At 74.0% G+C, this 57,090-nt stretch carries 45 protein-coding genes, 2 tRNA genes and 1 pseudogene (1 of these 48 only partly in view); 19 read left to right on the top strand and 29 right to left on the bottom strand.

Translation table 11 applies throughout. The annotated features are described in order from the left end of the window. Positions 1-298, bottom strand: a 298-nt coding sequence (locus ACFY00_RS21265; protein WP_388033009.1) for a homocysteine S-methyltransferase family protein, incomplete at its 3' end; no start/stop codon positions are given. Positions 299-445: 147 nt separating this feature from the next. Between ACFY00_RS21265 and ACFY00_RS21270 the strand changes: the two genes are divergently transcribed. Continuing rightward, a complete protein-coding gene (locus ACFY00_RS21270; RefSeq protein ID WP_388033010.1) occupies positions 446-1,558 on the top strand; it encodes a hypothetical protein in 1,113 nt (370 codons plus the stop codon). Between the two features lie 118 nt (positions 1,559-1,676). On the opposite strand, the gene ACFY00_RS21275 is transcribed toward ACFY00_RS21270, so the two are convergent. From ACFY00_RS21275 to ACFY00_RS21295, 5 genes are all read right to left on the bottom strand, one after another. Continuing rightward, positions 1,677-3,143 (bottom strand): PP2C family protein-serine/threonine phosphatase, encoded by a 1,467-nt coding sequence (locus ACFY00_RS21275; protein ID WP_388033011.1) that lies wholly within the window; start codon positions 3,141-3,143, stop codon positions 1,677-1,679. 403 nt (positions 3,144-3,546) lie between these two features. Then, entirely contained in the window at positions 3,547-5,148 is a 1,602-nt protein-coding gene (locus tag ACFY00_RS21280) for a glycoside hydrolase family 13 protein (protein ID WP_388033012.1), read from the bottom strand. Between the two features lie 53 nt (positions 5,149-5,201). Then, a complete protein-coding gene (locus tag ACFY00_RS21285) occupies positions 5,202-6,089 on the bottom strand; it encodes a carbohydrate ABC transporter permease (protein WP_388033013.1) in 888 nt (295 codons plus the stop codon). Between the two features lie 2 nt (positions 6,090-6,091). After that, positions 6,092-7,036 (bottom strand): carbohydrate ABC transporter permease, encoded by a 945-nt coding sequence (locus ACFY00_RS21290; protein WP_388033014.1) that lies wholly within the window; start codon positions 7,034-7,036, stop codon positions 6,092-6,094. Between the two features lie 75 nt (positions 7,037-7,111). Next, the gene (locus ACFY00_RS21295) at positions 7,112-8,515 is read right to left on the bottom strand and encodes an extracellular solute-binding protein (protein WP_388033015.1); all 1,404 of its coding nucleotides are present in this window, start codon (positions 8,513-8,515) and stop codon (positions 7,112-7,114) included. 258 nt (positions 8,516-8,773) lie between these two features. Between ACFY00_RS21295 and ACFY00_RS21300 the strand changes: the two genes are divergently transcribed. Next, positions 8,774-9,781, top strand: a complete 1,008-nt coding sequence (locus tag ACFY00_RS21300) for a LacI family DNA-binding transcriptional regulator (protein WP_388033016.1) — start codon at positions 8,774-8,776, stop codon at positions 9,779-9,781. 72 nt (positions 9,782-9,853) lie between these two features. On the opposite strand, the gene ACFY00_RS21305 is transcribed toward ACFY00_RS21300, so the two are convergent. The 3 genes from ACFY00_RS21305 to adhP all read right to left on the bottom strand — a co-directional run bounded on the left by ACFY00_RS21305 (position 9,854) and on the right by adhP (position 16,500). Then, positions 9,854-14,155 carry a discoidin domain-containing protein gene (locus tag ACFY00_RS21305; RefSeq protein WP_388033017.1) on the bottom strand — a complete coding sequence of 1,434 codons (4,302 nt, stop codon included), beginning with the start codon at positions 14,153-14,155 and terminating at the stop codon, positions 9,854-9,856. 202 nt (positions 14,156-14,357) lie between these two features. Continuing rightward, positions 14,358-15,371, bottom strand: coding sequence for a LacI family DNA-binding transcriptional regulator (locus ACFY00_RS21310; RefSeq protein ID WP_285733359.1), 1,014 nt, complete (start codon positions 15,369-15,371; stop codon positions 14,358-14,360). Between the two features lie 115 nt (positions 15,372-15,486). Then, complete coding sequence (adhP, locus tag ACFY00_RS21315; RefSeq protein ID WP_388033018.1) at positions 15,487-16,500, bottom strand: alcohol dehydrogenase AdhP; 1,014 nt, start codon at positions 16,498-16,500, stop codon at positions 15,487-15,489. A gap of 196 nt (positions 16,501-16,696) precedes the next feature. Between adhP and ACFY00_RS21320 the strand changes: the two genes are divergently transcribed. After that, the gene (locus ACFY00_RS21320) at positions 16,697-17,554 is read left to right on the top strand and encodes a hypothetical protein (RefSeq protein WP_388033019.1); all 858 of its coding nucleotides are present in this window, start codon (positions 16,697-16,699) and stop codon (positions 17,552-17,554) included. A 117-nt stretch (positions 17,555-17,671) separates the two neighbouring features. Beyond that, positions 17,672-18,583, top strand: coding sequence for a PAC2 family protein (locus ACFY00_RS21325; protein ID WP_388033020.1), 912 nt, complete (start codon positions 17,672-17,674; stop codon positions 18,581-18,583). A gap of 171 nt (positions 18,584-18,754) precedes the next feature. On the opposite strand, the gene mshC is transcribed toward ACFY00_RS21325, so the two are convergent. The 4 genes from mshC to ACFY00_RS21345 form a co-directional block, all read right to left on the bottom strand. Beyond that, positions 18,755-19,984 carry a cysteine--1-D-myo-inosityl 2-amino-2-deoxy-alpha-D-glucopyranoside ligase gene (gene mshC, locus ACFY00_RS21330; protein ID WP_388033021.1) on the bottom strand — a complete coding sequence of 410 codons (1,230 nt, stop codon included), beginning with the start codon at positions 19,982-19,984 and terminating at the stop codon, positions 18,755-18,757. Between the two features lie 89 nt (positions 19,985-20,073). Next, positions 20,074-20,961: an SCO1664 family protein gene (locus tag ACFY00_RS21335; RefSeq protein WP_388033022.1), complete on the bottom strand. Its 888-nt coding sequence runs from the start codon at positions 20,959-20,961 to the stop codon at positions 20,074-20,076. Beyond that, positions 20,931-21,494: a DUF3090 domain-containing protein gene (locus ACFY00_RS21340; RefSeq protein ID WP_033251891.1), complete on the bottom strand. Its 564-nt coding sequence runs from the start codon at positions 21,492-21,494 to the stop codon at positions 20,931-20,933. The genes ACFY00_RS21335 and ACFY00_RS21340 overlap by 31 nt, the downstream gene beginning before the upstream one ends. A gap of 207 nt (positions 21,495-21,701) precedes the next feature. Continuing rightward, positions 21,702-22,406: a histidine phosphatase family protein gene (locus tag ACFY00_RS21345; RefSeq protein WP_388033023.1), complete on the bottom strand. Its 705-nt coding sequence runs from the start codon at positions 22,404-22,406 to the stop codon at positions 21,702-21,704. Between the two features lie 62 nt (positions 22,407-22,468). On the opposite strand from ACFY00_RS21345, the gene corA reads away from it, so the two are divergent. Beyond that, positions 22,469-23,458, top strand: a complete 990-nt coding sequence (gene corA / locus ACFY00_RS21350) for a magnesium/cobalt transporter CorA (RefSeq protein WP_388033024.1) — start codon at positions 22,469-22,471, stop codon at positions 23,456-23,458. Between the two features lie 101 nt (positions 23,459-23,559). Here the strand turns inward: corA and ACFY00_RS21355 are convergent, their stop codons facing one another. Then, positions 23,560-25,041, bottom strand: a complete 1,482-nt coding sequence (locus tag ACFY00_RS21355; RefSeq protein WP_388033025.1) for an ALF repeat-containing protein — start codon at positions 25,039-25,041, stop codon at positions 23,560-23,562. 144 nt (positions 25,042-25,185) lie between these two features. Here ACFY00_RS21355 and ACFY00_RS21360 point away from each other — a divergent pair. Then, positions 25,186-25,636: pseudogene (locus ACFY00_RS21360) on the top strand (hypothetical protein); the annotation flags it as partial. Positions 25,637-25,645: 9 nt separating this feature from the next. On the opposite strand, the gene ACFY00_RS21365 reads toward ACFY00_RS21360, so the two are convergent. After that, positions 25,646-26,692 carry an LLM class F420-dependent oxidoreductase gene (locus ACFY00_RS21365; RefSeq protein WP_388033026.1) on the bottom strand — a complete coding sequence of 349 codons (1,047 nt, stop codon included), beginning with the start codon at positions 26,690-26,692 and terminating at the stop codon, positions 25,646-25,648. Between the two features lie 229 nt (positions 26,693-26,921). On the opposite strand from ACFY00_RS21365, the gene ACFY00_RS21370 reads away from it, so the two are divergent. Both ACFY00_RS21370 and ACFY00_RS21375 read left to right on the top strand, forming a co-directional pair. Then, on the top strand, positions 26,922-27,899 hold the full coding sequence (locus tag ACFY00_RS21370; protein WP_388033027.1) for an aldo/keto reductase: 978 nt from the start codon (positions 26,922-26,924) through the stop codon (positions 27,897-27,899). 30 nt (positions 27,900-27,929) lie between these two features. Next, entirely contained in the window at positions 27,930-30,053 is a 2,124-nt protein-coding gene (locus tag ACFY00_RS21375; protein ID WP_388033028.1) for a helix-hairpin-helix domain-containing protein, read from the top strand. Positions 30,054-30,828: 775 nt separating this feature from the next. On the opposite strand, the gene ACFY00_RS21380 is transcribed toward ACFY00_RS21375, so the two are convergent. Next, positions 30,829-31,434, bottom strand: coding sequence for a hypothetical protein (locus ACFY00_RS21380; protein ID WP_388033029.1), 606 nt, complete (start codon positions 31,432-31,434; stop codon positions 30,829-30,831). 362 nt (positions 31,435-31,796) lie between these two features. On the opposite strand from ACFY00_RS21380, the gene ACFY00_RS21385 reads away from it, so the two are divergent. Further along, positions 31,797-32,006, top strand: coding sequence for a DUF5703 family protein (locus tag ACFY00_RS21385; protein WP_033251932.1), 210 nt, complete (start codon positions 31,797-31,799; stop codon positions 32,004-32,006). A gap of 101 nt (positions 32,007-32,107) precedes the next feature. Here the strand turns inward: ACFY00_RS21385 and ACFY00_RS21390 are convergent, their stop codons facing one another. The 3 genes from ACFY00_RS21390 to ACFY00_RS21400 all read right to left on the bottom strand — a co-directional run bounded on the left by ACFY00_RS21390 (position 32,108) and on the right by ACFY00_RS21400 (position 35,046). After that, positions 32,108-32,872, bottom strand: a complete 765-nt coding sequence (locus tag ACFY00_RS21390; RefSeq protein ID WP_388033030.1) for a chaplin — start codon at positions 32,870-32,872, stop codon at positions 32,108-32,110. 396 nt (positions 32,873-33,268) lie between these two features. Beyond that, the gene (locus tag ACFY00_RS21395) at positions 33,269-33,511 is read right to left on the bottom strand and encodes a chaplin (RefSeq protein WP_033212762.1); all 243 of its coding nucleotides are present in this window, start codon (positions 33,509-33,511) and stop codon (positions 33,269-33,271) included. Between the two features lie 212 nt (positions 33,512-33,723). Further along, positions 33,724-35,046: a M20/M25/M40 family metallo-hydrolase gene (locus tag ACFY00_RS21400; protein ID WP_388033031.1), complete on the bottom strand. Its 1,323-nt coding sequence runs from the start codon at positions 35,044-35,046 to the stop codon at positions 33,724-33,726. Positions 35,047-35,312: 266 nt separating this feature from the next. Here ACFY00_RS21400 and ACFY00_RS21405 point away from each other — a divergent pair. From ACFY00_RS21405 to ACFY00_RS21430, 6 genes are all read left to right on the top strand, one after another. Further along, a tRNA-Leu gene (locus ACFY00_RS21405) sits at positions 35,313-35,400 on the top strand. Positions 35,401-35,467: 67 nt separating this feature from the next. Further along, the gene (locus ACFY00_RS21410; RefSeq protein WP_388033032.1) at positions 35,468-35,941 is read left to right on the top strand and encodes a DIP1984 family protein; all 474 of its coding nucleotides are present in this window, start codon (positions 35,468-35,470) and stop codon (positions 35,939-35,941) included. 381 nt (positions 35,942-36,322) lie between these two features. Then, on the top strand, positions 36,323-39,988 hold the full coding sequence (locus ACFY00_RS21415) for a DUF4132 domain-containing protein (protein WP_388033033.1): 3,666 nt from the start codon (positions 36,323-36,325) through the stop codon (positions 39,986-39,988). 111 nt (positions 39,989-40,099) lie between these two features. After that, positions 40,100-41,677, top strand: coding sequence for a hypothetical protein (locus tag ACFY00_RS21420; RefSeq protein ID WP_388033034.1), 1,578 nt, complete (start codon positions 40,100-40,102; stop codon positions 41,675-41,677). A 51-nt stretch (positions 41,678-41,728) separates the two neighbouring features. Then, on the top strand, positions 41,729-42,100 hold the full coding sequence (locus ACFY00_RS21425) for a hypothetical protein (protein ID WP_388033035.1): 372 nt from the start codon (positions 41,729-41,731) through the stop codon (positions 42,098-42,100). A gap of 115 nt (positions 42,101-42,215) precedes the next feature. After that, entirely contained in the window at positions 42,216-44,087 is a 1,872-nt protein-coding gene (locus tag ACFY00_RS21430; RefSeq protein WP_388033036.1) for a flavin monoamine oxidase family protein, read from the top strand. 75 nt (positions 44,088-44,162) lie between these two features. Here the strand turns inward: ACFY00_RS21430 and ACFY00_RS21435 are convergent, their stop codons facing one another. From ACFY00_RS21435 to ACFY00_RS21450, 4 genes are all read right to left on the bottom strand, one after another. After that, entirely contained in the window at positions 44,163-45,155 is a 993-nt protein-coding gene (locus ACFY00_RS21435; RefSeq protein WP_388033037.1) for a hypothetical protein, read from the bottom strand. Positions 45,156-45,235: 80 nt separating this feature from the next. Further along, positions 45,236-45,754 carry a SigE family RNA polymerase sigma factor gene (locus ACFY00_RS21440; RefSeq protein ID WP_388033038.1) on the bottom strand — a complete coding sequence of 173 codons (519 nt, stop codon included), beginning with the start codon at positions 45,752-45,754 and terminating at the stop codon, positions 45,236-45,238. Between the two features lie 148 nt (positions 45,755-45,902). Continuing rightward, positions 45,903-46,571, bottom strand: a complete 669-nt coding sequence (locus ACFY00_RS21445; protein ID WP_388033039.1) for an SMI1/KNR4 family protein — start codon at positions 46,569-46,571, stop codon at positions 45,903-45,905. Between the two features lie 158 nt (positions 46,572-46,729). Then, the gene (locus ACFY00_RS21450; RefSeq protein ID WP_388033040.1) at positions 46,730-48,181 is read right to left on the bottom strand and encodes an MFS transporter; all 1,452 of its coding nucleotides are present in this window, start codon (positions 48,179-48,181) and stop codon (positions 46,730-46,732) included. Between the two features lie 147 nt (positions 48,182-48,328). Here ACFY00_RS21450 and ACFY00_RS21455 point away from each other — a divergent pair, with 147 nt between their 5' ends. Continuing rightward, positions 48,329-49,153 (top strand): TetR family transcriptional regulator, encoded by an 825-nt coding sequence (locus ACFY00_RS21455; RefSeq protein WP_388033041.1) that lies wholly within the window; start codon positions 48,329-48,331, stop codon positions 49,151-49,153. Positions 49,154-49,473: 320 nt separating this feature from the next. Here ACFY00_RS21455 and ACFY00_RS21460 read toward each other — a convergent pair whose 3' ends face one another. Both ACFY00_RS21460 and ACFY00_RS21465 read right to left on the bottom strand, forming a co-directional pair. Beyond that, the gene (locus ACFY00_RS21460; protein WP_388033042.1) at positions 49,474-50,889 is read right to left on the bottom strand and encodes a hypothetical protein; all 1,416 of its coding nucleotides are present in this window, start codon (positions 50,887-50,889) and stop codon (positions 49,474-49,476) included. A 138-nt stretch (positions 50,890-51,027) separates the two neighbouring features. After that, positions 51,028-51,561 (bottom strand): hypothetical protein, encoded by a 534-nt coding sequence (locus tag ACFY00_RS21465; RefSeq protein ID WP_388033043.1) that lies wholly within the window; start codon positions 51,559-51,561, stop codon positions 51,028-51,030. Between the two features lie 187 nt (positions 51,562-51,748). Between ACFY00_RS21465 and ACFY00_RS21470 the strand changes: the two genes are divergently transcribed. Then, positions 51,749-51,898, top strand: a complete 150-nt coding sequence (locus tag ACFY00_RS21470) for a hypothetical protein (protein WP_388033044.1) — start codon at positions 51,749-51,751, stop codon at positions 51,896-51,898. 13 nt (positions 51,899-51,911) lie between these two features. On the opposite strand, the gene ACFY00_RS21475 is transcribed toward ACFY00_RS21470, so the two are convergent. Beyond that, on the bottom strand, positions 51,912-52,508 hold the full coding sequence (locus ACFY00_RS21475) for a TetR/AcrR family transcriptional regulator (RefSeq protein ID WP_388033045.1): 597 nt from the start codon (positions 52,506-52,508) through the stop codon (positions 51,912-51,914). Between the two features lie 161 nt (positions 52,509-52,669). On the opposite strand from ACFY00_RS21475, the gene ACFY00_RS21480 reads away from it, so the two are divergent. Together ACFY00_RS21480 and ACFY00_RS21485 are read left to right on the top strand one after the other, a co-directional pair. After that, entirely contained in the window at positions 52,670-53,812 is a 1,143-nt protein-coding gene (locus ACFY00_RS21480; protein WP_388033046.1) for an acyl-CoA dehydrogenase family protein, read from the top strand. Between the two features lie 32 nt (positions 53,813-53,844). Next, positions 53,845-54,606: an SDR family NAD(P)-dependent oxidoreductase gene (locus tag ACFY00_RS21485; protein ID WP_388033047.1), complete on the top strand. Its 762-nt coding sequence runs from the start codon at positions 53,845-53,847 to the stop codon at positions 54,604-54,606. A gap of 17 nt (positions 54,607-54,623) precedes the next feature. Here ACFY00_RS21485 and ACFY00_RS21490 read toward each other — a convergent pair whose 3' ends face one another. The 3 genes from ACFY00_RS21490 to ACFY00_RS21500 all read right to left on the bottom strand — a co-directional run. Then, entirely contained in the window at positions 54,624-55,814 is a 1,191-nt protein-coding gene (locus ACFY00_RS21490) for a ribonuclease inhibitor (protein WP_388033048.1), read from the bottom strand. A 109-nt stretch (positions 55,815-55,923) separates the two neighbouring features. Further along, positions 55,924-55,996, bottom strand: a tRNA-Gly gene (locus ACFY00_RS21495). Between the two features lie 108 nt (positions 55,997-56,104). Next, positions 56,105-57,090, bottom strand: the 3' portion of a protein-coding gene (locus ACFY00_RS21500) for an SDR family NAD(P)-dependent oxidoreductase (protein ID WP_388033049.1). The gene runs 493 nt beyond the window's last position; only the last 986 of its 1,479 coding nucleotides appear in the window; its start codon lies beyond the right edge, outside the window; its stop codon occupies positions 56,105-56,107.

Here is a 57,090-nt window from a genome sequence, read left to right on the forward strand (position 1 = left end):
TCCGCTCCGAGATGTCGTACTCACCCAACGCCCAGTAATTCGCCCCGAAGGTGTTGGTCTCCACACAGTCCACACCCACCGCGAAATACGCCTCATGCACCGAACGCACAATGTCCGGCCGCGTGACGTTCAGAACCTCGTTGCAGCCCTCCAACTGCTGGAAGTCCTCCAACGACGGATCCTGCGCCTGCAACATCGTGCCCATCGCCCCATCGGCCACCACGACTCGGGTGGCGAGGGCCTCGCGCAGGGCGTCGGCGCGGGCCTGCTGGGCGGACGTGGGTACAACGGTGGCCATGTGGCTGCTCCCTGAGTGCGACGGCTGTCGGCTATGCGCCCCGCCTGGACCGGGGGTGCACCCCGCCAGGGTATCGGTCCGCCGGGGTGCGATCGGAACCCTTTCCACATCGTGGGCGTCCTTGTCCACCGGAAGGGAGCAACGATCATGCCCACTTCGGGGGAACAGACCGGGTCGAAGCGCCTGCGACGCGCCCTGCGCGCGTCCGAATGGCGGACACTGGCCGGCCGGGCCGGCCGCCGCTGGCGGGGGCGGACCCGCTGGAGCCGACGGCGGCGCGTCCTCACCGCGCTCGGCACCGTCCTGCTCCTGCTGGTCCTGCCGGTGCTGGGCGCCGCCGCGGCGCTGCGCTGGGAGTACGCGGGCGACCCGGCGGCGGACGCCCGCACCCGCGGCAAGGACGCGCTCTGGCTGGGGCACGCCTGGGTCGACGGGCGGCGCACGCCCGCGGAGCTGACCGCGCTGGCCGCGAAGGTGCGCAGCACCGGCATCCACGACCTGTACGTGCACACCGGGCCGCTGGAGCACGACGGTTCGCTCGACCCGGCGCTGGCGCCCGGGGCCGCGGACTTCCTGGCCCGGGCGCACGCGGCGCTGCCGGGGGTGCGGGTGCAGTCCTGGCTGGGGGACGTGGTGGCGCCCGAGAAGGAGGGCCTGCACCTGGACCGCCCCGACGTCCGGGACCGGATCGCCGCCTCCGCGCGGCAGGTCCTCGACCTGGGCTTCGACGGCGTCCACTTCGACCTGGAGCCGGTGCACTCCGGCTCCCCCGGGTTCCTGGCCCTGCTCGACCAGGTGCACGCGCTGACCGCGGCCCGCTCGGTGCCGCTGTCCATCGCCGCCCCGCAGATCGACCCCGTCCCGGGGCTGGGCCGGGTCACCTTCGCGCTCAGCCACCACGGCAAGTACTGGTCCGCCGGGTACTTCGCGGCGGCGGCCCGGCGGGTCGACCAGGTCGCGGTGATGTCGTACGACACCTCGATGCCGGTGGAGTCGCTGTACGGCGGCTACGTGGCCCGGCAGACCTCGCTGGCCCTGGCCAACACCCCGCCGGGGGTCGACCTGCTGATGGGCCTGCCCGCCTACTGGGCGGACACGCCCTCGCACCGCGGCGACGCCGAGACCGTCCGCGCGGCGGTCCGCGGCGCCCGGCTGGGTCTGGGCCCGGGCGGGCGGCGGAACTTCGGACTCGCGCTGTACGTGGACTTCGCGGCGACGCCGGACCACTGGGCGGCGTACCGGGACGGCTGGTGCAACTAGACCGCTTCTTTCAGATCATCTGATCGTTGGATTCGGACAGAGCCGTTGCAGGCCCCGCCGGTCTGGCCGGGGGCGCAGGTGGGCTGTTGGCCGACGCCCCTCGCGCGGCGCGTCCTCGTCAGCGGCTGATGTGCAGGACGCAGATGTCGTCCCGGCGGGTGCGTGAGGCGACCAGGTCGCGAACGGCGTCGTCCAGGAAGTGGGGGCTGTCGGCGTGGGCCAGGGCGGCGTCGGCCAGCCTGGCCAGTCCTTGGTCGATGGATTCGCCCGGCTGCTCGATCAGGCCGTCGGTGTAGAGCAGCAGGTGATCGCCGGGCAGCAGGTCGAGGACGGACGCCTGGTAGCGGGGCGTACTGGTCGCGCCGAGCAGGATGCCGCCGGTGGAGGGCAGGAAGTGGGCCCGGCCGTCGCGCACCAGCAGGGGCGGCGGGTGGCCGGCCCGCACCCAGGTGAGGCGGGAGGAGGCGGGCTCGTAGACGGCCATGACCATGGTGGCGGTGTCACCGTCGCGCTCCGGGGTGTGCAGCAGGAGGGTGTTCAGGTTGGTCAGGACGTCGGGCAGCGGGGTGCCGGTGATGGCCATGCCCTTGGCGGTGAAGCGCAGCAGGGCCATGGTGGCGACCGCGTCCAGGCCGTGCCCGGCGACGTCGCCGACGACCAGCAGCACGCTGCCGTCGGACAGTTCGACGGCGCTGTACCAGTCGCCGCCGAGGCCGAGCCCCTCCTGCAGCGGCCGGTAGACGACGTCGACGGTCAGTCCGGACACCTTCACATTCCGCTGGGGCAACGGGAGCAGGGTCTCCTGGAGGCGGGCGGCCAGGGCGCGTTCGGCAGCGAGCTGGCCCTGATGGGCGAGCGCCGCCTCCTGCTGCTCCAGCAGCAGCCGCTCGGTCTCCTTGGTGTCGGTGAGGTCCTGGAAGAGGCCGTGCAACCGCACCGGCCGGCCCTCGACGTCCGTCTCGGCCTCGAAGACCGCCCGCACGTGGCGGGCCTGCCGCCCGGGCAGGCGCAGGCGGAAGGCCCGGTCCAGCGGCTCGCCCCTCTCCAGCAGGAGCCGGACCGCGCTCTCCACCGCGAGGCGGTCCTCGTCCTCGGCGTGGGAGGAGAGCTCCTCCAGGGTCATCGGGCCCAGGGCGCGGTCCCGCTCGAAGATCGAGTAGACCTCGTCGGACCAGGTGAGCTCCGCGCGGACCAGGTCGCGGTCCACCCAGCCCATCCGACCCAGGCTCTGCATCAGCGCCAGGCGCCGCCGCTCGCGCTCGTCGGCGTCCAGGCGCTCCCAGGAGACGATCAGCCCGCCCTCGCAGCGCGCCGCGCGCACCCGGTAGCGGGAGAGGTGCGGGATCCCGGCGGCGCTCTCCCGGTACTCCAGCTCCTCCTCGTAGGAGGTTCCGGTCTCCAGCGCCGCCAGGTAGCCGCGCCACAGCTCGGTGTCCTCGACGCCCGGGTAGGTGGCCCGCACGCTCATGCCCGGCAGGCCCGCGGCGCCGCGGCCGCCGATGTCGACCACCCCGGGCGAGACCGCCGCCACCCGCAGGTCCACGACCTCCCCGTCCGGCCCGTGCACCGGCACGAGGAGAACCACCGAACCCGGCAGAGCAGCAAGCACGTCCTGCACAACGGCCGAAACCGCCCCAGCCCCTCCTGACCGGGGCGTCGCCCGCCTCCGCTGCTCCGCCATACGGGGAGCATGTCACGCGCCGAGGGCAACCGATACATCCTGTGACAGCCCTCACCGGAGATTTGGTGAAACTCCTGCTGGTGGCTGGTGAAGGCCCACGAATCAGCTGACGGGGACGGAGCCGCCTGCACACCCGGCCGGCCTCCCCGGCGGCGGTGAGCAGCTTCCTGTGGGACGCGACTCGTTCCAGGTCGGGCGCGAGGGCCGCGGGTGCGGCGGGGGAACCGCGGGACGTGGAAGGGGCCGCGCCGCCCCCCCCCGGGGGGGGGGGGCGGCGCGGCCCCGGGCGGCCGGGGTCCGTCCGGTGTCAGGGCAGGCGGAGCCAGGCGGCCGTGTCGGGGGGCAGTTGGCCGTCGGCCAGCGGCCCGCTGGTGAGCAGCAGGGTGTCGTGGGCGGGCAGGTCGAGGGGTTCGGTGCCGAGGTTGACGGCGCAGGCGAAGCCGGCCGTGCCGCGGGTGAAGAGCAGGGCGTGCGGGGCGGTGGGCAGCCAGGTCAGGTCGGCCGGGGCGGTGGCGAGTTCGGTGCGGCGGATCCGCAGCGCCTCGCGGTAGAGCTCCAGCATGGAGTCCGGGTCGCCGCTCTGGGCGGCGACGGTGAGCTTCGCCCAGTCGGCGGGCTGCGGGAGCCAGGGTTCCTTCGCGCCGTCCGGGGAGAAGCCGAAGGGCGGCTCCTGGCCGGTCCAGGGCAGCGGGACGCGGCAGCCGTCGCGGCCGGGGTCGGTGCCGCCGGAGCGGAAGTGCATCGGGTCCTGGAGCCGGTCCAGCGGCAGGTCCTCGACCTCGGGCAGGCCGAGCTCCTCGCCCTGGTAGAGGTAGAGGGAGCCGGGCAGGGCCAGGGTCAGCAGGGCGGCCGCCCGGGCCCGACGCAGGCCGAGGGCGAGGTCGGTGGGCGTGCCGAAGGCCTTGGCGTCGAAGGCGAAGCGGGTGTCGGCGCGGCCGTAGCGGGTGACGGTGCGGGTGACGTCGTGGTTGCAGAGCACCCAGGTGGCGGGGGCGCCGACCGGGGCGTGCGCGGCGAGGGTGGCGTCGATCGACTCGCGCAGTTGTCCGGCGTCCCAGGGGCGGGCCAGGAAGTCGAAGTTGAACGCGGTGTGCATCTCGTCCGGGCGCAGGTAGCGGGCGAAGCGCTCGGTGTCGGGCACCCAGATCTCGCCGATCAGGACGCGCGGGTCCTCGTAGGAGTCGGCGATGGCCCGCCAGGAGCGGTAGATGTCGTGCAGGTCGTCGCGGTCGAGGTAGGGGTGCGGGTCGGCGCCGGGGACGAGGTCGGGCAGGGCCGCGTCCTTGGCGAGCAGGCCGGCCGAGTCGATCCGGACGCCGGCCGCGCCGCGGTCGAACCAGAACCGCAGGATCTCCTCGTGCTCGCGGCGGACCTGCGGGTGGTCCCAGTTCAGGTCGGGCTGGGCGGCGGCGAACAGGTGGAGGTACCACTGGCCGTCGTCGATCCTGGTCCAGGGGCAGCCGCCGAACTCGGACTCCCAGTTGTTGGGCGGGAGTTCGCCGTGCTCGCCGCGGCCCTCGCGGAAGTGGAACAGCTCCCGTTCGGGGCTGCCGGGGGCGGCCGCCAGGGCGGCCCGGAACCACGGGTGCCGGTCGGACACGTGGTTGGGGACGACGTCCACGATGGTGCGGATGCCGTGCTCGGCCGCTTCGGCGATCAGCTTCTCGGCGTCCTGGAGGGTGCCGAACACCGGGTCGACGTCCCGGTAGTCGGCGACGTCGTAGCCGCCGTCGGCCATCGGGGAGGGGTACCAGGGGTTGAACCAGATGGCGTCCACGCCGAGTTCGGCGAGGTACGGCAGCTTCGCCCGCACTCCGGCGAGGTCCCCGATGCCGTCGCCGTTGCCGTCGGCGAAACTGCGCGGGTACACCTGGTAGATCGCCGCGTTCCGCCACCACTGCTCTGACACGGTCAGGGTTTCCTTTCAGAAGTTGTTGGACCTGGGGCTCGCCGGTGCGGGCCTCAGCCCTTGAGGCTGCCCGCGGTGAGGCCGGCCATGATGTTGCGCTGGAAGACCAGGAACAGGGCGATGGTCGGGACGGACGCCAGGAACAGGCCCGCGATCAGGGTGTTCTGCGGCATCGAGGTGGCCGCGGTGTTGACGCCGACGTTGAGCGTCTCGTGCTCGGGCACGGTGATCAGCGGCCACAGGAAGTCCTTCCAGACCGCGACCAGTCCGAAGATCGACACCACGCCGAGGATCGGCCGCGACAGCGGCAGGATCACCGACCAGAGGGTGCGCAGCGGGCCCGCCCCGTCGATGGAGGCCGCGTCGAGCAGCTCGTTGGGGATCGAGTCGAAGAAGCGCTTGAGCAGGAAGACGTTGAACGCGTTGGCCACGGTGGGCAGCCAGATCACCCACGGGGTGTTCATCAGGTTCACGTGGATCAGCGGCAGGTCGAGCACCGTCAGGTACTGCGGGATCACCAGGGCGGCGGCCGGGATCATCATCGAGGCCAGCATCATGCCGAGGATCACGTGGCCGAGGACCGGGCGCAGCTTGGAGAGCGAGTACGCGGCGGCGACGCAGAAGATCAGCTGCAGCAGCAGGGCGCCGCCCGCGTACACGACGGTGTTGAGCAGCAGTTGGCCCATGCCGAGCCGGTCCCAGGCCTCGGTGAAGGCGTGCGTGCTGGGGTGTTCGGGGACGAGCGTGGGCGGGGTGCGGACCAGTTCCTGGGAGGACTTGAAGCCGCCGGTGGCCATCCAGTAGAGCGGGCCGACGAAGACCAGGGTGGCGACGGCCAGGGTCAGGACCAGGACGATCCGGTAGGTCCGGCGGCCGCCGGGCTGGTTGAGCCGGACCGGGGAGATCAGGGTGCGGGTGCCGCTGTGGACGGGCTTGCTCATCGTCACTCCTCCCCGCCCCGGCGCTCCAGCCACAGGTAGAGGGCGGAGAAGGCGCCGAGCACCAGCAGCAGGACGACGCCCAGTGCGGCCGCGGTGTTGAACTTGTCGAAGTTGAACGCGTAGTTGTAGAGCATGTAGACCACGGTGGTGGTCGATCCCTGCGGTCCGCCGCCGGTGAGGACGAAGGACTCGGTGAACATCTGCATGGTGGCGACCACCTGCAGCATCAGCATCAGGGAGAGGATCAGGCGGGTCTGCGGCACGGTGACGTGCCAGACGCGGCGCAGCAGGCCGGCGCCGTCGAGTTCGGCGGCCTCGTACAGCTCGCCGGGGATGCTCTGCAGGGCGGCCAGGTAGACCAGGGTGGCGCTGCCCATGTTGGCCCAGGTGGAGACGATGACCAGGGAGAACATCGCGGTGTCCTGCGAGGCCAGCCAGGACGAGGTGGGCAGGTGCAGGAAGCTCAGGATCTGGTTGAACAGGCCGTAGCCCGGGTCCATGAAGTACTTGAACAGCAGGATGCCCGCGACCGGGGGCAGCATCACGGGCAGGTAGACCAGGATCCGCAGGTAGCTCTGGGCGTGCCGGAACTCGTTGATCACGAGGGCGGTGACGAACGGCGCCACGAAGCCGAAGAACAGGGCGATGCCGGTGAACTCGAGGGTGTGGCGCCAGGCGGGCCAGAACTCGGGGTCGGCGAAGATCTGCCGGAAGTTGTCGAACCCGACCCAGTGGGTCTCGCCGTAGCGGACCTTCTGGAACGACATGACGATCTCGCGGACCATCGGGTACCAGGTGAACAGCGCGAAGCAGAGCAGGGCGCCGATCAGGAAGGCGTGGGCGCGGAGGTTCCGGGCGAGGGCGCGGCGCAGGTGTCCGCCCCGGCGCGGGGTGCGGGTGCGGACCGTGTCGGCTCCGGGCCGCCCGCGGGTCAGCGTGGTGGTCATGGGTGGTGACTCCTCGTCAGGGGACCGGCCGCCGGCCGGACCGCGGGGAGGGGGCGGTCCGGCCGGCGGCACCGGTCACTGGTTGGCCAGGATCTGGTTGGCCTGGGACTCGGCGGTGGCGAGGACGCTGTCGAGGTTCGCGTTGGGGTCGGTGAGGGCGGCCGACATCGCGGTGTCGAGGATCTTGTAGAGCTGCTGGGCGGCCGGCGGCTCGGTGATCGACTTGGTGGGGTTCTTGACGTACGGGTCGTAGTTGGACAGCGGCAGGTTGCCGTTGGTCTTCAGCGACTCGGTGATGGCCTTGATCTGCGGCGACTCGGCGGCCCAGAAGTACGGCTGCGGGACGGCGATCGCGACCGGGTCCTTGCTGCTGCCCGCGAGGGTCTTGGCGCGGGCGAAGTTGAACTGGCCGGCGTCCGGGGTCTGGTACTGGAAGTTGATCCAGGCGATCTCGGCCTTGATCTGGTTCGGGGTCTGGCCCTTCTTGATGTAGTACAGGTCGCCGCCGCCGAGGCTGTTGCCGGGGCCGGTGGCGCCGGGCATCGGGCCGAGGCCGTACGCCTTGGCGTCGGCGCCGAGGACCTCGATCAGGTGCTTGATGACGTCGGGGGCGCCCAGGAACATGCCGACCTTGCCGGTGGCCAGCGGCGGGAAGGCGTCGGCCCACTGGGTGACCGGGGTGGCGCTGATGCTCTGGTCGGTGAAGCGCATGTCGTGCAGGCGCTTGAGGACCTGCTTGCCCTCGGGCGAGTTGAAGGCGGCCTTCTTGCCGTCGTCGGTGACCATCTTGCCGCCGAGGCTGTAGAGCTCGGAGGTGAAGTGCCAGCCGCCGGTGTTGCCGCCGGAGTAGTCCTCGTAGCCGGTGATGCCGTTGCCCAGCGCGGCGATCTTCTTGGCGTCGGCCTGCAGCTCGTCCCAGGTGGTCGGCGGCTTGTCGGGGTCGAGGCCGGCCTGCTTGAACAGGTCGCGGTTGTAGACCAGGCCGGTGGTGTAGTAGTTGATCGGCAGCGCGTAGACCTTGCCGTCCACCGTCATGTTGTCCTTGACGGACGGCAGCATCGAGGAGAAGCCGGGCAGCGTCTCGTCGTTGACGTACTTGGTGATGTCCTGGGCGTCGCCGGAGTTCAGCGTGGCGTCGCGGTCGGTGAAGTAGGCGTGGAAGGCGCCGGTCTCGTCGTGCGCCTTGTACTGCGCGGTCTGCTGGGCCGGGACCTCGCACTGGCCGACGTACGGCTTCGCGTTGATGGTGACGTTCGGGTACTTGGTCTTGAAGAGCGCCAGGTCGTCGGCGTAGTTGGCCTTGCCCGCGGCCTGGTCCGCACCCGGGGCGCAGTCGATGGAGATGGTGACGGTCGCGTTCGGGTCGAGCGGCTTGCCGTCCGCGACGCCGGCCGCGGCGTCGTTGCCGCCGCCGGAGGAGTCGCTGCTGCACGCGGCGGTGCTCAGCAGCAGGCCCGCGGCGAGAGCGAGGGCGGCCATCCGGCTCGATCTGTTCAGCATCATGCGTACCCCATGGGTGGGAGAGGTTTCGGGTGGGGCCGGGCGAAAGCCGACGTGTGAGGAACGTAGGTCCTTGAACCATGCCACGCAAGAGGTTGACGAGAAAGTGAAAAGTTACGACTGTGCATCGACGGCCGTCCGTCGCCGTTACGCCAGGCCTCGCCCGGTTACGGGCGGCCACCCCGGACTTGCTGACGTCCTTGCTGGTTCTTGCTCGATTCTGTTCTACTTTTGCGCATGAAGAGCAAGCTCTCCGTGGTCGCGAAGCACGTCGGAGTCAGTGAGGCCACGGTCAGCCGGGTCCTGAACGGCAGACCGGGCGTCGGCGCCGCCACCCGGATCGCCGTCCTCACCGCCCTGGACGTGCTGGGCTACGAGCGGCCGAGCCGGCTGCGCGGCGAACGCGCCCGGCTGATCGGCCTGGTGCTGCCCGAACTGCAGAACCCGATCTTCCCGGCGCTCGCGGAGGTGGTCGGCGGCGCGCTCGCGCAGGGCGGCTTCACCCCGCTGCTGTGCACCCGCACCGCGGGCCTCGGCGAGGCCAGCCACGTCGGCATGCTGCTCGAGCAGCAGGTCTCCGGGGTGGTCTTCGCGGGCGGGCACTGCGCCCAGGCGGACGCCTCGCACGAGCACTTCGCGCAACTGCGCGAGCGCGGCGTCCCGGTGGTGCTGCTGAACGCCTCGGTGGAGGAGCTGGGCTTCCCGCAGGTCTCCACCGACGACGCGGCCGCGGTCGCCCAGGCCTACACCCACCTGGCCGCGCTGGGGCACGAGCGGATCGGGCTGCTGGTCGGGCCCGAGGACCACGTCCCGTCCCGCCGCAAGCTGGCCTCCTTCGTCGAGCAGTACGCCCTGCGGGGCCGCGAGCCGCACCCCGGCTGGGTGGCGCACACCATGTTCGGCCTGGAGGGCGGCCAGGCGGCCGCCGGGCGCCTGCTGGAGAGCGGCGTGACCGGGGTGATCTGCGCCAGCGACCCGCTCGCCCTGGGGGTCGTCCGGGCCGCCCGGCGGGCCGGGCTGGACGTGCCCGGCGACCTGTCGGTGATCGGCTTCGACGACTCGCCCTTCATCAACTGCACCCGGCCGCCGCTGACCACCGTCCGCCAGCCGATCGAGGCGATCGGCCGGGCCGCGGTCTCGCTGCTGGTCGGCCGGATCGACGGCGCCCCGACCGCGCCCGGCGAGCTGCTGTTCGAGCCGGAGCTGGTCGTCCGGTCGTCCACCGGCCCGGCCCCGCGGCGCTGAGCCCGGGCGGGCGGACGGGCACGACGGAGAGGGCGGGCGCCGCGGGCGCCCGCCCTCTCCGCGTACGGGGTGCTACGGGTTGACGGTGATGTGCATCGTCGAGGTGGTGTTCTGGATGTCCTTGTAGTTGTTGCTCAGGGTCAGGTGGTTGAAGGTGACGCTGCCGACCGCCGGGCCCTGGCCCGCCTCCGGCATCTCGTTGGCCCAGATGCCGTAGCCGGACTTGGCGTCGAAGGCGTCACCGCTGCGCTGCGCCCCGCTGATCGACACGTTGGTGAAGACGGTGTCGGTGATCGGGTTCTGCGGCTGGCCGCCCGAGTAGTTGGTCTGGAACATGATGCCGCTGTAGGTCGGGTCGACGATGTCCACGTCGCTCACCCGGATGCCCTGGAACACCTTGGAGGCGGAGAACACCCAGATCGCCGGGAAGACCTGCTGGCCCCAGAAGTGGCCGCCCGCCCGGACCAGCGAGATGTTCTGCAGGTTGGTGGTGGGCGAGGCCCCGAAGCCGTTCATCGGGTAGCCGAAGTCCAGCGAGGAGATGGTGACGCCCGAGTAGCAGAGGGTGTCCGCGATGTAGATGTTGCGGAAGGTGTTGGCGTAGCCGCCGTACACCGCGACGCCCGCCGCGCGCCAGGTCAGGATCGAGGTGAGGTTCTGGAACACGTTGTTCTTCTCGTCCGCGCCGCCCGCGTCGATCGCGGAGAACAGCGCGAAGGAGTCGTCACCGGTGGCCCGGGCCTCGTTGTTGGAGACCAGGTTGTCGGTCGAGCCGTTGGTCATGTTGATGCCGTCGGCGAAGGTGTCCCGGATCCGCGAGTTGGTGATCGTCATGAAGTCCGTGTTGGCGCCCCAGTACATGCAGACCATGTGCTCGGTCCAGATGTTGTCGATCGTGATGTTCGCGACGTTGGCGAAGTCGAACACCTTGCCGGGGCCGTCGATCCGCGAGGTGTAGTTGCCGAAGTAGGCGAACCCGCTGAAGGTCGAGCCGTTGGCGGTGGACTCGGCCCGGAAGCCGACGTCGGTGTTGGACTGGCCGGCGGGGGCGTAGAAGCGGGTGAACCACGGGCCCGCGCCGACCACCTTCACCGGCTTGCCGTAGACCTGGAACTTGCTCGCGGTCTGGTAGTCGCCCGCCGGGAGGTAGACGCCGACCAGGGTGCCGGTGGTGTCCATCCGGACCTTGTCCAGGGCGTTCTGCACGTCCTGGTGCGAGAAGCCGGCCGGGACGGCGTACTTGGCCGGGTCCGGGTTGGCGATCTGGGTGGCCTGCTCCAGGCTGACGAAGTCGATCGCGTACTGCGAGGTGTTCGCCGCGTCCTTCTGCAGCTTGATCCTGTGCCCGGCCGGGACGGTGGTGCCCAGCAGGACGTTGGCCTCGTCGTAGATGTGCCGCGGGCTGCCCGCGCTCGGGGTGTTGCCGGGGCTGGTCTCCGAGCCGTACAGCCAGGCGTACTTGGAGGTCAGGTCGATCGACTTGAGGAAGCTGCCGTCCACGTAGACGTTCAGCGTGGCGCTGGTGCCGTCGCCGCCCGCCGCGTCCGGGATGGAGAACCGGGTGACCAGGGTGTTGGTCGCCGCCTTGGTGGTGAACTCCACCGAGGAGCCGGTCGAGTTGAGGGTGACGGCCTTGCGGCCGGAGGCCTCGCCCGCCAGGTCGCCGATGGTGCGGTTGGGGCCGACCACCTGGGCGCCGCCGCCGAGCGTGCCGTCCTCGGCCTCGTAGGTGTCGAACGGCATGTTGGCGCCGCGGCCGACGTACAGCGACTGGGTGCTGGTGTTGTTGGCCTGCTTGACCGGCAGCTCGTTGCCGTCGTTGGCGATGACCGTCCTGACGGTGTAGCGGCCGTTGGCGGCGGTCCAGCTGCCCAGCGCGACGGGGCTGCTGGTGGCGCCGGGGGCGAGCGTGCCGCTGTACGCGCCGGTCAGGGTCTTCAGCACGGTGCCGGTGGTGGCGTCCGCGATCGTCACGGTGATGCCGTGGCTGCCGGAGGCGCTGGCCACCGTGCCCTGGTTCTTGACCGCGACGGTGAAGTTCACCGCGCTGCCGTCGGCCGGGTTGGAGGGCGACCAGGTCGAGGGGGCGGCGACCAGGTCGGAGGAGGCGACCTGGCTGACCGTCAGGGCGCTCGCGGCGGTGAAGGCGTTGTTGGTCTCGTCCTGCTCGATGACCTTGTTGTCCTCGTCGACCTTCGCGGTCAGCTGGTAGCTGCCCGCGTTCTGCGCCGGGACCTGCGCGGAGACGGTGGTGGAGGCACCGGCCGCGAGGGCGCCGACGGCGGCCGAGCCGACCTTGGTCGCGCCGAGGTAGAAGTTGACCGTGGTGGCGCCGGAGGGGTTGGTGCCGGAGTTCCTCACCACGGCCGACAGGGTCGGGGTGTCGGTCTCCACCGGGGCGGCCGGGTTGCTGCTCACCGAGGTGACGGTCAGGTCCGGGTTGGGGGCCGGGACGCCGATCACCTGGAACTCGGCGGCCTGGCCGGCCGCGGAGCCCGAGTTGGCGGTGAACTTCAGCTGGACGTCGGCGACGGTCGCGGACACCGGGATGGTGACGGTGTTGCCGCTCGCCGGGTCGAAGGTGTAGCTCTGCGCCGGGACGATCGTGCTGAAGCCGCTCGCGCTCTGCTCGCGGCCGTCCACCTCGATGGTCTGGGTGCGGGTCGCCCAGGCCGAGGCCGGGTTCAGCTTGACCACCACCGCGCTGGTGGTCGCGTTCGCGCCCAGCTTCACCGCGAGGGTGTTCGGGTAGCTGCCGCCCGCGCCCTCCCAGTAGGTGGAGGTGTCGTTGTCGTTGGCGTTGGTCGCCACGAAGGTGAACACCGAGGACGAGGCCGAGATCGGCTTGCCCGCCGCCAGGTTGGTGCCCGTCCCGCCGCCGCTGCCGGTGCGCACCACGGTGTTGGAGGCCGCGGAGGTGTTGCCCGCCGCGTCCTTCGCCTTCACGTAGTACGAGACGGTCGCGGTGTCCGGCTGGCTGTCGGTGTACGTCAGGGTGCTGCCGGAGACGCTGCCGCGCAGCGCGCCGTTGGCGTAGACGTCGTACCCGGTGACGCCCACGTTGTCGCTGGAGGCACCCCAGACCAGCTTGACCTGGCCGGAGGCGGGCGAGCTGTAGGCCAGGTTGGCCGGGGCGCTGGGCGCCTGGGTGTCGCCGGACTGGCCGGTGCGGGTGACGGTGTTGGAGGCGGCGGACTGGTTGCCCGCCGCGTCCTTCGCCTTCACGTAGTACGACACCGTCTGGCTGTCGGAGCGGCTGTCGGTGTACGTCAGGGTGCTGCCCGACACCGAGGTCAGCAGCGCGCCGTTGGCGTAGACGTCGTAGCCGGTGACGCCCACGTTGTCGCTGGAGGCGCCCCAGACCAGCTTGATCTGCCCGGAGGCGGGCGAGCTGTAGGCCAGGTTGGCCGGGGCGCTGGGCGCCTGGGTGTCGCCGGAGGTCGGGCCGTACGCCTCGAACTCGGAGAGCTGGCCGGCCGGCCAGGCGGTGTTGCCGGTGAAGGTCAGCCGCAGGTAGCGGGTGGTGGTGGTCGCCAGGTTGACGGTCACCGCGTTGCCGGACGCCGGGTCGAAGACGTAGTCGGCGGAGGCCAGCAGGTCGGTGAAGTTGCTGCCGTCGGTGGAGCCCTGGACCTTGAGCGTCTCGGTCCGCTTCTCCCAGCCGGTCGGCAGCTTCAGCACCAGCTTGTTGACCGGGACGGCCGAGCCCAGGTCGCCCTGGACCCACTGCGGGAAGGCGTTGTTGGCGCTCTCCCAGTAGGTGGCCTGGTTGCCGTCGCCGACGTTGCCCGCCACGTAGGTCTGCGAGTAGCCGCTGGCGGTGAAGGTGCGTCCGGCCAGCAGGTTGGCCGAGGCCGAGGTGGCGCCGTAGACCTCCAGCTCGGAGACCTGGGCGGCCTGCCAGCCGGTGTTGGCGGTGATGCTGACCCGCACGTAGCGGGCGGTGGTGGCCCCGAAGGAGATCGTCGCCTTGTCGCCGGAGGCCGGGTCGAAGGTGTAGTTCGCCGAGGAGGTGATGGTGGAGAAGTTGGTGCCGTCGGTGGAGCCGAGCACGCTGAGCGTCTCGGTCCGGGCGCCCCAGGAGGAGGGCACCTTCAGCACCACCGTGTCGATGGCGGCCGCCGAGCCCAGGTCGACCTGGACCCACTGCGCGGAGGCGAGGCCGGTGGACTCCCAGTAGCTGTCCTGGTTGCCGTCGTTGACGTTGCCGGCCGTGTAGCCGCCGTTGGCGCTGGAGGCGGTGACGGTCTTGCCGAGCGCCAGGTTCGGCCCTCCGGCCGCCTGCGCCGCCGGGAGCAGCGGCCCGGCGAGCAGGAGCATTCCCAGCGTGGCCGACGACGCCGTCAGCCGCGCGGTTATGCGCTTCGATCTCATGACGTCCCTTCACAAGGTCGAGAAGATGACAATCTTCTGTCCATCTTTTGCGTGATGGCAGCCAAGAGTTACAGCGGGGCTACGAGCATGTCAACGGATCGGTCCGAGCGTGCGCATACGAAAAGCGGGCGGGCACCGAAGTGCCCGCCCGCTCGGCGGTCTCGTCGTGGCGCCCCGTCAGGGGCCTGCTACCGGCTGCCGGTCAGCTCCGTTCGCGGGCCGGGGCGGTCGAACCGCGCACCACCAGCTCGGGCTCGAACAGCAGCTCGTCGTGGGTGACCCGGACCCCGGCGATCTCGCCGACCAGCAGGTCCACCACCGCGCGGCCCATCGCCTCGATCGGCTGCCGGACGGTGGTCAGCGGCGGGTCGGTGCACATCATGAACGAGGAGTCGTCGTACCCGACCACCGACACGTCGTCCGGCACCGCGAGCCCGGCCCGGCGCACCGCGCGCACCGCGCCCAGCGCCAGCGGGTCGCTCGCGCAGACCACGCCGGTGACGCCCTGGCGCAGCAGCCGGGTGGTGGCCGCCTGGCCGCCCTCCAGGCTGAACAGCGCCCGCTCCACGTGCGCGTCCGGCAGCTCCAGGCCCAGCTTGGCGACCACCGCGCGGGCCGCGGCCAGCTTGCGCTGCGAGGGCATGTGGTCCAGCGGGCCCAGCACCAGGCCGATCTTCGTGTGCCCGAGCTGCCGCAGGTGGCCGAAGGCCTGCTCGACCGCCACCGCGTCGTCGCAGGACACCCGGGGGAAGTCCAGGTCCTCGATCGCCGCGTTCAGCAGCACCGTCGGCAGGCTGCGCTCGGCGAGGCGCTGGTAGTGGTCGTGCGGGGCGTCGCCCTGGGCGTACAGGCCGCCGAAGAAGACCACGCCGGAGACGTGCTGCTCCAGCAGCAGGTCGACGTAGTCGGCCTCGGAGACCCCGCCCGCGGTCTGCGTGCACAGCACGGGCGTGAAGCCCTGGCCGGCCAGCGCGCCGCCCACCGCCTCGGCGAACGCCGGGAAGATCGGGTTGCCCAGCTCGGGCAGGACCAGCCCGATCAGTCGGGCGCGCTCCCCCCGCAACTGGGTGGGCCGCTCGTAGCCGAGCACGTCGAGGGCGGTGAGCACGGCCGCCCTGGTCGCTTCGGAGACACCGGGCTTCTCGTTCAGCACCCGGCTGACGGTCGCCTCGCTGACCCCGACCTTCTTCGCCACCTCGGCGAGTCGTCGTGTCATGGGCCGAGTGTACGACAGAAAACGCAAGCGGCTTGCGTGGATTTGCAGAAGAGGACGGAACCGGTCGGTTCCGTCCTCGGTGCGCGTCCTCGGTCCGCGCCGTCGCCTTGCGGGGTCAGCGCAGGTCGAACACCAGTCGGGCCGAGACCTTGCCCGCGAGCACCTCCGCGAAGCAGTCGTTCACCTCCTCCAGCCTGCGGGTCTCCCGGATCACCTTCGTCCGGCCCAGTTCGTGCAGCCGGAACACCTCCGCGAGGTCCTGCCGGGTGCCGACGATCGAGCCGATCACCTTCGTCCCGTTCAGCACCGTGTCGAACACCGGCAGGGTCAGCTCGCCCCCGGCGGGCAGGGCGACCAGGACGAGCGTGCCGCCCCGGCGCAGCGCGTCGTACGCGGCCCGGAACGAGGCGTTGGAGACCGCCAGCGAGACCGCCGCGTCCGCGCCGCCGAGCTTCTGCACCTCGTGCGCGACGTCCTGGGTGCGGGCGTCGATCACGTGGTCGGCGCCCAGCTCCTCCGCCAGCGCCAGCTTGTCGTCGGTGATGTCCACGGCGACCGTCTCGGCGCCGAAGATCCGCGCGTACTGCAGCGCCAGGTGGCCGAGGCCGCCGATGCCGGAGATCAGCACCCGGGTGCCGGGCCGGGCGCCGGAGAGCTTCACCGCCTTGTACGTGGTGACGCCCGCGCAGGACAGCGGGGCGGCGTCCATCGGGTCCACCCCGTCCGGCACCGGGACGACGTAGTCGCCGTGCGCCAGCGCGTACTGCGCGTACGCGCCGTCCACCGAGTAGCCGGAGTTGTGCTGGCTCGGGCACAGCGTCTCCCAGCCGCTCACGCAGTGGTCGCACCGGCCGCAGGCGTCGGCCAGCCACGGGATCGCCACCCGCTCGCCGACCTGCACGTGCCGGACGTCCGCCCCGGCCGCCTTCACGATCCCGACGCCCTCGTGGCCGGGCACGAACGGCGGGGAGGGCTTGACCGGCCAGTCCCCGTGCGCGGCGTGGATGTCGGTGTGGCACAGGCCCGAGCACTCGATCCGCACCAGCACCTGGTGCGGCTCCGGGGTCGGCACCTCCCGTTCCTCGATCTCCAGCGGCTCGGTGAAGTCCCGGACGACGGCTGCCTTCATGTCCTTCTCTCCTCGCAGGCTGAGCGATGGTGACAAAAGGGGCGAAACCCCCGGAACAGCCTGCTGGTTCCCGGTCCGAACCGCGAACGGACGCGCCGCCGCGGGGCCGGGGCCGGTTCGGCGAAAACCCGTCACCCGGGGCGGGTCGGGCGGTTAGCCTGCCCGCGGACCACCGCACGGCACGGAGGAAGGAACCATGGAGCGCACCCTCGCGCGCACGACCGGAACGGGACGGGCCCCGCTCGCCGCCGCACTGCTCACCGCCGCACTGCTCACCGCCGCACTGCTGCTGGTCGGCTGCTCGTCCACCGGGCACCCCGCAGCCGCGCCGCCGCCCAGCGCCACCGGCGCCCCGGCCTCCGGCTCCTCCGTGTCCGCCGCACCCTCCGCACCCTCCGCACCCGGCAGCGGCGCCAGCGCGGCCTACCACGCGCCCACCGCGGCCCCCGGCTCCACCTACCTGCCGCCCGACCAACTCACCGACGCCTACTTCGCCGAGGGCTCCTGCGCCCGGGCGCTGCCCGCCACCCTCGGCAGCGACGCGCCCCGCTACGAGATGGCCCCGTGCGACTCCCCCGAGGCCGAGGCCAGGGTCACCAAGCGCAGCGGCACCCTGACCGGGGTCGCCGCCGCCCTCCCGCAGGGCGCGGACTGCCCCGACGGCACCGACGTCGCCCTCGACCTGACCCAGAACACCCTCGTCCCCGACGTCACCAAGGGCCGCTCCGCCTGGGCCTGCCTGCGCAACCTGCACGACCCCCACCCCGGCGACCCCGGCGGGGGCGGCGGCCCGGGCATCGTGGTCGGCGACTGCGTGTACGCCACGAAGGACGCCTCCGGCCGCGAGGGCACCGCGGAGACCCGCTGCGACGGCGGCGGCGAGCACGCGCCCGAGTACAAGGTCGACCGGGTCTACGTCTCCAAGACCGTCACCGGCACCGGGGAGAAGCAGCCGGGCTGCCCGGAGGGGGCCACCGTCAGCTTCACCCTCCCGCCCGCGCCCGGCACCCTCGCGATGAACGCGGTCGTCGCCTGCGCCGAGCCCGTCGGCTGACACCACTACGCTTGGGCACCTCACCCGGTCCACGGGGGCATTCAATGCCCGTAGGCTGGGCAGTAAGGGACCACGGGGGCGGCAGTTGCCCCCGCCACTGACGGAGGGAGATGCCGGGTGATCGAGCTGGAAGACCTTCCCGAGTTGATCGACCCGGTGATGATCTGCGCCTTCGAGGGCTGGAACGACGCCGGCGACGCGGCCTCCGCCGCGCTCGGGCACCTCGACGAGACCTGGGGCGGCAAGGTGTTCGCCGCGCTCGACGCCGAGGACTACTACGACTTCCAGGTCAACCGGCCCACCATCTGGCTCGACGGCGGAGTCCGCCGGATCACCTGGCCCACCACCCGGCTGTCGGTGGTCCGGGTCACCGAGCCCAAGCCGCGCGACCTGGTGCTCGTCCGCGGCATCGAGCCCAGCATGCGCTGGCGCTCCTACTGCAACGAACTGCTGGGCTTCGCCCACGAGCTGGGCGTCGAGCTGGTCGTCATCCTCGGCGCGCTGCTCGGCGACACCCCGCACACCCGGCCCGTCCCGGTCTCCGGCGTCACCTCCGACCCGACGGTGGCCCGCTCGCTCGACCTGGAGGAGAGCCGGTACGAGGGCCCCACGGGCATCGTGGGCGTCCTCCAGGAGGCCTGCGCGCACGCCGGCGTCCCGGCGGTGACCTTCTGGGCCGCCGTCCCGCACTACGTCTCCCAGCCGCCCAACCCCAAGGCCACCCTCGCCCTGATCAACAAGGTCGAGGACCTGCTCGACCTGCGCATCCCGCCGGGCGAACTCGCCGACGACTCCAGGGCCTGGCAGCTCGGGGTCGACCAGCTCGCCGCGGAGGACTCCGAAGTCGCGGAGTACGTCCAGCAGTTGGAGGAGGCGCAGGACACCGCGGAGCTGCCGGAGGCCTCGGGGGACGCGATCGCCCGGGAGTTCGAGCGGTACCTGCGGCGGCGCGAGAACCAGGGGCCGAAGGGCGAGAAGCCGATCACGGGGCACGCGACGGAGCGGCCGAAGGACGAGGACGAGGAGTAGGCGCTCCGCGCGCGGCGAGACGCGCGGCGTGGATCGGCCCCGGGAGGGTGGTGCTCTCCCGGGGCCGGTCTTGCTGTGGGTGCGTGGTTGCTCGCGCAGTTCCCCGCGCCCCTGACGGGGCGCGGGGGTTGGGCAGGGACGGCAGGAGAACTGCGCCCCTGCCCTGCCGGGTTACAGGGCGACGCCGAGGAGGGCGTCGACGGTGCGGGAGACGAGGCCGGGGGCGCCGGTGTCCTCGCCGCCCTGGGCGTGGGCGGTGGCGGCCCAGCGGTCGACGGCGGCGAGGGCGGCCGGGGCGTCGAGGTCGTCGGCGAGGGCGGCGCGGACCTCGGCGAGCAGGGCCTCGGCGGGCGGGCCGTCGGGGCGGGAGACTGCGGAGCGCCAGGTGGCCAGGCGGGTGAGGGCGGCGTCGAGGTCGGCGGCCGTCCACTCCCAGTCGCTGCGGTAGTGGTGGGCGAGCAGCGCGAGCCGGATCGCGGCGGGGTCGATGCCGTCGCGGCGCAGGGCCGAGACGAAGACCAGGTTGCCGCGGGACTTGGACATCTTGTGCCCGTCCAGGGCGACCATGCCGGCGTGCACGTACGCGCGGGCGTAGGGGTGCTCGCCGAGGGCGACCTGGGCGTGGGCGGCACCCATCTCGTGGTGCGGGAAGGACAGGTCGCTGCCGCCGCCCTGGATGTCGAAGTCCATGCCGAGGAACTGCAGGGCGATGGCCACGCACTCGATGTGCCAGCCGGGGCGGCCGTGGCCGAGTTCGGTCTCCCAGGCGGGTTCGCCGGGGCGGGCGGAGAGCCAGAGCAGGGCGTCGAGCGGGTTCTTCTTGCCGGGGCGGTCGGGGTCGCCGCCGCGCTCGGCGAAGACCGGGAGCATCTGCTCGCGGGTGAGGCCGGAGACCTCGCCGAAGCGCGGGTCGGCGTCGACCGAGAAGTAGATGTCGCCGTCGACCTCGTAGGCGGCGCCGGAGGCGAGCAGGCGCTGCACCAGCGGGACGATCCACGGGATGGACTCGACGGCGCCGATGTAGTGCGCGGGCGGGAGCATCCGCAGCGCGGTCATGTCCTCGCGGAACAGCGCGGTCTCGCGCTCGGCGAGGGCGGTCCAGTCCTGGCCGGTGGCGACGGCGCGCTCCAGCAGCGGGTCGTCGACGTCGGTGACGTTCTGGACGTAGAGGACGTCGTGGCCGGCGTCCTTCCAGACCCGCTGGATCAGGTCGAAGGTGTTGTAGGTGGCTGCGTGGCCCAGGTGGGTCGCGTCGTAGGGGGTGATGCCGCAGACGTAGAGCCGGGCGGTCGGGCCGGTGGGCACGACCTCTCGGACACTGCTCGTGGCGGTGTCGTGGATGCGCAGGGGAAGCCCCTGACCGGGCAGGGCGGGAACCTCGGAGGCGGGCCAGGCATGCATGGGACCGACTCTAACCTTGCGATCATTTGAAAGACCAACCTACGGACGCGATCGGCCGGAATCGATTCGTCCTCGGTTTCGGATCGGTATCAGACCGGCGGCCAGGGAATAGAAGGCCACTCCCGTGACGGCAGCGGGTGCCGCCCGGAGGCGCGCAGCGCGGCCGTCCGGGCCTTCAGCGCGTCGAGTTCGGCGGGCGTCAGGTGCGGGCGCAGCCGTTCGCCGAGCGGGCCGTCGAGGTCGGTGGCGAGCTTGGCCAGGACGTCGAGCGCCTCGGCGGTGAGCGGCTGTTCGGCCCAGCCCCAGAGCAGGGTGCGCAGTTTCGGGTCGGTGTGGAAGGTGACGCCGTGGTCGATGCCGTAGATCCGGCCGTCGGCGGCGGGCAGCCAGTGGCCGCCCTTGCGGTCGGCGTTGTTGAGGACGGCGTCCAGGACGGCGAGGCGGCGCAGCTGGGCGTCGTCGCGGTGCACCAGCCAGACCTGGCGGCCGCCGTCGACCTCGGCCCGGACCACGGGCAGCCAGCCCTCCCGGACGCCGTCCAGGGGCTGCAGGTCGAGCAGTTCGGGGGCGTCCGGGTCGGGCTCGACCCATAGCTGGACCATGCCGGGCCCGGCCGGGCCCTCGCGCAGCACGGTGGGCGGGACGAGGTGCCAGCCGGTGGCGGCGGAGAGCTCGTGCGCGGCGGTCTCCCGGTCGGCCAGGGTGCCGTCCGGGAAGTCCCACAGCGGGCGCTCCCCCGCGACCGGCTTGTAGACGCACGGGGCGGTGACGCCGTCCAGCGTGACGGTGCAGTACAGGACGGCGTTGGAGGCGTCGGTGACCCGGCCGTGCACGGCCAGGGCGCCCTCGCGCAGCAGGGTGAGCGCGGTGGCCGGGTCGGCGGCCAGGGCGGCGCTGGTGGCCGGGTCGGTACCGGGGGCGTCCGCCACCTCGGGGCTCTCCTCGTTCAGCGCCGGTAGCCGTTCGCGCGCGGGCACAGGTGGCCCTCCGGGTCGAGCGGGAGGTTGCAGAACGGGCAGGGCTTGCGGCCCGCGGCGACCAGGTCCAGGGCGCGCTTGGCGAACACCCGGGCCATCGCCCCGCTGAGCCGGACCCGGAGCAGGTCGGGGCCGTTCTCGTCGTCGAAGACCTCGGCCTCGTTCTCCTCCTCGGACTCCTCGACGTACGCCTGCGCCTCGACCACCAGGCACTCGTCCCTGGCGTCCCAGGCCAGGGCCATCGTGCCGACCCGGAACTCCTGCTCCAGCGGCAGGTCGAGCGGGGCGGTGTCGAGCAGTTCGGCGGGGGCGACGGCGGGGATCGGGGCCTCGCCGCCGCTGCGGCGCAGCGCCTCGTCGAGGACCTCCTCGATGCGCTCGGCGAGCGCGGCGACCTGGGTCTTCTCCAGCAGGACGCTGGTGATCCGGCCGCGCGAGGAGGCCTGCAGGTAGAAGGCGCGGGCGCCGGGCTGGCCGACGGTGCCGGCCACGAAGCGCTCGGGCTGGTCGAAGAAGTGGACCTGACGGGTCACGCTGCTCGCTCCGGAGGGGGGTTGCGGTCTTCTCGATCTCACCCTACGGCCAAACCGCCCCGGTGCGGCACACGGGGCGGTCGGTTCCCGTGCGCGGCCGGGCAGTTGGCCCCGGGGCGGGGTGGTGGTGCTCCGTGCCCGGACGGTGCCGCCGGGTGGTCGGGCGCCGCCCGGGCCGTGGGCTCAGTCGTGGGCTCAGCCGTGGGCTCAGGCGGTGGTGGCGGTGCCGGTCTCGCCGCCGACCACGGCGTCGTCCCCGGCCGAGTGCCCGTGCGGGCGGGGGGCCAGGGCGGCGAGCGAACCGGTGTCGCCCAGGCGCAGCAGGTAGGGGCGGTGGGGGGTGTAGCGGATCGCGGTGACCGAGCAGGGCTCGACCGAGATCCGCTGGAAGTGGTCGAGGTGCAGGCCGAGGGCGTCGGCGACGATCGCCTTGATCACGTCGCCGTGGGTGGCGGCGACCCAGAGCGCGTCCGGCCCATGGTCGACGGCGATCTTGTCGTTCCACTCGCGCACCGCGTCGACGGTGCGGTGGCTGAGCGCGCGCAGCGACTCGCCGCCGGGGAAGGCCGCGGCCGAGGCGTGGTCCTGGACGGTGCGCCAGAGCGGTTCGCCCGCCAGTTCGGCCAGCGGGCGACCGGTCCAGTCGCCGTAGTGGCACTCGCCGAGCCGCTCGTCGAGCGCGGGGGCGGCCAGCTCGGGGCGGGCGGCGGCGAGCGGCTCCAGGGTCTGCCGGCAGCGCTCCAGCGGGCTGCTGACCAGGCGGGCGATCGGGAGCCCGGCGAGCCGCTCGGGCAGGGCGGCGGCCTGGGCCCGCCCGGTGTCGTCCAGGTCGACTCCGGGCGTCCATCCGGCGAGGATCCCGGCGGAGTTGGCGGTGGACCGGCCGTGGCGGACGAGCAGCAGGGTGGGCATACCTGAAGGGTACGGGGTCGAAGCCGCCCCGCGGGCCGTCGCTTCGGGTCACAATGGCCGACATGATCGTGGATTGCGGCATCTACCGGGACGGGAAGCGCACCCCGGGCCCCGCGGACTTCTCGGACGCCCTGGCGGAGGTCCGCGCGGCCGGTGACGGCTTCCTGTGGATCGGCCTGGCGGACCCGACCGCGGAGGAGTTCGACCACGTCGCCGACGAGTTCGGCCTGCACCCGCTGGCGGTGGAGGACGCGGTGACCGCGCACCAGCGCCCGAAGGTCGACATCTACCGGGACTCGGTGTTCACCGTCCTGAAGACCGCCGCGTACCACCAGGAGAACGAGACGGTCTCGATCGGCGAGCTGATGATCTTCCTCGGCGACTCGTACGTGATGACCGTCCGGCACGGCCCGGAGAGCCCGCTCAAGGACCTGCGCAGCCGGTTGGAGGCCCAGCCCGAACTGCTCGCGCACGGGCCCGCCACCGTGCTGTACGCGGTCTGCGACCTGGTCGTCGACCAGTACCTCGACGTGGCGACCGAGCTGCAGACCGACCTGGACGAGTTGGAGGAGCAGATCTTCTCCCCCGGGCGCTCGCGCGGCGCGGCCGAGCGGATCTACGGCTTCAAGCGGCAGGTGGTGGGCTTCCGCAAGGCCACCTTCCCGCTGATGGAGCCCGCGCTGCGGCTGACCCGGGCCGGCGCCGACGTGCAGGTGCCGTTCGTCGCCGCCGAACTGCGCCCGTACTTCCGGGACGTGGCGGACCACCTGGCCAAGGTCAACGAAGTGGTGGAGGGCCTGGACCGGCTGCTGTCCGACATCCTCTCCGCCAACCTGGCGCAGGTCAGCGTGCAGCAGAACGACGACATGCGGAAGATCTCCGCCTGGGCCGCGCTGGCCGCCGTACCGACCATGATCGCGGGCATCTACGGGATGAACTTCGAGCACATGCCGGAGCTGCGCCAGGCCTGGGGCTACCCCGCGGTGCTGGTGCTGATGGCGGGCGTCTGCTTCGGCCTGCACCGGCTGTTCAAGCGGGCGGGCTGGCTGTAGGTCCCGCGCGAGCGACGCGCCGGGCGACGCGCCGGATGACACCTCGGACGGCCGCCCGGCGCGGGTGGGCGCCGGGCGGCCGTCGTGGCCGTGGCGGTGGGTCAGGACTCCTGGCGACGGCGGCGGGTGACCACCAGGGTGCCCGCGCCCAGCGCGATCGCGGTGGCGCCGCCGACGGCCAGGGCGCCCACCGGGGCGTCGGTGCCGGTGGAGGCGAGGTTGGCGGCGGCGGCGGTGGTGTCCGTCGTGCTGGTGGTCGTGGTGGTCGTGCCGGTGGTGGTCAGACCTGCCTGGACGGTGCCGCCGTTGCTGCTGTTGCTGTTGCCGTTGTTGCCGTTGCTGCCGTGCCCGGCCGCCTCGTCCCGGGCGCGCGCCTCGGCGAGCCCCTCGGTCAGGAACGCGCGCAGCGCCTCCGGGGTACCGGCGTCCAGCGCCTCGCCCGCGGCCTTCCGGGCCTCCGGGCCGCCGACCGACATCGCCTTCGAGACCTGCAGCAGGTAGTCGTCGAGCCGGAGCCGGGGCGCCCGCGCGAGGAAGTCGGCGATCGCCGCGGTGTCGTTCTCCTCCAGCACGGCCAGCGCCTCGGCGCTCAGCTCGTCGCTGATGGCCGGGTCCTCGATGAACTGCGAGAGCTTGACCCGGTTGTCGGAAGCGATCTGCGCCGGGGCCTCCACCTGGAGGAAGTGCGCGATGGCCGCGTCGTCGCGCCCGTCCAGCAGCTCCAGCGCCTTCGCACGCAACGCGCCGCTGATGGCCGGGTCCTCGATGAACTGCGAGAGCTTGACCCGGTTGTCGGAAGCGATCTGCGCCGGGGCCTCCACCTGGAGGAAGTGCGCGATGGCCGCGTCGTCGCGCCCGTCCAGCAGCTCCAGCGCCTTCGCACGCAACGCGCCGCTGATGAAGGGGTTCTCGATGAACTGCGAGAGCTTGACCCGGTTGTCGGCGGCGGTCAGTACCGGGAAGTCGACGTAGAGGAAGCGGTCGACCGCCTCGATGCTGCCGTCGTTGAACGCGTCCTGAACCGCCTGCCAGACCTTGGTGCCGTACCCGGCGAGGCTCATGAGCTGGATGGCCTTGATCCTCTTGTCGTCGTCGATGACCAGCGGCAGTTCGACGTCGAGGAAGTGCTGGATCTGCTCGGCGGTACCGGTCTTCGCCTCCGTGACCTTCTCCTGGAAGAAGCCGAAGTGGCCCGGCTCGGCGAGCAGCGCGTCCAGCCGGGCCCGCAGCGCGGCCAGGTCGGCCGCCGGGGTCTCCGGGTCGGCCGCCGGGGTCTCCGGGGTGGCGGGCTCAGCCGGGGTGGTCGTCGGGGCGGTGGAATCCGCGGGCACGGTGGAGTCGGCCGGGGCCGCGGGCTCTGCCGGGGCCGCGGGCTCTGCCGGAACGGCGGGCTCGGTGGCGGGCACCTCGGCGGCCGGGGCCGTCGGGGCCTCCGCGGTCGGCGTGGTGTCCGGGACGGAGGCGTCCGGCTGGGACTGGCCGACGGGGCCGGTGTCGGCCATCGCCTGGCCGGCGCCGAGGGCGGTCGGCGCGGCGACCGCGGCCACGAAAACGGCAGCGGCGAGCGAACGGCGGATGCTCAAAGTTCCCCCCAGGGAAGGCAGTACGCGCGGGAAGCGTCGCCGCGGCAGACGATCACGCGGCGGTTGGTGCGGGGATCGTACCGGAACTTTCCGGCCCGTCATAACCGGTTCTTTTCCGATCCTTTGCGCTCGATCGACCCTTGGGTGGCGTGGGTGGCGGTGGGCGGGTACCGGGTCGCACTGGAGGCGAACGGGGTGCTCGAGTGTCGGAACGCGGCCGGGCGCCGGTTGCGGGCGGTGCCGTCGAAGTCACGGGACGACCCGGCGGGGGGTCGGGCTGCGGGCGCTGGCCGCCCGGGCGGCGAGCAGCGGCTGGGGCGGTTGCACCGCGAAGTGCGGCACCGCCCGGCCGACCTGGCCCCGCGGGCCACCCTGGTCACCGCCTACGCGGGCGGCCGCTACCCGGAGCCGCAGCAACTCGCCGCCCGCTGCGCCCGGTTCGGCCACCGGCTCCGGGGCGGGTACGCGGTGCTGCCGCTGGTCGAGGACGGACGGGCGGCGGCTGCCGCTCCGCGAGGTGGGCCCGGTGGCCTGGTCCGAGGGCGTCCGGATGGCTGCCGCGCTGTACGCGGGCGGCGCGGTCGGAGCGGAGGACGGCTGCCGGTCAGGCGAGCCCGGCGCGCTCCAGGGCCTCGACGCCGGTGCGCAGGGCGGCGATCCGCTCCTCCAGCGTCCAGCCGGCCGGGGCGAGGGTGAGGGTGGTGACGCCCGCGGCGGCGTAGGCCTGCATGCGGTCGGCGATCCGGGCGGTGTCGCCGAGCAGGGCGGTGGCGTCGATGAAGTCGTGCGGGACGGCGGCCGCGGCGGCGGCCTTGTCGCGGGCCAGGTAGTGGGTCTGGACCTCGTCGGCGGCCTGCTCGAAGCCCATCCGGCGGGCGAGCTGGCTGTAGAAGTTCTTCTCCTTGCTGCCCATGCCGCCGAGGTAGAGGGCGGTGTAGTCGCGCAGGGTGTCGGCGGCGGCCTCGACGTCCTCGCCGACGGCGATGTTGACGGTGGGGCAGAGGTCGAAGCCGTCGAGGGTGAGCCCCGCCTTGGCGCGGCCCGCGGCGAGGGCTTCGGTGGAGAGGGCGGCGTGCTCGGGGGCGAAGAAGAGGCCGAGCCAGCCGTCGGCGATCTCGCCGGTCAGTTCGAGGTTCTTGGGGCCCATGGAGGCGATGTACAGCGGGATGCGCTCGCGGACGGGGTGGACGGTGAGCTTGAGCGGCTTGCCGGGGCCGCCGGGCAGCGGGAGCGTCCAGTGGGCGCCGTCGTGGACCAACCGCTCGCGGGACATCGCCTTGCGGACGATCTCCACGTACTCGCGGGTGCGGGCCAGCGGCTTGTCGAACTTGACGCCGTACCAGCCCTCGGAGACCTGCGGGCCGGAGACGCCGAGGCCGAGCCGGAAGCGGCCGCCGGAGAGGGTGTCCAGGGTGGCGGCGGTCATCGCGGTCATCGCGGGGGTGCGGGCCGGGATCTGGAAGATCGCCGAGCCGACGTCGATCCGCTCGGTCCTGGCGGCCACGTAGGACAGCACGGTGGCGGCGTCCGAGCCGTACGCCTCGGCGGCCCAGCAGACCGCGTAACCGAGGCGGTCGGCCTCCTGGGCGACCGCGATGTTGTCGGCGTCCAGGCCGAGTCCCCAGTAGCCGAGGTTGATCCCGAGTCGCATGTGCCCAAGCCTTCCAGTCCGGTGGTGCGGGTGAGCGTAGCCGCCCCGGCGGAGGTCGTGCTACCGACCGGTAGGGGTGGTGCGGGTCACACCGGGGCGCGCGCGGCGGCGCGGCGCGCGGGTGCTCCCGGGCCCCGGGGGGTTTCGCCGCTACCCTCACAGCACGTGGGGGGCAACGCCCCCGACCTGCGCCGACACGATTGGCACAGCGGGCGTGACGGAGGGCGCGATGGAACAGCGACAGCTCGGCCGGACCGGCCTGCGGGTCTCCCGGCTCGGTCTGGGCACCCTCACCTGGGGCCGGGACACCGACGAGCACGAGGCCGCCGAGCAGTTGAAGGCGTTCGTGGACGCGGGCGGCACCCTGGTCGACACCGCCGACGTGTACGCGGACGGCGGCGCCGAGTACCTGCTGTCCCGGCTGACCGACGGCCTCGTCCCGCGCTCCGAGCTGGTGATCGCCACCAAGGCGGGCGCCCGGCCCGGCTCGCGCCGCCCCGACGCCTCCCGCGGCCACCTGCTGACCGCCCTGGACGCCTCGCTGCGCCGCCTGAACACCGACCACGTCGACCTGTGGCAGGTGTACGCGTACGACCCGGCCACCCCCACCGAGGAGACCCTGCACGCGCTCGACCTGGCGGTCTCCTCCGGCCGGGCCCGGTACGTCGGGGTCTGCCAGTACAGCGGCTGGCAGCTCGCCAAGTCCGCGGCCCGGCAGCACGCGGTGCCCGGCAGCACCCCGCTGGCCTCCGTCCAGCTGGAGTACTCGCTGCTGCAGCGCGGCATCGAGCGCGAGGCGCTGCCCGCCGCGCTGGACGCCGGGGTCGGCCTGCTGGCCTGCTCGCCGCTCGGCCGGGGCGTGCTGACCGGCAAGTACCGGCACGGCGTGCCCCCGGAGTCGCGCGGTGCCTCCCCGTACCCCACCGGCCCGGTGCAGCCGTACCTGGGCGAGGGCTCCCGGCGGATCGTGGACGCGCTGGCCACCGCCGCCGACGGGCTCGCCTCCACCCCGCTCAAGGTCGCCCTCGCCTGGGTCCGCGACCGTCCCGGCGTGTCGGCGACCCTGCTGGGCGCCCGCACCGCCGCCCAGCTGCAGTCCTCGCTGTCGGTCGAGGCCCTTACGCTTCCGGGTGAGATCCGCGCTGCGCTGGACGACGTGTCGGCCCCGGTGCACCGCTACCCGGACCAGGGCTGGACGGAGCTGTAGCCGCCCGCCCGTCGAAGGAGCCTTCCCGCGATGACCATCCCCGAGGAGAGCCCGGCCGAGAACCGGGCCGAGAGCCGGGCGGAGCGCCCGGCGGAGCCGACGGTCGCGCCGGAGCCGACGGCGGGCCCCGGCACGCCGCTCACCGGTGCGGAGCGCGCCGCCGCGGTGGCCGCGCTGGCCAAGGCGATCGGCGCGATCAACGCGAACGACATCGTCGCCCCGCCCCGTCCGCGTGACGTCGACCTACCGGCCGCTGACGAAGAGGTGACCGACGGGGCCGCGGCCGACGAGGCCGTGGCGGACCGACCCGTCGCCGACGCGCCCGCCGCCGAGCCGTCCGCCGCCGCCCGTCCGGTCCGCCGCCCGTCCGCCCCGGCGGACCGGCCCGCCCCGCTCGACGACGCGCAGCGCCGGGCCGCGCTGGCGGCCGTCGGCGAGGTGCTGGCGGTCGGCGGGGCGCCCGCCGAGCTGGCGCCCACCGCGCTGGCCGAGCTCGGCGAGGGCGCGGCCGAGCTGCTGCGGGAGGACCCGTGGGCGGTGCTGTCGCTGCCCGGGGTGCGCCCCGAGCACGCGGACGGCTTCGCCAAGGGCCTGCTCGGCCCCGCCGCCCAGCCGGGCGATCCGCGGCGGGCCCAGGCGCTGGTCGCCTGGCTGCTGGAGCAGGCCGCGCTGCGCGGGCACTCGGCGCAGGAGCTCGGCGAGGTCGCGGAGGCGCTGCGCACCCAGCGGGTCCCGGACCCGGAGGGCGCGCTGCAGGCGGTGCTGGAGGACGGGCGGGTGATGCCGTTCCAGGAGGAGCTGCCGATGCCGCCGGGCAGCCACGACGAGGACGAGGAGCCGCCCGTCCGCACCGTGCTCGCCCTGGAGCGGCTGGCACTGGCGGAGGAGAGCCTCGGCGAGGGCCTGGTCCGGCTGCTGTCCACCTTCGCGCCCGGCACCGACGGGGAGCCGGAGGAGGGCGGCGCGCCCGCGCGGCCCGGCCCGGCCGCCTGGGCGGAGGCCGCGGCGGCGGCGCCGCGCTCCGCGCAGGAGCTGGTGCGGGCCGCGGCCGACTCCGGCCTGGTGCTGCACACCGGCGGCGAGGCGGCCCGGGCCGAGCCCGCCGCGCTGCTGCACGCCGCGGCCGGACTGGGCCTGCGGGTCTGGGCGGCCACCTGGACCGGCCAGGGGCGGGACGCGCTGGCGGCGCTGCTGCCCGAGGGCTCCCCCGCCGCCGGGCGGATCGGCACGCTGAGCGACCTGCTCTCCGGCGCCGACGTGCCGCGCGCGGTGGACGGCACCCTCGAACTGGACGTGCTGGTGGTGCTGGACGCCCCGCTGCTGGACGTGGAGACCGCCGCGACGCTGCTGGAGGCGGTGCCGGACGGCGCCCGGCTGGTGCTGTCCGGGGACCCGGAGGGCCTGTGGTCGGCCGGTCCGGGCCGGTTCTTCGCCGACCTGCGGGCCGCGCGGGCCTGCCCCGCGGTGGCGTCCCGGACGCCGGACCTCGGGCCGATCGGCGAGCTGGTGTCCGGTGTCGGCGTCGGCGAGCTGCTGCCGGTGGACGCGCCGGACAAGGAGGTGGTGATCCTCACCGCGCAGGACGGCGGGGAGGCCGTGCACCGGGCCGTCCAACTGCTCACCGACTCGATCCCGCGGGCGCTGTCCGTGCCGCCCGAGCAGACGGTGCTGCTGACCCCGGGCCACGGCGGCCCGGCCGGGACGCGGGCGCTGAACGCGGCGGCCAAGGCCCGGCTGAACCCCGGCCCGGGCCGGTTCGGCGGCTTCGACCCGGGCGACCGGGTGGTGCACTCCCCCGCGCTGGGCGTCAGCCTGCCCGGGCGGGTGCTGGACGGCGACGCGAGCGGCCTGCACGTGGAACTGGCCGACGGCGGCCGGATCACGCTGACCCCGGCCCAGGCCGGGAAGCTGCGCCACGGCTGGGCGGTGACGGCCCACCAGGCGGTCGGGCGGCGCTGGCCCGCGGTGGTCGTGGTGCTGCCGCCGGAGGCGGCCGGGCAGTTGACCAGGCAGTGGGTGTACTCGGCGTTCGGCCGCGCGGAGCGGCACCTGTCGGTGGTGCACGCGGCGGGCCCGGCGCTGGCCCAGGCGGTCGCGGAGCGGCCCGCGCCGGACCGCACGACCCGGCTGCGCTCCGTCCTCACCGCGCAGTAGCCCGGGCATGGGGTAACCCGGCGGCATGGTGGCCCGGACGCGACGGGGCCCGGTCGCGGGGCGGCCCGGAAACACCGCGGGTGCGGGGGTGGACGACGCCCACCCCCGCACCCGCGGAACACGTACACGCTGCTGCCGGGCCAACCGTTCGACGGGCTCGGGCGGGGGAGAGCCGCCGCAATCCCCCTGGCGCCTCGACGTCGAGGCGCCTTTCTCCTTCGCCCGCCGTGGACCGGCAGCAGTCCCCCGTGCGACGTACGGCCGCACCGGCGACCGCATTTCGACGCTCCGCTCCCCCGAGTCGGAGCACCGGAATGCGACTCCGTTGCGGTCCGAACGTTAGCCGAAATTCGTCCCGGACGGGCTTGAATTGTGCGAAGTGATCCGGCTCACGCGCCTTTCGCGGCCGCGCGGCGGGCGGGGCGGAAACGGGCGGCGGGCCCGGTGGGGTCGGGCGGTGAGCGGTCGGGGGCGGCCCGGTCGGCGCGGGAATTCGGGGAATACCGCCGAGGCCCCGGGGGGGGAACTCGGGATTCCGGGCAGGTCGGGAGAAGTGCTCGGCCGTCCGTCGGCGCACCGTTCCCGCTGCCGCGCCGCCGGAGCCGGGAGGTCTCGGATCGCCCCTTCCTGGCGCTCCCGGCGTTCCCGGACGCACGGAGGCCGGGGCACCGACCGCACGGGTGCGGCCGGTGCCCCGGTCCCGGGTCGCGTCACCGGGTCACCGGCGGACGGCCCCCCTGCCTCGTACGGGCCCGCGGTTCAGCGGTCCTCCGGGTCAGAGCTCGTCGAGCTCGTCGTCGTAGACCTCGCTGACGTCGAAGCGGCAGATCAGCAGCTCCGGGTCGGCGCCCTCGAAGGGCTCGGGCAGCCACTCGCCGGGGTCGGCCGGTTCGGTGGCCGAAACCCACAGGGTGGAGTCGCCCTCCTCCAGGCCGAACTCCTCGGCCCGGGCGGCGATCTCGTCCGGTTCGTACTCGCCGAACAGGACGCCGATCGCCGCCGTCACCTCGCCCTCGGCGCCCCCGCCGGGCACGAGCGACTCGTCGACCCGTTCGGCCTGGGCGCGCAGTCGCTTCGGGTCGGCGATCAGGTAGTCGCGGCGGATCAGCACGCTGATCGCCTCGGGGTGGTCGGGCCCCTGGTAGCCGGTCCCGGCGTCGTCGCCGGGGATCTCGAAGGGGGTGACCTCGTCGTAGACCTCGTACAGGATCTGGTCGTAGGCGATGGCCGCCGCCGCGAGCTCCTCGTAGGCGTGGACGACGACCGGATCGCCGGGTTCGGTGGAGTTGGAGACGGCCTGCAGGTGGCGGTCGATGGCGGCCTTGACCGCCTCTGCGGCGGCCCGTACCTCGGTGATGGTCAGCTGCGCGGCATCAGACATGGTGCAGACGCTATCCCCACCCGGCGACGACACGCACAGCGGTTGTCACCTACAGCCGCTAAAACCGGGCAAGTTCACCCCGGATGTCCGTTCCGGGTGCTTCTGCGACCGCCGTTTCCCGGCCCTCCCCCGCTCCTGGCACCGCCCCCTCCCCCGCTCCGGCCCCGCTCCCGTCCGCCTCCGGCCGCGCATCGGCGCGGCCCGGCGCGGGTATCCCTTCCGGTACCGGAAAACTGATTGACGATCAGCTCGGGCCGGGCGAGGCTCGGACCGTCCGCCCGGACGGGCCGCACCCGAACCGGCCGCCCGACGGCGACGCGCCGTAGGCTTGCAGGCAGTCCAGCAGCGGAGGAGAGGTCTTGATCCCTACCAAAACGGTCCGGCTCCCGGAGTACGAGTACCAATCGCTCCGCCTGCCGCGCGGCACGACCCGGAACGCCGCGCGCCAGCTCCTGACCGAGCACGCCGAGTACGGGAACTGGGAGCTCGACCGGCTCCGGCTGTTCCCAGACGGCAGCCGCACGGTCCGGCTGAAGCGGAAGATCATCCGGCAGGTCCGTTCCACCTGGTAGCGGTCACCCGGCACCCGTGACGCCCGCGCCCGGGCACCCCGCAGCTCCGTGCGGCGGGGTGCCCGGGCGCGGGCGCGGTACCGGTGCCGCCCTGAGGGCGGTCAGCGGCGGGCGAGGGCCCGCGAGCGGCGGTAGAGCACGCCGCCGCCGAGCAGCAGCGCGACACCGGCGGGGGCCAGGACCTCCAGGCCGGACGCACCGGTCGAGGCCAGCTGCGCCTGCCCGGCGGGGGCGGCGGCCCGGGCCTGGGTCACGGTGCCGGGGGTCGACGGCTGGTTGACTGCGGGGGTGGACGGCTGGTCGCCGTTGGGGCCGCCGGTGCGGTCGCTGCCCGGGGTGGTCGGCGTGCTCGGGGGGGTGCCGTGGTCGCCGCCGGTCTGCTCGGGCGGGCAGTCGTCGCCGGGCGGCTGGGTGTGCGGGGGCGGGGTGGTCGGGTGGTGGTGCGGGGTGCCGGTGTTGCCGCAGTCGTTGCCGAACGCCGGGTTGCCGAGGCCCACCACGTCGACCGAGTTGCCGCAGGCGTTCACCGGCGCGGCCACCGGCACCTGGACGTCGTTGCCCGAGGCGACGCCGGGCGAGTTGCTCGTCGTCCCGCTCGCGGCGGAGCCCGGCGCTGCGGTGCTGCCGCCGTGGCCCCCGGTGCCCTGGTGGCTCGGGGTGCTGACGTTGGCGCAGTCGTTGCCGTACGCCGGGTTCAGCAGGCCGATCACGTTGATCGTGTTGCCGCAGGCGTTCACCGGCAGTTCCACGGGCACCTGCACCGAGTTCCCGGAGCCCACGCCCGGCGAGTTGGCCGCCACGCCGTGCGCATCGGCGGCCGCGTGGGCGTAGCCCGCGGTCGAGGCCAGCACGCTGCCGGTGGCCATGGCCGTGAGGATGCCTTTCCTGGCGACCTGTCGCATTGACTCCCCTAGGTTTCTCGTTCTGGTCCGGTCCGGTCCGGTCCGGCGACGTCGAATTTCCGCACGTCCTGGACCTGAAACCGACCGGTGATCGGATAGTCGGAATTGCCTGCCGAAACGGCAGCGGCACTACTCCAACGACCCTTAACGGTGATGGTTGAGCCATCTGCAGTCAGTTCATCCGATCGGGTGAGCCGCACCCTTTCCCGGGAACCGCACCGTTCACCCGACCGGGGCGGCCGCGTTCCCGGAGGACCTCTCGGTCACCCCCCGGAACGCGGCCGCCCCCGCGCGACACGGGGGTCGCGCGGGGGCGGGAACTCGGGGTCGGACGGCCCGCCGGTCAGCGGCGGGACCGGCTCAGACGTTCTGGCAGGCGTTGCCGAACGCCGGGTTGAGCAGGCCGATCACGCTGATGGTGTTGCCGCAGACGTTCACCGGGACGTGCACCGGGATCTGGATCAGGTTGCCGGAGAGCACACCCGGGGAGGCGACCGCGGAGCCGTCCGCGTGCGCGCCGCCGTGCGCCGAGGCGGCGCCGGCGCCCGCGAGCACCAGGCCACCGGTGGCGGCGACAACGGCAGCGATCTTCTTGGCCTTCATCTGAACTGTTCCTCCTGGTCGTTTCCAGCCCGTTCCCCCGGGCTGCACACGGAAGAACGAAGCCGCCGCGGCCGGGACACGGAGCCGGAAACGCATTCACCCGTTGAAGTGATCAAGCGAACAGGTGATCGCCATTTCGGATGCTCGACAGCTCTGATGCTGGGCGGACCAATACGATTTCCGACTCCCGTGCCCCCTCCCGCTCCGACCGTTCAGGCCAGGTCGATGAACCGGTCCAGCACCCGCACGCCGAACTTCAGGCCGTCCACCGGCACCCGCTCGTCCACGCCGTGGAACATCCCCGCGAAGTCCAGGTCCGGCGGGAGCTGCAGCGGCGCGAAGCCGAAGCAGCGGATGCCCAGGTCCTGGAAGGACTTGGCGTCGGTGCCGCCGGACAGGCAGTAGGGGACGGCCCGGGCGATCGGGTCCTCGGCACGCAGCGCGGTCTGCATGGCCTCGACCAGGGCGCCGTCGAAGCTGGTCTCGATCGCCTTGTCGTGGTGCAGGCTCTCGCGCTTCACCCGCGGCCCGAGGACGCTGTCCAGTTCGGCCAGGAACTCCTCCTCGTAGCCGGGCAGGAAGCGGCCGTCCACGTGCGCGGTGGCCTGGCCGGGGATCACGTTCACCTTGTAGCCCGCGCCGAGCATGGTCGGCTGGGCGGTGTTGCGCAGGGTGGTGCCGATCATCTTGGCGATGCCGCCGAGCACCCGCAGCGTCTCGTCCATGTCCTCCGGGTCGAGCCGCACGCCCAGCGCGTCCGAGAGCTCGTCCAGGAAGGCCCGGACGGTCTTGGTGATCCGCAGCGGGAACTGGTGCCGGCCGAGCCGGGCCACCGCCTCGCACAGCTCGGTGATCGCGTTGTCGTCGTTCTCCATCGAACCGTGCCCGGCCCGGCCCTCGACGGTCAGGCGCATCCAGTGCATGCCCTTCTCCGCCGTCTCCACCAGGTACAGCCGGGCCTGGTCGTTGACGGTGAAGGAGAAGCCGCCGACCTCGCCGATCGCCTCGGTGACGCCCTCGAACAGCTCGGGGTGCCGGTCCACCAGGAACCGGGCGCCGTACGTGCCGCCCGCCTCCTCGTCGGCCAGGAACGCGAGCACCAGGTCGCGCGGGGGCTTGCGGCCGGTGCGCAGCCGGTCGCGGACCACCGCGAGGGTCATCGCGTCCATGTCCTTCATGTCGACGGCGCCGCGGCCCCACACGCAGCCCTCGGTGATCTCGCCGGAGAACGGGTGCACCGTCCAGTCGTCGGCGTTGGCCGGGACGACGTCGGTGTGCCCGTGGATCAGCAGGCCGGGCCGGGACCGGTCCTCGCCCTCGATCCGGACCACCGTGGACGCCCGGCCCTTGGCCGACTCGAAGATCTGCGGCTCCAGCCCGAACTCGGCGAGCTGCTCGGCCACGTACTCGGCGGCCTTCCGCTCCCCCGGGCCGGAACCGTCGCCGTAGTTGCTGGTGTCGATCCGGATCAGGTCGCGGCAGATCTCCGCGACCTCCGACTCGGCCGTCACCGCGCGCTCGCTGCCCACGCTCATCGCTCCCACCTCGTGTCTGCCCGCCCCGGCGCGGCTGCGGCCCGCGCCGCCCCGACCCCGGTCGGGGGCCGCGGGCGCCGTCCCGCCATCCTCCCCCAGCGCCCGTCCGGCCCCAAGGGCATATCCCACCGACACTCCTCACAGCGCCCTGCCCCGCCCACTTTCGAAGCCCCGGCCTCCCCCGCGCCCCCGGTTTTGGGTCTGGCAGTCGATCTTTGCTACTGTTGTCCGTGTCAGCGCGGGTCGCCCCGCGAGGACGACACCCGGTCCGGGTGGCGGAATGGCAGACGCGCTAGCTTGAGGTGCTAGTGCCCTTTATCGGGCGTGGGGGTTCAAGTCCCCCCTCGGACACCAGTGTGGGACCCCTGCTACGGCGGGGGTCTCTTGCGTTCCGGGACCGACGGGCAGGGGTGAGGGTTCGGTGAAGCTGGCGGAGGCGCTCGCGCAGCGGGCGGCGGCGGTGCGTCAGGTGGAGCAGTTGCGGGCGCGGGTCGTCGGCAGCGCGCGCTACCAGGAGGGCGAGGAGCCCCCCGAGGACGCGGGCGAGGTGCTGGCGCAGGCCGGGGAGGTGCTGGACGAACTGGAGCGGTTGATCCGGCGGATCAACCGGACGAACTCGGCCGCCGTGGTGGAGGGCGGGGGCACGCTCACCGACGCCCTGGCCCGGCGGGACGTGCTGCGGCTGCGGCACTCGGTGGTCACCTCGGCGGCGGACGCCGCGTCCGGGCGCGACCAGCGCGGGGCGGTGCGGCAGTTGCGGTCGGAGCTGCGGATCCTGTCGGCGCTGCCGGTGGCCGAGCTGCGGGCCGAGGCGGACGCGCTGGCGAAGGAGATCCGGGAGGTGGACACCCTGATCCAGCGCACCAACTGGGAGATCGACCTGATCGAGGACTGATCTCCCCACGAGGACCGGGTGTGGGGAGCGGGTAGTCGCGGCGGAGGCGTGCACAGACCGCGGTCGGCGGTTCATCCGACCCTTGGTGCGTGGAGGGCAACGCTGGGGTTCGATTCCCCGTCAACGATGCAGCTCAGCACCGGGCACAAGTGACGGAGCAGACCGTACGGCTCATCACCGTGTGCAGATCCGACGACGACGAGGGCGGGAACGGGGTGCCCCACACCCCGACGCGGGGGCCGTGCGCATGGCGCGGCCCCCGCGTCCGTTCTCCCGGCGGGACCGGCGGGACCGGTGGACCGGCCGGTGGGGGCTGTCGGGGGCCGTGGCTAGGGTTCCGGGTGTCGATCATCGGGTGGTCAGGGCGTGGAGGAGTGGGCTGTGCGGCGCTGGGAGCTCGTCGGGGGCGGTTCTGCGAAGTTCTGGGAGGCGGCGGTCGAGGGCGCCGCGGTGCGGGTGCGCTACGGGCGGATCGGTGCCGAGGGGCGGGAGCAGCTGAAGGAGTTGGCCTCGGCCGACGCCGCGGCGGCGCACTTCGCCAAGCAGGTCGCGGAGAAGGAGCGCAAGGGGTACGCGGAGGTCGCTGCCGGGGAGGGCGGGCAGGCCGGGCAGGGCCGGGAGGTCGGGGCCGGGGAGGTCCGGGAGGCGGAGGTCGCGGCCGGGGAGGTCGCCGGGGTGCGCGAACTGCCGGACGAGGAGGCGTTCGTGCTGCCCGACGCCTGGCGGCGGCTGGTGCTGCCGCGGCGCGGGGGCCGGGTGCCGGAGGTGTCCCGGCCCGGGCCGGAGGCGCTGGAGCGGGAGCGGCGGCGGATCGCCGACCGCGGGGACTGGGTGGAGCGGGTGCTGGACGCCCCGGCCTCCGACCCGGAGCTGGTGCGGGCCGCGCGCGCCTACCTGGCGGGCGCGCCGGACGCGGTGGGCGCGGCGGCGGTGGCGAGCATGCTGCCGGCCGCGTGGCAGGCCGACGCCGCGGAGCAGAGGCTGTTCGCGGACGTCTGGACGGCCCGGCACGGGCTGTCCTTCGCGGTGCGCGCGGTGCTGGCGACGTACGCGGTGGAGACCCACTACCTGCAGTCCGGGCGCGACGTCTCGGAGATCGAGCTGCGGCCGCGGACCGTCCACTCGTACTACCGCACCAGGGAGGTCCTCCCGGTCGGGGAGCGGCTGCGCGCCCTGCTCGCCGCCGCGCCGGAGGCGGAGTACCGGGAGGTGCTCGCGGTCCTCGCCGAGCACCGGGGCACGGCCCGGCAGCGGGCGACGGCCTCCTTCCTGGCCCCGGGCGTGCCCGGCTGGATGGACGAGTGCCTGGCGGACATGCCCCACTACCACGACGGCGACAAGGCCGAGCTGCAGCAGCAGTTGCTCTGCTCGCTGGACGACCCGGCGCAGGCGGAGGCGTTCGTCCGCACCCCCTGGGCGGCCTGGCGCGGCTGGACGGTGCAGATGATCGCGACCGTCGCCGACAGCGTCGGCGTGCGCGCCGCCCGGCTGGTGGGCGAGGGGTTCGACCGGACGTACGGGACGGACGAGGAGCAGCGGATCGCCGCCGCGCTGGCCCGCTTCCCGTCCGACGAGGCCTTCCGGCTGCTGCTGACCAAGCTGGACGGCAAGCACGTCCGTCCGGCGGTGCAGGAGGCCGCGCAGCGGTACCCGGTGCGGGCGGTGCGGCTGCTGGCCGAGGCGGCGGCGCGGGGCGGGCGGGACGGGGCGACGGCCCGGTCGCTGCTCGACACCCACCTGCGGCTGCACCGGGAGCTGCTGCCGCAGATCCTGCCGCGGCTGGACGAGGCGACGGCCGCGCTGGTCGCGGAGCTGGACGGCGCCGGTCCGCAGGTCGCCGAGGCCGCGCCGGAGGCGCTGCCGCCGCTGCTGGTCTCGCCGCCGTGGACGCGTCCGCGCGTCCGGCGCAAGGCCCGGGTGCTGGAGGGCCTGCGGCCGGACGAGGGCGTGGAGCTGGTCTGGCGGCCCGGGGAGCAGGAGCGCTGGGGCCAGGTCGAGGTCTTCTCCGGGTGGCGGTTCCCGGCGGACACCGACTGGGCAGCCCAGGCGAAGACCGTGCTGGGCGAGTCCCACAACCTCTGGTCCCCGTCCCGGCTGCTGGTGCAGGGCCCGGTGGAGGCGCTGGCCCCGGCCCTCGCCGAGTGGCGGCCGGAGGACCTGTGGGGCGGGTCGGAGTGCCTGCCGCCGGTGGTGGCCAGGTACGGCGCGGTGGCGTTGCCGATGGTGCTGCACGTCGCCCGGGCCAAGCCCGCGACGCTCTCCTCGCTGCTGCTGCCGTTCCGCGCGGTGGGGGCGGCCCGGCTGCTGGCGGACGGCCTGGTGCGGCTCAAGTCGGTGCACGCGACGGCCCGTTCGTGGTTCGCCCGGCACGGGGTGGCGGGCGCCCTGCTGCTGGTCCCGGACGCGGTCGGCCCGGCCGGGCGGGAGCGGGGCGCCGCCGAGCAGGCGCTGCGGCTGGTCGCCGCGGACGCCGGGGAGGCGGCGCTGCTCGCCGCGGTGGAGGCGCGTTACGGCGCCCCGGCCGCGGAGGTGGTCGCGGAGGCGCTGGCCGCGGACCCGCTGGAGAACGCCCTCCCGGCCCGGATGCCGGTGCTGCCGGTCTGGGCGCAGCCCGCCGTCCTGCCGCAACTGCTGCTGCGCGGGCCCGCCCAGGAGCCGCTGGCGCTGCCCGCGGAGGCGGTGCGGCACGTGCTGACGATGCTGGCGATGTCCAAGCCCGGTGTCCCGTACCCCGGGCTGGCCGTGGTGGCGGAGACCTGCCGGGCGGACGGGCTGGCCGAGTTCGGCTGGGCGCTGTTCGAGCAGTGGCAGCAGGCCGGGATGCCGTCGAAGGAGAGCTGGGTGCTGCCCGCACTGGGGGTGCTGGGCGACGACACGACGGTGCGCCGGCTGACCCCGGTGGTGCGCGAGTGGCCGGGGCAGGGCGCGCACCAGCGGGCCGTCGAGGGCCTGGACGTGCTGGCCGCGATCGGCACCGACCTGGCGCTGCTGCACCTGCACGGCATCGCGCAGCGGGTGAAGTTCAAGGCGCTGAAGGCCCGGGCCCAGGAGAAGATCGCCGAGGTCGCGGAGGGCCTGGGCCTGACGCCCGAGCAGCTCGCCGACCGCCTGGTGCCGGACCTGGGCCTGGGCCCGGACGGCACCACGGTGATCGACTACGGCAGCCGGACGTTCACCGTCGGCTTCGACGAGCAGTTGCGCCCGTACGTGCTGGACGCCGACGGCAAGCGGCGCAAGGACCTGCCCGCGCCGGGCGTCAAGGACGACCCGGAGCTGGCCCCGGCCGAGCGCAGGCGCTTCATGGCGCTGAAGAAGGACGTGCGCACCGTCGCGGGCGACCAGCTGCGCCGCCTGGAGGGGGCGATGGTCGCCCAACGCTCGTGGAGCGTCGATGAGTTCACCTCGCTGTTCGTCGAGCACCCGCTGGTGTGGCACCTGGCCCGGCGACTGGTCTGGCTGGCGGTCCCGGCCGGGGAGGGCGGGGAGGCGACCGCGTTCCGGGTCGCCGAGGACCGCACCTTCGCCGACGCGGACGACGAGGCCTTCGTCCTCCCCGCGGACGCGACCGTCCGGATCGCCCATCCGCTGCACCTGGGCGAGGAGCGGGTGGGGCGGTGGTCGGAGCTGTTCGCCGACTACGAGATCCTCCAGCCGTTCCCGCAACTCGGCCGTCCCGTCCGCCGGTTCACCCCCGAGGAGGCCGCCGCGAACCGGCTGCACCGCTTCGAGGGCCGCACCGTTCCGGTCGGCCGGCTGCTGGGCCTGACCAAGCGCGGCTGGGAGCGCGGCGAGCCGCAGGACGCCGGGGTGGAGCGCTGGTTCTCCAAGCGGCTCGGCGAGGGCTGCCACCTGGTCATCCAGTTGGACGAGGGCATCGCGGTCGGCGTGGTGGACATGTTCCCCGACCAGACCTTCGAGACGGTCTGGCTGGACTCCTCGCCCGGCGACCACTGGCGCAGCCGCGACTACCCGTTGCGCTACGGCGACCTGGACCCGGTCACCGCCTCCGAACTGCTCGTCGACCTGGAGGAGGTCACCGCCGGGTGACGGTCGGCCCCCTCCCCCGCTCCCTCCCCCGCTCCCGCCGCCGTGGCCCGGCTGCGGGAGCGAGACGCCGCCGTGGCCGGGACGTGACGCGGCGTCGGGAGACTCGTTCCCATGCGCAACGACGGGGGGCGGGTGCTGCGCTGGGCGGGGCACCCGGGGACGCTGCTGGCCATCGCCGTGCTGGCGTTCAACGATCAGGTGGGCAAGCGGGCGTGGCCCGGGGCGGTGACCGGCAAGGTCAGTGACGTGGCGTGGATGCTGGTCGTCCCGCCGCTGCTGGCGCTGCCCGCGACGGCGCTGGCGCGGCTGCGCGGGGAGCGGGCGGCGCAACTCGGGCTGGCCCTCACGGCGGTGACCTTCGCGGTGGCCAAGTCCTCGGCGGCGGGGGCCGGTTGGGCGTCGCGTGGCTGGTCGGCGCTGACGGGCGTGCCGAGCCGCACCGTCGCCGACCGGACCGACCTGCTGGCCCTGCCCGTCCTCGCGGTGGCCTGGTGGCTGTGGCGGTGCAGCGCACGGCCGCAGCCGCTGCGGCGGGCGCGGCGGGTGCTGGGGCTGGTCGCGGTGCCGCTGGCGGTGCTGGCGACGGCCGCGACCTCGGCGGCGACGGTGCCGGAGGCCGCGCTGTGGAGCGAGGACGGGAGACCGGTGCTGTACGACGCCCGTCGGTGGACCAGCGAGGACGGCGGCCTGACCTGGCGGCTCGACCCCGGCAGCGGGAAGGCCACCGCGCCGCCCGCCGGTGCTGCGGGCACCGCTGCGGCTGCGGACGCGGCGGACGGGCAGTGCCTGCCCGAGGATCCGCACCTCTGCTTCCGGGCCCTGGGGTACGGGCTGCCGGTGGAGGTCAGCCGGGACGGGCGGGCCAGCTGGCAGGCGGAGTACCTCCCGCCGGGGGCGGAGCCCCTGCCGGGGGACGGCACGCCGGTGCCGTCCGCGGCCGCCACGTGGTCGCAGGCGCCCTCCTCGGCCACCGCGGCCTCCCGGCCGCCGGTGCCGACGCCGTGCCAACTGGTGCTGGCGGCCGTCCCCGGCGGCGGGCACACGGTGATCGTCCGCTACCCCTACCACGGCCTGCAGGTGCGGACCGCGGACGGGCGCTGGACCGCCGTCCCGCTGCCGCCGCGGCCCGATTCGTCCGAGGGCGACGGGGTGCTGCGGATGATGGCGGCCGTGCCGGTGTCCTTCGTCGCGAGCACGGCGGCGGTCCTCACCGGCCTGGGCGCGCGCCGCCTGCGCGCGGGCGGCCCGTCCGTTCCGTCGCGCCTTCTGTGGCGGCTGGCGCTGCGCACCGCCCTGCCGTTCTGCTGGCTGCTGGTCCTGCCGTTCCTGCACGGGCGCTGGCTGCCGTGGCTGCTCTGGCTGGTGGTGGCGCTGGCGCTCCCGTGGACGGCCCTGCTGTGGCGGCGCCCGCCGTTCGCCTACCCGGGCCACCGGAACACGGTGGTCCTGCTGGGGGTGGGGGCGCTGGTGGGGGTCACGACCTTCCTGCACGCCGTCGCCGACTCCAGTGCCCGGCTCCCCTGGTCGACCTCCTGCCTGCGGGCCCTCGCCTACGCCCTGGTCGGCAGCGTGGTCACCACCCTGATCGGCGGCCTGCCGCGCGCCCCGCGCCCCGCGCACCCGCCGTCGCGGCCGCCGTCCGTACCACCCGCGCCCGGAGGACCGCCGTCCCGCGGGGTCACCGGGTAACGTGCGGAGCACGGTCCGCCGCGGAGCGGCCGCAGGGGGGAGGCACCGCAGGTGGAGCAGGAGGACGGGAGCCCTGCCGGGGAGGTGACGCTGCCCGCGCACGGGCTGGTGATGCGGGCGGACGCCGGGATGGCGGAGTTCCTGCTGGAGATGACCGCCGTGCTGGAGTCGTTCGGCGCCTCCCGGGCCGAGGCCGTGGCCCGGATGAACCACCGCTGGGGAACGCACGAGTTCGAGCCCTACCCCGACCTGATGTGCCACGAGGAGCCCGAGTACTGGGCGCACCGGATGTACTACGACGACGGCCGCAACGACGGCACCACCGTGGCCTACTGGAATCCGGACGCCGACCGCAGCACCTGGACGGTCACCCCGGCCCCGCCGGACGGCGATCCGGCGTGGACGCCGCCCCGGGAGGGGTGAGCCGATGGGGGCGCGCGCCGGTCGGTGCGTCGAGCGCCCCCGGGCGGGTGACGGCGGGGCCGTTCGTGGGCGGAGGTGGCGTGTCGGGCGGGTCGGCGCTGCCAGGGTGTGGCGGGTGATCTCTCGACGCGGACTGTTCCTTGCCTCCGGCGGTGCGATGACCGCCGCCGCCCTGGCCGGCCCCGGGGCCGGCCTCTCCCGGGCCGCCGGCGCGGCCGCCCCGCCACCCGACCCGACCCGGCAGCAGGCGGCGCTGACCATGGCGCGCCGGATCCTGCTGACCGACGCCGACCACCGTGACCTGACGCTGGACTACCTGAAGCTGCTGACCGGGCGTCAGCGGCTGCGTCCCGCCGCGCCGCGCGAGGTGCTGGTGGTGGGCGCGGGCGTGGCGGGCATGGTGTGCGCGCGGCTGCTGCTGGCGGCCGGGCACAGGGTGCGGGTGCTGGAGGCGAACCGGAGCCGGGTCGGCGGGCGGGTGAAGACCTTCCGCGGCGAGGTGTGGCAGGACCCGCGGCTGCACGCCGAGGCGGGCGCGATGCGCATCCCCTCCAGCCACGTGCTGACCCTCGCGCTGGCGGACCACCTGGGGGTGCCGCGCCGCCCCTTCCACCTGGTGGACGTCCCGCCCTCCCCCGACCTGGTCTCCGGCGACGCCCGGGTGGTCTACCGGTCGTGGACGGGCGAGGAGTTCGCCACCGGCAGCGCCCCCGCGTACACCGCGCCGAAGGGCCTGGGCGGGCGGCTGGTGCACGTCAACGGGCAGACCGTCAGCAAGGCGGCGTACGCGGCCGACCCGGGCCCGGTGAACAAGAGCTTCGGCTGGGACAGCACCCAGACCGCGGCCGCCGCCTTCGACCGCGCGCTGGACACCGCCCGGGCGTACACCATGGTGAGGAACGGCGACGGCTCCTGGAGCGACCGGCCGATCGAGCAACGGGTCACCGGCATGGCGCAGTTGCTGTACGACCTGGACGGCTACTCGCTGCTGCGCTACCTGCAGGAGGGCGAGGGCTGGAGCGACGCCCAGGTGCAGGCGGTGGGCACGCTGGAGAACCTGACCAGCCGCCTGTCGTACGGCTTCCTGCACTCGGTGTTCGACGCGTCCGACATCAACCCGGCGGTGACGTACTTCGAGTTCAGCGCGGGCACCGACGCGCTGACCGAGGCGCTCGCGAAGGGCCTGCCGATCGAGCGCGGCCGGGTCGTCACGCGGGTGCGCCTCGGCGACGGCGGGGTGACGGTGGTCGCCGAGCCGGAGAGCGGCCCCGAGGACGAGGCCTGCGAGGGCGCGGTCGGCGGCGACCGGTGCGAGTACCGGGCGGACGCGGTGGTGCTGGCGGTGCCGTACGCGGCGCTGCGGCACGTCGACTTCGACCCGATCCTGCCGTACGGCAAGCGCCGGGCGATCGCCGAGCTCAAGCACGACACCGCGCACAAGGTGCTGGTCGAGTTCACCGAGCGCTGGTGGGAGTGGGACGAGGACACCTGGCGGGCGAAGCTCGGCGCCGACTACCGGCCCGCCCCGCACGGGGACGCGGTCGGGGCGGTCGGCGGCGGCTGCGTCTCGGACGAGGCCAGCCGGTTCGTCTACTTCCCCTCCCACCCGAGCGACGACGGCGCGCCCGGCGGCATCGTGCTGGCGGCCTACAGCTGGGCCGAGGACGCGCTGCGCTTCGACGCGCTCACCCCCGCCGACCGGCACACCGAGGCGCTCGACCACCTGGCGGGCCTGTTCGGCGAGCGGATCCGCCGCTACGCCACCGACCGGCACGTCTCGCAGTCCTGGCTGCGCAACCGCTGGGCGCTGGGCGAGGCCGTCATCGAGACCCCCGGCCAGTTGCTCAGCCTCGGCCCGCAGGTCGCCGCCCCGGTCGCGGACCGGCTGTTCTTCGCGGGCGACCACTGCCAGCCGCGCTACCACGCGTGGATCACCGGGGCGATCGCCTCCGGCGTGGAGGCGGCCGTCCAGCTCACCTCCGGCTGAGTTGAGCTGAGCTGAGCTGCACTGCACTGAGCTGACGCGCGTCCAGGCCCGTCCGGGCGGGCCGGGTGGGCCGGCTCAGTCGGCGGGGCCGCCCCGGGCGGGGGTGTAGTACGTCCACACCGGGCTCTCGGTGACGGAGCGCCAGACGGTGAGGTCGAGCGGGGGTTCGGCGTGGACGTGCGCGGTCGGCCGGTCGACGTCGGTGACGAGGCCGGCGTACTCGGTGAAGTCGAGGACGGTGCCGTTCGGGTACCAGAGCGCGACGCGGTAGCTGTGGAGGCCGGGGATCCGGGAGTCGTCCGTCTCGATCAGCTCCCAGCGGCCGTCGGGGAGGTAGCCCCCGAAGCAGGCCGTGCTGTGGTTGCCCGCGGTGCCGCTGTCCTCGCCGCAGCGGAACGGGGCCTCGCCGGGGCCGGGGTCGCTGCCGTCGGCGGGGAAGGGCAGTTCGGTGCGGCCGAGCCGCAGCTCCATGCTGCCCGGCTCGGTGCCGTCGCCGTACGACAGGTACACGGCGGAGGCGTTGTCCCCGCGTTCGACGTGGAAGGAGGGGCCCGGGGCGAGCTTCCCCTGTCGCTCGGCCAGCATGACCCGCAGGTCGTCGAACACGGCCGGTTCGACGAACTGCGCGGAGAAGGCGCTCGGGTTGGCGGTGACCTCCGCGCGCGGCGTACCGAGCACCGGGACGGGGGCGAGCGGGAGCTGCTTGCCCTTGCGGCGCCCGGCCGTCCCGGTGGCGCTGGCGCTGGCGCTGGGGCTGGGGCTCGGGTCCACGGAGAGGGTGGGGGCCGGGGTGCGCGGCGCGGTGGCGGGGGGCCCGGCCGGGGCGGCGGGGCCGACCTCGGTACCGGTGCGCGGACCGGCCTCGACCAGCGGCAGTCCGGCGTTCGCGCCCGCGAAGGCGACGGCGGCGACGGCGAGGGTCGCCCCGGCGATCCGCAGCTGCCGGGCCAGCTTGCGGCGGCGGCCGCGCCGACCGCTCTCCGCGACGATCACCGCGACGGGCACGCACAGGTCCTTGACGCTCGTCTCCATCATGGCGGAGAGCTCCAGGTCGAGGTCCGGGTCCAAGGTTCCGATGCCTTCCGTACTGGCAGGTGGGTGTCGCGGGAACGGGCGGGGTGCGGGCGGGTCCTGGAGCGGGGGTGCGGTCAGTCCTGGAGCAGCAGGGCCCGGTCGGGGCCGAGGATGGCGCGCAGGCGGGCCATCGAGCGGGAGTTGAGGCTCTTGACCGCGCTGACGGTGATGCCCATCGCCTCCGCGGTCTCCTCCAGGCTGTAGTCCTCCAGGTAGCGGAGCGCCACGGCGGCCCGGTTGCGGGGCGGGAGTTGGCGCAGCGCGGCGGTCAGGGTGATCCGCAGGGCGGCGGAGCTGCCCTCGTGCGCGCCGATCGACGGCTCCTCGGGGAACTCGTCGACCGCGAGTTCGGTGGAGCGGCGCAGCCGCCGGTGCGAGAGGTAGCAGCGCAGCAGCACCTTGCGGGCGTACGCGTCGATGCCCGCTTCGCCGTCGCCGCGCCGCAGCCGCCCCCAGACGGGGTAGAGCTTGGACAGCGCCGTCTGCACCAGGTCCTGGGCCTGGTGCCAGTCCCCGCACATCAGGTACGCCAGGTGGAACAGGCGGCGTGCCCTGCTGGCCGCGAACTCGTCGAAGCCGAGTTCCTCGGTCATGTGGTCCCCCGGGTGGAAAGGTGTTTCGTCGACGTCCTGGAGACACGCCGCGGGCGGGCGGGTCCGTCGCGCGCCGGAGGTAAAGACTCCGTAACGATGACCGACGGCGGAGCTGGCGGGGCGTCAGGCCCCTTGCCCGGCGGGCCCGTCAGGCCCGTTGCCCCGCGGTCTCGTCGGACGGCTGCTGGACCTCGATCTTCAGTCGGGTGCCGTCGGGCAGGTCGCGGGTGGCGTGGGCGAACGGGCCGCGCACCCGCATCGCGGCGGCGGCGTCCTCGGGGACGAGGTTGTCGTGGGTCCACTCGCCGCCGAGGACGAAGAACCGGCGCGGGAGCAGCCGCTGGTCGACCGGGAGCGGGCCGTTGGCCTGCATGTAGGCGTGGGCGAAGGAGTGGGCGCCGTTGACGTCGGGGTCGGCGAGCAGCCAGGCGGCCCAGTCCTCCAGGCTGTCGCCGAGGTCGGTGGTCCGGGCGGTCTCCGGGTCGAAGCGGACCACCCGGGCGGCGTCGACGATGCCGAACTGGACGCCGAACAGGTCCTGGCCGAAGCAGAACACCTCGTCGGCGAGGCCCTGGTAGCTGGACTTCCAGGCGTCCGCGCCGTTCCACTCCAGCAGTTCGGGGCCGAGCCCGTCCGCGCCGACCCGGTAGACCTGGACGCCGCCGTTGAAGACGAAGAAGCCGTTCATCCGGGCGAGCAGCGCGGCGAGTTCGGCGAACGGGCCCTGCTCGACGCCGAAGTCGAGGTCGACGGCCGGGCCCATCGGGCCGCGGGCGAGGTCGAGCAGGCGCTCGAGGGCGCTGGTGGCGGTGCTCATGGTGCGGTCTCCGTGTCCGTTCCCCGTGGGTGCCGCCGGCCGGGCCCGGGCGGCGGCGGTGGCGGCGGCCGTGGTGTGCGGCCGGTCCCGACCCTACCGGGGCCCGGTCAAGTCGGTTGGCGGACGGGGCCGTTCGGTCCCGGCGCACGGCAACCGGGTCAGGCGCGGCGGCCGGGTCGGTCCCGCCGGGCGGGGCGGGCGAGGGTGAGCAGGGCGATCAGCACGGCCAGCGCGCTGAACGCGGCGGCGGCCGTCACGGCGGTGGCCAGGCCGTGCGCGAGCGGGGCCCGGGCGGGGTGCGCGCTGCCGTGCACGGCGCGGCCGTAGCCGGTGACCAGGACGGCGACGCCCAGCGAGAGCCCGACCTGCTGGGCGGCCTGCAGCAGCCCGGAGGCGGCGCCGGTCTCGGCGGGCGCGAGGCCGGACAGGACGGTCGCGTTGAGCGGGACGAAGCCGAGGCCGAGGCCCGCGCCCATCAGCAGCAGCGGCCCGAACAGGCCGCCCCAGTAGCCGCTGCCGGGGCCGGTCGCGGCCAGCCACAGGCTGTCGGCCAGCAGCAGCGCGGCGCCGGTGACGACGAGCGGCTTCGCCCCGTACCGGGGCAGCAGCCCCGGCGCGCTGCGGGCGGCGGCGAACTGGGCGAGCGCCAGCGGCAGGAAGGCCGGCCCGGCGGTCAGCGGGGACAGGCCCAGCCCGTCCTGGACGTACAGCGACAGCAGGACGTACGTGCCGCCCATCGCGGCGAACAGCAGCAGGAAGACCGCGTACGCGCCGGAGCGGTCGCGCCGGGCCAGCAGCCGCAGCGGGACCAGTGGGTGGGCGGATCCGGCCTGGACGAGGACGAAGGCGGCGAGCAGGACGGCGCCCAGCAACAGGGCGGTGACGGTGGCGGGCGCGGTCCAGCCGGCCGAGGAGGCGTGGATCAGGCCGTACACCAGGGCGGTGGTGCCCGCGGTGGAGGCCAGCGCGCCCGGCAGGTCGGGGCGGCCGGGGTGCCGCTCGGTCTCCGGGAGGTGACGGCGCGCCAGCAGCACGGCGGCCAGGCCGATCGGCACGTTGACGAAGAACACCAGCCGCCAGGAGAGCGCGGCGAGCAGGCCGCCGAGGACCAGGCCGAGCGTGATGCCCAGGCCCGCGACGGTGGAGAACACGCCCAGGGCGCGGGTGCGGGCGGGGCCCTCGGCGAAGGTCACGGCGATCAGCGAGAGCGCGGCGGGCGCGGCGAACGCGAAGCCGACGCCCTGCAGGGCGCGGGCGGCGATCAGCGCCCCCGCGTTCGGGGCCAGGCCGCCGAGCAGCGAGGCCGCGACCACCAGCAGCAGCCCCAGGACCAGCGTCCGGCGGCGGCCGAGCAGGTCGCCAGCCCGGCCGCCGAGCAGCAGCAGGCCGCCGAACGCCAGCGCGTAGGCGCTGAACACCCAGGCCAGGCCGTCCGGGGAGAAGCCCAGGCCGGACTGGATCCGGGGCAGCGCGATGTTCACGATGTTGCCGTCGACGGCGACCATCAGCTGACAGGTGACGATCACCGCGAGGGCGCGCGCACCGGCCCTCGACGGCTTGGGCGGGCCATGTCGTTCGACTACGGACGGATGCTGGGCGCGGGTCGGCACGGCGGGCTCCCGGAGCGCGGGCGGGGGAAGCGCCGAGGGTGGGCCCCGGTCGACGCTTGTAGACTCCCCCAGGGTAGGGACGCCCGGACAATTGGTCAACGGGCGTTGAAGTACGGCCGCGACCACGGCCCACCGGCAGGAGGCGACGTGACAGCACCGGAGCAGGCCGGACCCCGACGCACCCGGACCCGGCAGGCGATCCTGGCGGCGGCCCGCGCGCTCTTCTCCGAACTCGGCTACGAGCAGACCACGGTGCGCGCGGTGGCCCACCGGGCCGGGGTCGACCCGGCGCTGGTGATGAAGTACTTCGGTTCCAAGGAGGGGCTGTTCGACTCGGCCGCCGAGCTCGCGCTCCCCTTCGGCGGCGCGCTCTCCGGCCCGCCCGAGCAGCTCGGCGAGCGCCTGCTCGGGCACGTGCTGACCGAGATCGACGGCCGCCCCGACCGCAGCATGCCGGTGCTGCGCTCGATGCTGACGCACCCGCAGGCCGCCGAGGCGGTCCGCTGCGCGGTCGCCGACCCCGGCAGCAGCCCGGTCGCCGGCGCCCTCACCGGCGCGGACGCCGAGCTGCGCGCCGCCCTGGTCGGCAGCGTCGTGCTGGGCCTGCTGGTCTCCCGCTACCTGCTGCGCGTCCCCGAGGTCGACGCGGCCCCCGCCGCACGGCTGACCGCCCTGCTCGGCCCCTGCCTGCGCCCGCTGCTGGCCCCGGACCCACCGGATTCCCCGGCTCCCCCGCCTCGCCCGGCTCCCCTCGACCCCGCCCCCGACCCGCTCCGGGAGCTGGCCGCCGCCGAGGCCGAGCGGCTGGCCGCCGCCGAGCGGGTCGACCGGCTGGCCCGCGAGGCCCTCGCGGGGGGCGCCTCCTTCGCCGAGGTCGGCCAACTCCTGGGCATCACCCGCCAGGCCGCCCGCAAGCGCTGGCCCCGCGAGGAGACCGCCCCCGTCCCGCCCCCCGCCCCGACGACAACCTGAGTTGTCGCTCCTTCTTTCACCCTCCCACGACAACCCAGGTTGTCGACACCGGCGGTCTGGTGGGCGACCACCGGGTCGGTGTTCAGCGCGGCTTCCGGTGCCGCCACTCGGCGAAGGAGCCCAGCTCGTCACGGCGTCCGACACCCACGGTCCGATCATGACCATCAGCCCCAGGGAGACCTGGGCGACTCCGAGCGGCAGGAGCGCGCGGGGCTCCACCGAGAAGTTCGTCCGGGGGCCGACCTCCGGGCCGACACACCCCTGCGGGGCGGCACCGGCGCCAGGGCCGGTGCCGCCCCGCAGGGTTCGGCGGATGCCGGTCAGGCCTGGGGGCGCCACACCCGCAGGTAGTCCGCGGCGGTGCTGATCGCGTTGTCGTTGCTCGGCGAGGGGTGCCAGTAGCCCGCGCAGACCGACAGGTTGAGGATCAGGTAGGCGCTCCAGTTCGGGCCGGTGCCGGTGTGGTCGGAGAACACCAGCTTGTGGTTGATGTACCAGTCGTTGTTGGAGGCCCCGTAGTGGACGCCGATGCTGACCCAGGCGCCGGGGTGGATCGCGTCGGCGTCGGTGTAGTACGTCCCGGCGCTGTTGATGCGGTTGGAGAGCTCCAGCAGGTTCGGGTTGTCCGGGTGGTACTCGAAGGAGTCGATCTCGTTGCCGCCGTCCTTCCACGTCCACAGCGCGGGCCAGGCGCCGTACCCGCTGGGCAGTTGCAGCCGGACCTCCGCGTAGTCACCGGGCCGGACCTGGAAGCCCTGCTGGGTGTTCTCGGTGGTGAGCAGGCCGGTGTCCCAGGACTGCTTGCCGTTCTCCAGCCGGTTGGCCCCGGGGGTCGCGGTGAAGGCGTTGGCGCCGTTCGCGGTGCTCAGCGCGCCGGGCTGCAGCCAGTCGAGCTTGTCGTCGTCCGGGTTGTGGTTGCCGTACCGGTACGCGCTGGTGGTGCTGCTGTTCCAGGTGGTGCCGATCTGCGGCGGGTTGGTGAAGTTCTCGTCGAACACCAGCCGTCCGGTCGGGATCGGCGGGACCGGCGGGGTGACGGACTTGCTGACGGTCAGGGTCTTGCTCGGCAGGTTGTGGTACTCGCTGCCGATCCGGTACCAGCCGAACTCGGTGTAGGTGCCCTCGGCGAAGCTCCGGGAGCCGGTGGTCAGCACGTAGCCCTGCGGGCAGAGCTGCACGTCGGAGGCGGTGCCGGGGAAGTCCAGCACCTGCTGGTTCGCGTCCCGGACGCCGATGCCGACCTCGTCGACGTGCAGGCAGGCGGTGGAGTTCACCGCGAGCGTGCCGGTGACCTGGGTGTCGGCGACGGCCTTGGTCGGGACGAGGGCGAGCTGGCGGACGGTGGGCGCGGCGACGGTCAGGGTCTGGCTGGGCAGGTTGTAGTACGTCGAGCCGATCCGGTAGAAGCCGAACTCGGTGTACGTCCCGGCCGGGAAGCTGCGGGTCGCGGTGGTCAGGGTGTAGCCGCCGGGGCAGATCCTGGTGCGCCCGGCCGAGCCGGGGAAGTCCAGGTTCTGCTGGTTGGCGTCCCGGACGCCGACGCCGAGTTCGTCGACGGTGACGCAGGTGCTGAGCGAGCCGACCGAGAGCGTCGCCGCGACCGGGGTGTCCGGCAGGGCGCTGGTCGGGGTGAGGCTGCGCTGCTGGATCCGCGGCGCGGCGGAGGCCGGGGCGGCGGGCAGCAGCGGGACGACGAGCAGCAGCGACAGCAGCGCTACGCGGCGGGGCAGGGACACGGAGCTCCGATCGGCCGTCGAGACGGGGAGGACGGGGGCGGGCACGAGGGGGACGCCTGCGGTGCGGGCGGCGTCGGTGGCGTCGGCCGGGTGGCGCAACTGCCGTTCCGGGTACGGGGGTTGCCGGTCACCGGTCGGTTACTGGACGTCGATGGTGAAGGTCCGGCTCGGGACGGTCCGGGTCGGCCGGTCCGGGTCCTGCACCGAGACCACGCCGCCGGAGAGCCGCTCCCCCGCCCGGACGTCGTCCGCGATCCGCAGCGGGAGGAGCACCGTCGCGGTCCGGCGCAGCGACAGGCCCTTGCGGAAGTCGCAGGTCAACTCCCGTCGCGCGTCGTCGTACTGGCAGCTGTCCGGGAAGACCTTGCCCTCCACCGTGACGCGCTTGGGCAGCTTGACCGTGGTGTGGAAGTGGTCGCTGACCTCGTTCGGGCCGAGGTTGGCGATCAGGGCCCGCACCACGGTCAGGCCGCGCACCTTGGTGCGGTCCACCGACACGTTCACCACCTGCAGGCCGTCCTCGCTGCCCGGGGCCCGCTGCTCGTCCGCGCTCGCCGCCGCGCGCCCGCCGAGCGGCACCGCCCCGGAGGCCACCGCCGCCGTTCCGGTCCCGGCCACGCACAACGCTGCCGCGATGCCGATGCGCCACCAACCGCGCCGACCGTTGCTCACCGTCCAGCCACCTCCCGCGTCGTCGTCAACTCCCGGCAGGATCAGTCGTCCTCGCGGGTGAGGAAGCGGCGACGCACCGCAGCCCGGGGACGAGAACCCGTGCGGCGGACATAGGTCGGACTATCCGAAAGGACGATTCCCGGACGGTTCTTGGGCCTCCCCCGGGCCGCGCGGCACACTGGAGGGCATGGAACCCACCGAGCCCGAGGGCGGCGAGCCCGCCTGCTTCCTGAACCTGGTGTGCGAGGAGTGCGGCAAGGTCCGCGAGAACGGCCGCTGCCCGCTGTGCGGGCCCGCCGCGGAGCCGACCGGCCCGGCCCCCGCGCAGGAGGGTTGACCGCTGCCGCGGTTCAGCGCAGCAGACCGTGCAGGAGCAGTTCCGCCAGGTGCCCGTACGCCTCGGCGTCGGCCAGGCCGGTGGCCTCGGCGACCTGGCGCTGCTGGATGCGCACCATGACGGAGCTGATCACGTCGGCGGCGAAGGCCACGTGGGTCTCGCGGAAGGCGCCCGCCGCGACGCCGTCCTCGATCAGTTGCTGGATCTGCCGGGCGGCGGCCCGGGTGTTGCGGCCGTAGACCTCGGCGGCGGGTTCGAAGGCGGCCAGGTCGTCGAAGAACCGGGCCGAGCCGGGGGCGAGTTCGGCGGAGACGGCGCGCAGGTAGGCGGCCAGCCGGGCGGCCGGGTCGGTCTCGGCGGCGAGGGCGGCGCCGACCCGGGCGGTGGCCTCGCGGAAGAAGTGCACCACGGCCGCGCGCACCAGCTGCTCCTTGGAGCCGGCCAGGCCGTACAGCGTCCGCTTGGAGCAGTGCAGGCGGGCGGCCAGGTCGTCCAGGGTGAACCGGGCGAACCCCTCGGCCACGAACAGTGCCACCAGCTCCTCGAAGAGTGCGCTGCGGCGGGCGGCGCCCCGTCCAGTGGGCTGGGGGGCGGCTGCGTGGTCGATCACCCGGCCAGTATGACAGTCGGCCCCGCCCGGCCCGCTCCCCGTCGCACCTCGCGGACGCCCCGCTCCCCCGCCGCCCGCCCCGGGGACTGCCCCGGCCGGGCGGCCTGCGCTACGCTGACCGGTACTGACGTACCGCTTTGCGTACCGCTTGGAGCCGCAACATGGCCGTGGATCGCTTGCTGCCCACCGAGGAAGCCGCGGACCTGATCGCGTTGACCCGCGATCTCGCCGACCGGGAGCTCGCGACCAAGGTCGCCTCCCACGAGAAGGAGGAGCGCTACCCGGAGGGGCTGTTCGCGCTGCTCGGGCAGGCCGGGCTGCTGGGGCTGCCCTACCCGGAGGAGTTCGGCGGCGGCGGCCAGCCGTACGAGGTGTACCTGCAGGTGCTGGAGGAGCTGGCGGCGCGCTGGGCGGCCGTCGCGGTGGCCACCAGCGTGCACACGCTGGCCTGCCACCCGCTGACCGCGTACGGCACGCCCGAGCAGCGGGAGCGCTGGCTGCCCCGGATGCTGGCGGGGGAGCTGGTGGGCGGCTACAGCCTCTCCGAGCCGAACGCGGGCTCGGACGCGGCGGCGCTGACCTGCCGGGCCGAGCCGGTGGAGCAGGGGTACCGGATCACCGGCACCAAGGCGTGGATCACCCACGGCGGCAAGGCCGACTTCTACGCGCTGTTCGCCCGCACCGCGCCCGGCCCGCACGGCGTGTCCTGCTTCCTGGCGCCCGGGCAGGTCGACGGCCTGACCTTCGGCCCGCCGGAGGAGAAGATGGGCCTGAACGCGGTGCCCACCACCGCCGCCTACTGGGACGGCGCGCTGCTGGAGCGCGACCGGCTGATCGGCGCCGAGGGCCAGGGCCTGCCGATCGCGTTCTCCGCCCTCGACTCGGGCCGGCTCGGCATCGCGGCCTGCGCCACCGGCCTGGCCCAGGCCGCGCTGGACCACGCCGTCGCGTACGCCAACGAGCGCACCACCTTCGGCCGCCGGATCGTCGACCACCAGGGCCTGGGCTTCCTGCTCGCCGACATGGCCGCCGCCGTCGACTCGGCCCGCGCCACCTACCTGGACGCGGCCCGCCGCCGCGACCTGGGCCGCCCGTTCAGCCGACAGGCCAGCGTGGCGAAGCTGGTCGCCACCGACGCCGCGATGAAGGTCACCACGGACGCGGTGCAGGTGCTCGGCGGCTACGGCTACACCCGGGACTTCCCGGTGGAGCGGTACATGCGCGAGGCCAAGATCATGCAGATCTTCGAGGGCACCAACCAGATCCAACGACTGGTGATCAGCCGCCAGTTCGCCACCCGCTGACCCGACCTCCTGCTCCGGAAGGACGTTCCACCATGCAGCTCTCCGGCACCGCCGCCCTGGTCACCGGCGCCGCCTCCGGCCTGGGCGCGGCCACCGCCGCCCACCTGGCCTCGCTCGGCGCCACCGTGTACGGCCTCGACCTGCCCAAGGCCGTGGAGTCCGCGCCCGCGCAGCCCGACGGCGTCACCCTGCTCGGGGCGGACGTCACCGAGGAGCAGCCGGTCCGCGCCGCGCTGGAGCGGATCGCCGCCGACGGCCGCCCGCTGCGGCTGGCGGTCAGCTGCGCGGGCATCGCCCCGTCCGCGCGGGTGGTCGGGCGGCGCGGCCCGCACGACCTGGACCTGTTCCGCAGCGTGCTGAACGTCAACCTGGTCGGCACCTTCAACGTGATGCGGCTGGCCGCGGAGGCGATGTCCGGACAGGAGCCGGACGGGGCCGGGCAGCGCGGGCTGGTGGTCAACACCGCCTCCATCGCGGCCTTCGAGGGCCAGGTCGGGCAGATCGCGTACGCCGCGTCCAAGGCGGGCGTGGCGGGCATGACCATCACCGCGGCCCGCGACCTGGCCCAGTACGGCGTCCGGGTGGTCACCATCGCCCCCGGCATCGTCGACACCCCGATGATGGCGGGCTTCTCCGAGGAGGTCCGTTCCGGCCTGGCCGCGACCGTCACCTTCCCGCAGCGGCTGGCCCGCCCCGAGGAGTACGCCCGGCTGGTCGCGATGATCGCCGAGCACGACTACCTGAACGGCGAGACCATCCGGATGGACGGCGCGCTGCGGATGGCCGCCCGCTGAGCCGCTGAGCCGTTGGACTACCGGGGCGCGGCGGTGCGGTGCACGCTCTGCACCGCCGCCACGTCCGGGGCGGGGGCGGGCGGCGGGACGGCGGCGCTGAGGGCGTTCAGGCGGTGGCGGACGGTGGCGGCGACGCCCTTGCCGAACAGGTAGCGGGTCGGGGTGGCGGCGGACCGGGCGTGGTCGAGCAGGCGGTGCGCCTCGCGGCTGCGGACGCCGGTGTGGGTGAGCACCAGGTGGTCGAGGCGGTGCGGGGCGGCGGCCAGCGCGGCGCCGATCCGGTCGGCGGCGGCCAGGTCGATCCGGTTGTCGGCGGCGCCCAGCACGTGGGCGGCCGGGACGCGGCCGAGGTCGAGCAACTCCACCCCGGCCGCGACGGCGGCGGCCGTCAACTCGGCCGCGGCCTCCGGCCCGAAGCCGGAGCTGGCCAGCGAGAGGCGGCGCAGCCGACCGTACGGGGCGGTGCGCAGCGCGGCGGCGAGAGTACGCGCGCCGGGGTCGCCGAGGGCGGCGGCGGAGGCGTACAGCTCGTCGGTGGCTCCGGCGGTGATCAGGCGGGCGAGCGGTTCGGCTCCGGCGGGGCCGAGCGGGTTGCCGCCGAGGTAGAGGCGTTCGAAGTGGCGGCCGCCGGTCAGCAGCGCGTCGACGAGCTCGGCCAGACCGGCCGGGTCGAGGCCGGTCTGCACCAGGTCGAGGGTGCGCAACCGCTCGGCGGCGGCGACGAGTTCGGCGGCGGCCCGACCGGCCCGGACGCCGAGCGGGTTGCGCTTGAGCCAGAGCGCCCGGACGGTCTGCGGCGAGGCGCGCAGCCGGTCGGCGATCCGGCAGGCACCGGCGGCGGTGATGCCGTTGCAGCCCAGGTAGAGGGTGCGGACCGGAGTCTCGGCGGCGCGGGCGGCGAACGCGTCCGCGCCGTCGTCGCCGAGGCCGTCGGTGCCGAGCAGCAGATGGCGGACGGGGGCCTCGTCCTCGCTGGCCCGTGCCGCCCCGGCGAGTGCGTCGGCGAGTGCGTCGGCGACCAGCTGGGCGCCCTGCGGGCCGAGTTGCTGCTTGCACAGGTCGAGTCGGCCGTCGGGGAGGGCGGTGCCGGCCGGGAAGTCGATCCGCCGGTCGGTGCCGGTGCCGGTGCGCAACCAAGCCAGCAGCGGGGCGAGTTCGGCGACCGGGCGGGGCACCACCGACGGGACTCCGGCGAACTCCTGGGCCATTCCCGCTCCTTGCGGCTCGTCGCGGATCGCCGCAGCTCTTCGCGGTTCTGCTTGCGCGGTTCTTCGCGGTTCTTCGTCGGGCTTCCCTCGTCGTCGGGCTCCCCCGGGGCGGGACCGACCGGATTCGAACCGGCGTCCTCCGGCTAGGCAGGCCGACGCATCTGCCGCTGTGCTACGGCCCCACCCCGGGGTGACGGACCGGCCGGATTCGAACCGGCGTTTCCGGAGTGTGAAGCCGGTGCGCCTGCCTCTGCGCTACGAGGCCGTCGCGGCGATGCTACGGGGTGCGCTCACCACTCCGCCACCCGGTAATCCTTCAGGAAGACGCCCACGAACGGCTCCCCGGCCTCGCCGCGGACGACCGGGTCGTAGACCCGGGCGGCGCCGTCCACGATGTCCAGCGGGGTGCGGAAGCCGTGGTCGGCCAGCCGGGACTTCTTCGGCGCCGGGTTCTCGTCGGTGATCCAGCCGGTGTCGACGGCGCACATGTAGACGCCGCGGGTGGCGAGTTCGGCGGCGCTGGTGCGGGTGAGCATGTTGAGCGCGGCCTTGGCCATGTTGGTGTGCGGGTGGCCGGGCATCTTGTTGCGGACGGCGAAACGGCCTTCCACCGCCGTGACGTTGACGATGTAGCGGCGCGGGTGCGGGGAGGACTCCAGCAGCGGCAGCAGCCGGTCGCAGAGCAGCGCGGGGGCGAGCGCGTTGACCAGCTGGGTCTCCAGCACCTCGGCCGGATCGAGCCCGCCGAGCGTCGCCGACCAGGAGTTGCGGGGTGCGGTGTCGGGCAGCAGCCCGGCCTCGTCCACCGCCGTGCTGCCGACCCCGGTGGGTATCAACGCGCCTGCTCCGGTGGCGAGTTCGGCGGATAGTTCGGCGGCGGGCCAGGCGGCGGTGAGCGCGGGCATCGGGCGGAACCCGGGCGCGTGCCCGACCTGCGCGGGGGTGCTGCCGTGCTCCCCGGCGGCCAGCCGGGCGTACGACTCGGGCGGGCGGCGCAGGGTCTGCGCGGCGTTGTTCACCAGGATGTCCAACGGCCGCCCCTCGGCGCGCAGTTGCTCGCACAGGCCGAGGACCTGGCGCGGGTCGCGCAGGTCGATGCCGACGATCCGCAGCCGGTGCAGCCAGCCCGCGCTGCCCTCGGCGGCGCGGAAGCGGCGCAGGGTGTCGTGCGGGAAGCGGCTGGTGACGATCAGCTCGGCGCCGTCGCGGAGCATCATCAGGGCCAGTTGGAAGCCGATCTTGACGCGTCCGCCGGTGAGCAGCACCCGGCGCCCGA

Source organism: Kitasatospora sp. NPDC001540 (assembly GCF_042894345.1).
GTDB classification, from domain to species: Bacteria; Actinomycetota; Actinomycetes; order Streptomycetales; family Streptomycetaceae; genus Kitasatospora; species Kitasatospora phosalacinea_C.

Excerpts from the sequence above, each read along its gene's own strand:
- ACFY00_RS21345 (WP_388033023.1), bottom strand. The coding sequence starts at position 22,406 with ATGCCCACCCTGCTGCTCGTCCGCCACGGCCGGTCCACCGCCAACTCC.
- ACFY00_RS21370 (WP_388033027.1), top strand. The coding sequence starts at position 26,922 with ATGGAACAGCGACAGCTCGGCCGGACCGGCCTGCGGGTCTCCCGGCTC.
- mshC (WP_388033021.1), bottom strand. The coding sequence starts at position 19,984 with ATGCATGCCTGGCCCGCCTCCGAGGTTCCCGCCCTGCCCGGTCAGGGG.
- ACFY00_RS21270 (WP_388033010.1), top strand. The coding sequence starts at position 446 with ATGCCCACTTCGGGGGAACAGACCGGGTCGAAGCGCCTGCGACGCGCC.
- ACFY00_RS21285 (WP_388033013.1), bottom strand. The coding sequence starts at position 6,089 with ATGAGCAAGCCCGTCCACAGCGGCACCCGCACCCTGATCTCCCCGGTC.
- corA (WP_388033024.1), top strand. The coding sequence starts at position 22,469 with ATGATCGTGGATTGCGGCATCTACCGGGACGGGAAGCGCACCCCGGGC.
- ACFY00_RS21290 (WP_388033014.1), bottom strand. The coding sequence starts at position 7,036 with ATGACCACCACGCTGACCCGCGGGCGGCCCGGAGCCGACACGGTCCGC.
- ACFY00_RS21440 (WP_388033038.1), bottom strand. The coding sequence starts at position 45,754 with ATGACCGAGGAACTCGGCTTCGACGAGTTCGCGGCCAGCAGGGCACGC.
- ACFY00_RS21420 (WP_388033034.1), top strand. The coding sequence starts at position 40,100 with ATGCGCAACGACGGGGGGCGGGTGCTGCGCTGGGCGGGGCACCCGGGG.
- ACFY00_RS21305 (WP_388033017.1), bottom strand. The coding sequence starts at position 14,155 with ATGAGATCGAAGCGCATAACCGCGCGGCTGACGGCGTCGTCGGCCACG.
- ACFY00_RS21470 (WP_388033044.1), top strand. The coding sequence starts at position 51,749 with ATGGAACCCACCGAGCCCGAGGGCGGCGAGCCCGCCTGCTTCCTGAAC.
- ACFY00_RS21300 (WP_388033016.1), top strand. The coding sequence starts at position 8,774 with ATGAAGAGCAAGCTCTCCGTGGTCGCGAAGCACGTCGGAGTCAGTGAG.
- ACFY00_RS21395 (WP_033212762.1), bottom strand. The coding sequence starts at position 33,511 with ATGAAGGCCAAGAAGATCGCTGCCGTTGTCGCCGCCACCGGTGGCCTG.
- ACFY00_RS21390 (WP_388033030.1), bottom strand. The coding sequence starts at position 32,872 with ATGGCCACCGGCAGCGTGCTGGCCTCGACCGCGGGCTACGCCCACGCG.
- ACFY00_RS21320 (WP_388033019.1), top strand. The coding sequence starts at position 16,697 with ATGGAGCGCACCCTCGCGCGCACGACCGGAACGGGACGGGCCCCGCTC.
- ACFY00_RS21375 (WP_388033028.1), top strand. The coding sequence starts at position 27,930 with ATGACCATCCCCGAGGAGAGCCCGGCCGAGAACCGGGCCGAGAGCCGG.
- adhP (WP_388033018.1), bottom strand. The coding sequence starts at position 16,500 with ATGAAGGCAGCCGTCGTCCGGGACTTCACCGAGCCGCTGGAGATCGAG.
- ACFY00_RS21490 (WP_388033048.1), bottom strand. The coding sequence starts at position 55,814 with ATGGCCCAGGAGTTCGCCGGAGTCCCGTCGGTGGTGCCCCGCCCGGTC.
- ACFY00_RS21445 (WP_388033039.1), bottom strand. The coding sequence starts at position 46,571 with ATGAGCACCGCCACCAGCGCCCTCGAGCGCCTGCTCGACCTCGCCCGC.
- ACFY00_RS21310 (WP_285733359.1), bottom strand. The coding sequence starts at position 15,371 with ATGACACGACGACTCGCCGAGGTGGCGAAGAAGGTCGGGGTCAGCGAG.
- ACFY00_RS21380 (WP_388033029.1), bottom strand. The coding sequence starts at position 31,434 with ATGTCTGATGCCGCGCAGCTGACCATCACCGAGGTACGGGCCGCCGCA.
- ACFY00_RS21485 (WP_388033047.1), top strand. The coding sequence starts at position 53,845 with ATGCAGCTCTCCGGCACCGCCGCCCTGGTCACCGGCGCCGCCTCCGGC.
- ACFY00_RS21480 (WP_388033046.1), top strand. The coding sequence starts at position 52,670 with ATGGCCGTGGATCGCTTGCTGCCCACCGAGGAAGCCGCGGACCTGATC.
- ACFY00_RS21365 (WP_388033026.1), bottom strand. The coding sequence starts at position 26,692 with ATGCGACTCGGGATCAACCTCGGCTACTGGGGACTCGGCCTGGACGCC.
- ACFY00_RS21400 (WP_388033031.1), bottom strand. The coding sequence starts at position 35,046 with ATGAGCGTGGGCAGCGAGCGCGCGGTGACGGCCGAGTCGGAGGTCGCG.
- ACFY00_RS21295 (WP_388033015.1), bottom strand. The coding sequence starts at position 8,515 with ATGGCCGCCCTCGCTCTCGCCGCGGGCCTGCTGCTGAGCACCGCCGCG.